Annotated in this window: 54 protein-coding genes (2 of these 54 cut by a window edge); 23 read left to right on the top strand and 31 right to left on the bottom strand. The window is 64.0% G+C overall.

The window, feature by feature from the left end:
* On the bottom strand, nucleotides 1-447 hold the 5' portion of the coding sequence (locus FAX90_RS15495; RefSeq protein ID WP_144098336.1) for a TetR/AcrR family transcriptional regulator. Its footprint begins 174 nt before the window's first position; only the first 447 of its 621 coding nucleotides appear in the window; its start codon is at nucleotides 445-447; its stop codon lies off the left edge, out of view.
* Between the two features lie 124 nt (nucleotides 448-571).
* On the opposite strand from FAX90_RS15495, the gene FAX90_RS15490 reads away from it, so the two are divergent.
* From FAX90_RS15490 to FAX90_RS15480, 3 genes are read left to right on the top strand one after another with little or no spacing between them, the layout of a single operon-like run.
* Nucleotides 572-2,896, top strand: coding sequence for a TonB-dependent receptor (locus tag FAX90_RS15490; protein ID WP_144098335.1), 2,325 nt, complete (start codon nucleotides 572-574; stop codon nucleotides 2,894-2,896).
* Between the two features lie 29 nt (nucleotides 2,897-2,925).
* Nucleotides 2,926-3,798 (top strand): alpha/beta fold hydrolase, encoded by an 873-nt coding sequence (locus FAX90_RS15485; protein ID WP_144098334.1) that lies wholly within the window; start codon nucleotides 2,926-2,928, stop codon nucleotides 3,796-3,798.
* On the top strand, nucleotides 3,795-5,069 hold the full coding sequence (locus tag FAX90_RS15480) for a spinster family MFS transporter (RefSeq protein WP_144098333.1): 1,275 nt from the start codon (nucleotides 3,795-3,797) through the stop codon (nucleotides 5,067-5,069). The genes FAX90_RS15485 and FAX90_RS15480 overlap by 4 nt, the downstream gene beginning before the upstream one ends.
* Here the strand turns inward: FAX90_RS15480 and FAX90_RS15475 are convergent.
* The 6 genes from FAX90_RS15475 to gyrB form a co-directional block, all read right to left on the bottom strand.
* Complete coding sequence (locus tag FAX90_RS15475; RefSeq protein WP_144098332.1) at nucleotides 5,066-5,866, bottom strand: fructosamine kinase family protein; 801 nt, start codon at nucleotides 5,864-5,866, stop codon at nucleotides 5,066-5,068. The two genes, FAX90_RS15480 and FAX90_RS15475, sit on opposite strands and share 4 nt — an antisense overlap.
* Nucleotides 5,863-6,333 (bottom strand): low molecular weight protein-tyrosine-phosphatase, encoded by a 471-nt coding sequence (locus FAX90_RS15470; protein WP_144098331.1) that lies wholly within the window; start codon nucleotides 6,331-6,333, stop codon nucleotides 5,863-5,865. The genes FAX90_RS15475 and FAX90_RS15470 overlap by 4 nt, the downstream gene beginning before the upstream one ends.
* Nucleotides 6,330-6,755 carry an OsmC family protein gene (locus FAX90_RS15465; protein ID WP_144098330.1) on the bottom strand — a complete coding sequence of 142 codons (426 nt, stop codon included), beginning with the start codon at nucleotides 6,753-6,755 and terminating at the stop codon, nucleotides 6,330-6,332. The genes FAX90_RS15470 and FAX90_RS15465 overlap by 4 nt, the downstream gene beginning before the upstream one ends.
* Nucleotides 6,756-6,813: 58 nt before the next feature.
* Nucleotides 6,814-9,129, bottom strand: a complete 2,316-nt coding sequence (locus FAX90_RS15460) for a TonB-dependent receptor (RefSeq protein ID WP_144098329.1) — start codon at nucleotides 9,127-9,129, stop codon at nucleotides 6,814-6,816.
* A 334-nt stretch (nucleotides 9,130-9,463) separates the two neighbouring features.
* Entirely contained in the window at nucleotides 9,464-9,850 is a 387-nt protein-coding gene (locus FAX90_RS15455; protein WP_205700708.1) for a TonB-dependent receptor, read from the bottom strand.
* Between the two features lie 38 nt (nucleotides 9,851-9,888).
* Nucleotides 9,889-12,399 carry a DNA topoisomerase (ATP-hydrolyzing) subunit B gene (gene gyrB, locus FAX90_RS15450; protein ID WP_144098328.1) on the bottom strand — a complete coding sequence of 837 codons (2,511 nt, stop codon included), beginning with the start codon at nucleotides 12,397-12,399 and terminating at the stop codon, nucleotides 9,889-9,891.
* Between the two features lie 115 nt (nucleotides 12,400-12,514).
* On the opposite strand from gyrB, the gene FAX90_RS15445 reads away from it, so the two are divergent.
* A complete protein-coding gene (locus FAX90_RS15445; protein ID WP_144098327.1) occupies nucleotides 12,515-13,933 on the top strand; it encodes a M20/M25/M40 family metallo-hydrolase in 1,419 nt (472 codons plus the stop codon).
* Here the strand turns inward: FAX90_RS15445 and FAX90_RS15440 are convergent.
* Both FAX90_RS15440 and FAX90_RS15435 read right to left on the bottom strand, forming a co-directional pair.
* A complete protein-coding gene (locus FAX90_RS15440; RefSeq protein ID WP_144098326.1) occupies nucleotides 13,921-14,517 on the bottom strand; it encodes a serine O-acetyltransferase in 597 nt (198 codons plus the stop codon). The genes FAX90_RS15445 and FAX90_RS15440 overlap by 13 nt on opposite strands.
* Complete coding sequence (locus FAX90_RS15435) at nucleotides 14,510-15,706, bottom strand: glycosyltransferase family 4 protein (RefSeq protein WP_144098325.1); 1,197 nt, start codon at nucleotides 15,704-15,706, stop codon at nucleotides 14,510-14,512. The genes FAX90_RS15440 and FAX90_RS15435 overlap by 8 nt, the downstream gene beginning before the upstream one ends.
* A gap of 267 nt (nucleotides 15,707-15,973) precedes the next feature.
* Between FAX90_RS15435 and FAX90_RS15430 the strand changes: the two genes are divergently transcribed.
* Nucleotides 15,974-16,684 carry a polysaccharide biosynthesis/export family protein gene (locus FAX90_RS15430; RefSeq protein ID WP_170235009.1) on the top strand — a complete coding sequence of 237 codons (711 nt, stop codon included), beginning with the start codon at nucleotides 15,974-15,976 and terminating at the stop codon, nucleotides 16,682-16,684.
* A 12-nt stretch (nucleotides 16,685-16,696) separates the two neighbouring features.
* A complete protein-coding gene (locus FAX90_RS15425; protein ID WP_205700707.1) occupies nucleotides 16,697-18,856 on the top strand; it encodes a GumC family protein in 2,160 nt (719 codons plus the stop codon).
* Nucleotides 18,857-19,348: 492 nt separating this feature from the next.
* Here the strand turns inward: FAX90_RS15425 and FAX90_RS15420 are convergent, their stop codons facing one another.
* The 3 genes from FAX90_RS15420 to FAX90_RS15410 form a co-directional block, all read right to left on the bottom strand.
* Nucleotides 19,349-20,659, bottom strand: a complete 1,311-nt coding sequence (locus FAX90_RS15420; protein WP_144098322.1) for a hypothetical protein — start codon at nucleotides 20,657-20,659, stop codon at nucleotides 19,349-19,351.
* Nucleotides 20,660-20,722: 63 nt separating this feature from the next.
* A complete protein-coding gene (locus FAX90_RS15415) occupies nucleotides 20,723-22,165 on the bottom strand; it encodes a hypothetical protein (protein ID WP_144098321.1) in 1,443 nt (480 codons plus the stop codon).
* 3 nt (nucleotides 22,166-22,168) lie between these two features.
* Nucleotides 22,169-22,432, bottom strand: a complete 264-nt coding sequence (locus tag FAX90_RS15410) for a spike base protein, RCAP_Rcc01079 family (RefSeq protein ID WP_144098320.1) — start codon at nucleotides 22,430-22,432, stop codon at nucleotides 22,169-22,171.
* 57 nt (nucleotides 22,433-22,489) lie between these two features.
* On the opposite strand from FAX90_RS15410, the gene FAX90_RS15405 reads away from it, so the two are divergent.
* The gene (locus tag FAX90_RS15405) at nucleotides 22,490-23,692 is read left to right on the top strand and encodes a glycosyltransferase (protein WP_338080299.1); all 1,203 of its coding nucleotides are present in this window, start codon (nucleotides 22,490-22,492) and stop codon (nucleotides 23,690-23,692) included.
* Here FAX90_RS15405 and FAX90_RS15400 read toward each other — a convergent pair.
* Nucleotides 23,676-24,731 (bottom strand): glycosyltransferase family 4 protein, encoded by a 1,056-nt coding sequence (locus tag FAX90_RS15400; RefSeq protein WP_170235008.1) that lies wholly within the window; start codon nucleotides 24,729-24,731, stop codon nucleotides 23,676-23,678. The genes FAX90_RS15405 and FAX90_RS15400 overlap by 17 nt on opposite strands.
* An 81-nt stretch (nucleotides 24,732-24,812) precedes the next feature.
* Here FAX90_RS15400 and FAX90_RS15395 point away from each other — a divergent pair, with 81 nt between their 5' ends.
* Nucleotides 24,813-26,033 (top strand): lipopolysaccharide biosynthesis protein, encoded by a 1,221-nt coding sequence (locus tag FAX90_RS15395; RefSeq protein ID WP_144098318.1) that lies wholly within the window; start codon nucleotides 24,813-24,815, stop codon nucleotides 26,031-26,033.
* Here the strand turns inward: FAX90_RS15395 and FAX90_RS15390 are convergent.
* On the bottom strand, nucleotides 26,030-26,314 hold the full coding sequence (locus FAX90_RS15390; RefSeq protein WP_144098317.1) for a BolA family protein: 285 nt from the start codon (nucleotides 26,312-26,314) through the stop codon (nucleotides 26,030-26,032). The two genes, FAX90_RS15395 and FAX90_RS15390, sit on opposite strands and share 4 nt — an antisense overlap.
* 59 nt (nucleotides 26,315-26,373) lie before the next feature.
* Here FAX90_RS15390 and FAX90_RS15385 point away from each other — a divergent pair, with 59 nt between their 5' ends.
* Nucleotides 26,374-26,970, top strand: a complete 597-nt coding sequence (locus FAX90_RS15385; RefSeq protein WP_144098316.1) for a J domain-containing protein — start codon at nucleotides 26,374-26,376, stop codon at nucleotides 26,968-26,970.
* 3 nt (nucleotides 26,971-26,973) lie between these two features.
* Here FAX90_RS15385 and FAX90_RS15380 read toward each other — a convergent pair whose 3' ends face one another.
* The 4 genes from FAX90_RS15380 to FAX90_RS15365 form a co-directional block, all read right to left on the bottom strand.
* Nucleotides 26,974-27,450 (bottom strand): GFA family protein, encoded by a 477-nt coding sequence (locus FAX90_RS15380; protein WP_144098315.1) that lies wholly within the window; start codon nucleotides 27,448-27,450, stop codon nucleotides 26,974-26,976.
* A 106-nt stretch (nucleotides 27,451-27,556) separates the two neighbouring features.
* Nucleotides 27,557-28,204, bottom strand: a complete 648-nt coding sequence (locus FAX90_RS15375; protein ID WP_144098314.1) for a glutathione S-transferase family protein — start codon at nucleotides 28,202-28,204, stop codon at nucleotides 27,557-27,559.
* 79 nt (nucleotides 28,205-28,283) lie between these two features.
* A complete protein-coding gene (locus tag FAX90_RS15370) occupies nucleotides 28,284-29,063 on the bottom strand; it encodes a VOC family protein (RefSeq protein ID WP_276612394.1) in 780 nt (259 codons plus the stop codon).
* On the bottom strand, nucleotides 28,991-29,671 hold the full coding sequence (locus FAX90_RS15365) for a glutathione S-transferase family protein (RefSeq protein WP_144098312.1): 681 nt from the start codon (nucleotides 29,669-29,671) through the stop codon (nucleotides 28,991-28,993). Before FAX90_RS15365 ends, FAX90_RS15370 begins: the two co-directional genes overlap by 73 nt.
* Before the next feature lie 251 nt (nucleotides 29,672-29,922).
* Between FAX90_RS15365 and FAX90_RS15360 the strand changes: the two genes are divergently transcribed.
* The 3 genes from FAX90_RS15360 to FAX90_RS15350 all read left to right on the top strand — a co-directional run bounded on the left by FAX90_RS15360 (nucleotide 29,923) and on the right by FAX90_RS15350 (nucleotide 31,937).
* On the top strand, nucleotides 29,923-30,612 hold the full coding sequence (locus FAX90_RS15360) for a winged helix-turn-helix transcriptional regulator (RefSeq protein ID WP_240704942.1): 690 nt from the start codon (nucleotides 29,923-29,925) through the stop codon (nucleotides 30,610-30,612).
* Between the two features lie 50 nt (nucleotides 30,613-30,662).
* Complete coding sequence (gene cobS / locus FAX90_RS15355; RefSeq protein ID WP_144098311.1) at nucleotides 30,663-31,640, top strand: cobaltochelatase subunit CobS; 978 nt, start codon at nucleotides 30,663-30,665, stop codon at nucleotides 31,638-31,640.
* A 90-nt stretch (nucleotides 31,641-31,730) separates the two neighbouring features.
* A complete protein-coding gene (locus tag FAX90_RS15350; protein ID WP_144098310.1) occupies nucleotides 31,731-31,937 on the top strand; it encodes a dodecin in 207 nt (68 codons plus the stop codon).
* A gap of 32 nt (nucleotides 31,938-31,969) precedes the next feature.
* Here the strand turns inward: FAX90_RS15350 and FAX90_RS15345 are convergent, their stop codons facing one another.
* From FAX90_RS15345 to fmt, 3 genes are read right to left on the bottom strand one after another with little or no spacing between them, the layout of a single operon-like run.
* Nucleotides 31,970-33,085 carry a zinc-binding dehydrogenase gene (locus FAX90_RS15345; RefSeq protein ID WP_144098309.1) on the bottom strand — a complete coding sequence of 372 codons (1,116 nt, stop codon included), beginning with the start codon at nucleotides 33,083-33,085 and terminating at the stop codon, nucleotides 31,970-31,972.
* A 30-nt stretch (nucleotides 33,086-33,115) separates the two neighbouring features.
* The gene (gene truA / locus FAX90_RS15340; RefSeq protein ID WP_144098308.1) at nucleotides 33,116-33,856 is read right to left on the bottom strand and encodes a tRNA pseudouridine(38-40) synthase TruA; all 741 of its coding nucleotides are present in this window, start codon (nucleotides 33,854-33,856) and stop codon (nucleotides 33,116-33,118) included.
* Between the two features lie 6 nt (nucleotides 33,857-33,862).
* The gene (fmt, locus tag FAX90_RS15335) at nucleotides 33,863-34,768 is read right to left on the bottom strand and encodes a methionyl-tRNA formyltransferase (RefSeq protein WP_144098307.1); all 906 of its coding nucleotides are present in this window, start codon (nucleotides 34,766-34,768) and stop codon (nucleotides 33,863-33,865) included.
* A 58-nt stretch (nucleotides 34,769-34,826) separates the two neighbouring features.
* On the opposite strand from fmt, the gene recR reads away from it, so the two are divergent.
* Both recR and def read left to right on the top strand, forming a co-directional pair.
* Nucleotides 34,827-35,438: a recombination mediator RecR gene (gene recR, locus FAX90_RS15330; protein WP_144098306.1), complete on the top strand. Its 612-nt coding sequence runs from the start codon at nucleotides 34,827-34,829 to the stop codon at nucleotides 35,436-35,438.
* An 87-nt stretch (nucleotides 35,439-35,525) separates the two neighbouring features.
* On the top strand, nucleotides 35,526-36,092 hold the full coding sequence (gene def, locus FAX90_RS15325; protein ID WP_144098305.1) for a peptide deformylase: 567 nt from the start codon (nucleotides 35,526-35,528) through the stop codon (nucleotides 36,090-36,092).
* Between the two features lie 257 nt (nucleotides 36,093-36,349).
* Here the strand turns inward: def and FAX90_RS15320 are convergent, their stop codons facing one another.
* Nucleotides 36,350-36,754 (bottom strand): four-helix bundle copper-binding protein, encoded by a 405-nt coding sequence (locus FAX90_RS15320; RefSeq protein ID WP_144098304.1) that lies wholly within the window; start codon nucleotides 36,752-36,754, stop codon nucleotides 36,350-36,352.
* A 105-nt stretch (nucleotides 36,755-36,859) separates the two neighbouring features.
* On the opposite strand from FAX90_RS15320, the gene FAX90_RS15315 reads away from it, so the two are divergent.
* On the top strand, nucleotides 36,860-38,296 hold the full coding sequence (locus FAX90_RS15315; RefSeq protein ID WP_170235007.1) for a DNA recombination protein RmuC: 1,437 nt from the start codon (nucleotides 36,860-36,862) through the stop codon (nucleotides 38,294-38,296).
* 10 nt (nucleotides 38,297-38,306) lie between these two features.
* Here the strand turns inward: FAX90_RS15315 and FAX90_RS15310 are convergent, their stop codons facing one another.
* From FAX90_RS15310 to FAX90_RS15280, 7 genes are all read right to left on the bottom strand, one after another.
* Complete coding sequence (locus tag FAX90_RS15310; RefSeq protein WP_144098303.1) at nucleotides 38,307-39,101, bottom strand: TrmH family RNA methyltransferase; 795 nt, start codon at nucleotides 39,099-39,101, stop codon at nucleotides 38,307-38,309.
* Nucleotides 39,102-39,114: 13 nt separating this feature from the next.
* A complete protein-coding gene (locus tag FAX90_RS15305) occupies nucleotides 39,115-39,405 on the bottom strand; it encodes an HPr family phosphocarrier protein (RefSeq protein ID WP_144098302.1) in 291 nt (96 codons plus the stop codon).
* Complete coding sequence (locus FAX90_RS15300; RefSeq protein ID WP_144098301.1) at nucleotides 39,402-39,806, bottom strand: PTS sugar transporter subunit IIA; 405 nt, start codon at nucleotides 39,804-39,806, stop codon at nucleotides 39,402-39,404. The genes FAX90_RS15305 and FAX90_RS15300 overlap by 4 nt, the downstream gene beginning before the upstream one ends.
* Before the next feature lie 90 nt (nucleotides 39,807-39,896).
* Entirely contained in the window at nucleotides 39,897-40,832 is a 936-nt protein-coding gene (rapZ, locus tag FAX90_RS15295; RefSeq protein WP_144098300.1) for an RNase adapter RapZ, read from the bottom strand.
* Nucleotides 40,833-40,869: 37 nt separating this feature from the next.
* A complete protein-coding gene (locus tag FAX90_RS15290; protein ID WP_144098299.1) occupies nucleotides 40,870-41,298 on the bottom strand; it encodes an HPr kinase/phosphorylase in 429 nt (142 codons plus the stop codon).
* Nucleotides 41,295-42,920, bottom strand: coding sequence for a sensor histidine kinase (locus FAX90_RS15285; RefSeq protein ID WP_338080298.1), 1,626 nt, complete (start codon nucleotides 42,918-42,920; stop codon nucleotides 41,295-41,297). The genes FAX90_RS15290 and FAX90_RS15285 overlap by 4 nt, the downstream gene beginning before the upstream one ends.
* Nucleotides 42,907-43,617 (bottom strand): response regulator transcription factor, encoded by a 711-nt coding sequence (locus FAX90_RS15280; protein ID WP_144098298.1) that lies wholly within the window; start codon nucleotides 43,615-43,617, stop codon nucleotides 42,907-42,909. The genes FAX90_RS15285 and FAX90_RS15280 overlap by 14 nt, the downstream gene beginning before the upstream one ends.
* A gap of 367 nt (nucleotides 43,618-43,984) precedes the next feature.
* Here FAX90_RS15280 and FAX90_RS15275 point away from each other — a divergent pair, with 367 nt between their 5' ends.
* The 7 genes from FAX90_RS15275 (at nucleotide 43,985) to FAX90_RS15245 (ending at nucleotide 53,244) form a co-directional block, all read left to right on the top strand.
* A complete protein-coding gene (locus FAX90_RS15275; protein ID WP_144098297.1) occupies nucleotides 43,985-45,574 on the top strand; it encodes a phosphoenolpyruvate carboxykinase in 1,590 nt (529 codons plus the stop codon).
* A gap of 501 nt (nucleotides 45,575-46,075) precedes the next feature.
* The gene (pheS, locus tag FAX90_RS15270; protein WP_144098296.1) at nucleotides 46,076-47,176 is read left to right on the top strand and encodes a phenylalanine--tRNA ligase subunit alpha; all 1,101 of its coding nucleotides are present in this window, start codon (nucleotides 46,076-46,078) and stop codon (nucleotides 47,174-47,176) included.
* Nucleotides 47,173-49,572 carry a phenylalanine--tRNA ligase subunit beta gene (gene pheT, locus FAX90_RS15265; protein ID WP_144098295.1) on the top strand — a complete coding sequence of 800 codons (2,400 nt, stop codon included), beginning with the start codon at nucleotides 47,173-47,175 and terminating at the stop codon, nucleotides 49,570-49,572. Before pheS ends, pheT begins: the two co-directional genes overlap by 4 nt.
* Nucleotides 49,572-50,480, top strand: a complete 909-nt coding sequence (locus tag FAX90_RS15260; RefSeq protein ID WP_144098294.1) for an aldose 1-epimerase family protein — start codon at nucleotides 49,572-49,574, stop codon at nucleotides 50,478-50,480. Before pheT ends, FAX90_RS15260 begins: the two co-directional genes overlap by 1 nt.
* 3 nt (nucleotides 50,481-50,483) lie before the next feature.
* The gene (locus tag FAX90_RS15255) at nucleotides 50,484-51,227 is read left to right on the top strand and encodes an SDR family NAD(P)-dependent oxidoreductase (protein ID WP_144098293.1); all 744 of its coding nucleotides are present in this window, start codon (nucleotides 50,484-50,486) and stop codon (nucleotides 51,225-51,227) included.
* Complete coding sequence (locus FAX90_RS15250; protein ID WP_276612391.1) at nucleotides 51,199-52,764, top strand: peptide chain release factor 3; 1,566 nt, start codon at nucleotides 51,199-51,201, stop codon at nucleotides 52,762-52,764. Before FAX90_RS15255 ends, FAX90_RS15250 begins: the two co-directional genes overlap by 29 nt.
* A gap of 3 nt (nucleotides 52,765-52,767) precedes the next feature.
* Entirely contained in the window at nucleotides 52,768-53,244 is a 477-nt protein-coding gene (locus FAX90_RS15245) for a YtoQ family protein (protein ID WP_144098291.1), read from the top strand.
* 10 nt (nucleotides 53,245-53,254) lie between these two features.
* On the opposite strand, the gene FAX90_RS15240 is transcribed toward FAX90_RS15245, so the two are convergent.
* Nucleotides 53,255-54,217, bottom strand: a complete 963-nt coding sequence (locus FAX90_RS15240; RefSeq protein WP_144098290.1) for a quinone oxidoreductase family protein — start codon at nucleotides 54,215-54,217, stop codon at nucleotides 53,255-53,257.
* Nucleotides 54,218-54,242: 25 nt separating this feature from the next.
* The gene (locus FAX90_RS15235) at nucleotides 54,243-55,358 is read right to left on the bottom strand and encodes an acyl-CoA dehydrogenase family protein (protein WP_144098289.1); all 1,116 of its coding nucleotides are present in this window, start codon (nucleotides 55,356-55,358) and stop codon (nucleotides 54,243-54,245) included.
* A 127-nt stretch (nucleotides 55,359-55,485) separates the two neighbouring features.
* On the opposite strand from FAX90_RS15235, the gene FAX90_RS15230 reads away from it, so the two are divergent.
* Nucleotides 55,486-55,681, top strand: partial view of a helix-turn-helix transcriptional regulator gene (locus FAX90_RS15230; protein ID WP_144098288.1) — the 5' portion only. It continues 575 nt past the right edge of the window; the window shows 196 of its 771 coding nt (coding positions 1-196); its start codon is at nucleotides 55,486-55,488; its stop codon lies beyond the right edge, outside the window.

The raw sequence follows: 55,681 nt of genomic DNA, 5'->3' as shown, positions 1-55,681 counted from the left end.
CTTTGCCAGGCGTTCGGCAATACGCTGCGCGGTCGATTCGTAGTGTTTGCGGAAACTGGCCGGATCGACGAATTCGGCCTCGTCGATGATGCGGTAGATTTCCTTGTGCTCCCGCGCGAACTGCAGGAACCCGCTTAACGCCGCGGTTTCCACCTCGATCGGTGACATGTCCGGCGTTACCGCCTGTGCCGACTGGGTCCGCACCATGCCGCTCATGTCGGAAACGAGCGCGCGGAAAATCTCGTCCTTGGAATCGAAGTAGGTGTAGAAACTGCCCAGCGCAGTGCCCGCGCGGCGCGTGATCCCGCTGATCGAGGCTTCGTGAAAACCCTTTTCCCCGAATTCGATAGCCGCCGCGTCCAGCAGTTTGCGCAGCGTGCGCCGTCCGCGCTCGGTCCGCGGTTCCTTGTCCTGCCGGGTGTCGCTCGTCGGTTCGGTTGTGGCCATATGGCAACAGCTACGCCCGGAAAGCGGTGATGGCAATGCACTCAGAACTTGAAAGCCGGTTCATGTTTCAATAAAGCGCTGCATCAGAGGTCCGGAAACTGGATCACTTGAGGAGGATGACCTGATGCGATTCGCAGCTTTCGCTTGCGCTGTAAGCCCCATTGCCATTGCCACGATTACCGTTGCCACGCCCGCCATGGCGCAGGATTCGGACGCAGTCGCGCTGCCGACGAACGGCAACGAAATCGTCGTGACCGCCCGCCGCCGCGAAGAACGCCTGATCGACGTGCCGATTTCGGTGACGGCCATCGGCGGTGACGCGCTTGCCAAGCAGGGCACACAGACGATCGAAGAGGTCGCGCAGGAAGTTCCGAACCTCACGCTCGAAGTTTCGCGCGGCACCAACACCACGCTTTCGGCCTTCATCCGCGGCGTCGGCCAGCAGGACCCGGTCGCCGGTTTCGAAGCGGGCGTCGGCCTCTATGTCGACGACGTCTACCTCAACCGCCCGCAGGCCGCCGTTCTCGACGTTTACGACGTCGAGCGTATCGAAGTGCTGCGCGGCCCGCAGGGCACGCTTTACGGCCGCAACACCATCGGCGGCGCGATCAAGTACGTGACCGCGCGCCTGCCCAAGGAAACCTCCTTGAAGGTCCGCGGCACATACGGTTCCTACGATCAGGCCGACCTTGTCGTGACCGCCTCGACCCCGATCTCCGACACGCTGTCGATCGGCGCCAGCGGTGCGCGCCTGTCGCGCGGCGGTTTCGGCGATAACCTCGAACAGGACGGGGTCGAAAACTACAACAAGGACGTCTGGGCCGCGCGCGGTACGGTCGAATTCGACAACGGGCCGGTCTTCATCCGCCTGTCGGGCGACTACATCAAGGACGACAGCTTCGCCCGTCAGGGTCACCGCCTTATTCCGGGCCAGCTGACCGGTGCGCCGGTCCTGGACAGCGTCTATGACACGCGCGCGGGCCTTAACGTCGTCGATCAGGAAGTCGAGGCATGGGGCGGCTCGCTTACCGCGGCTTTCGAGGTTTCCGACACCATCACGCTGAAGTCGATCACCGGCTACCGCGAGGACAGCTCGACCAGCCCGATCGACTTCGACAGCCTTCCCGCTGCCGACCTCGACGTGCCCGCCATTTATGAAAACGACCAGTTCAGCCAGGAACTGCAGTTCCTTTACGAAGGCGACCGCCTGTCGGGCGTGCTGGGTACCTATTATCTTGACGCCAACGCCTTTACCGCGTTCGACGTCGCGTTGTTCACCACCGGCGACCTCATCGGCCTGCCCGGCCTGACCGCGCAGACGCTGGGCGACGTGAAGACCAAGACCTGGTCGATCTTCGGCGACTTCACGTATGACCTGACCGATCAGCTCTCGCTTTCGGTCGGCGGACGCTACACCAACGACAAGCGTAGCTCGCGCGTCCTGCGCACGACGTTCATCGGCGGCTATTCGGATCTGTTCGCCACCGGCGCTATTCCAATTGCGGTCACGTCGGACTTCGACGGTTCGGACACGTTCAAGGAATTCACGCCGCGCGCCTCGATCAGCTTCAGGCCGAACAGCAACCACAACATCTATTTCACCTATTCGAAGGGCTTCAAGGGCGGTGGCTTCGACCCGCGCGGCCAGACCAGCCAGGCGCAGGACCTCGACAACGACGGCACTGTTTCGGCGGCCGAGATCTTCGAATTCATGCGCTTCAAGCCCGAAACGGTGGACAGCTACGAACTGGGCTGGAAGGCCTCGCTGCTCGATCGCCGGCTCAGCATCAGCTTCGCCGCGTTCAAGGGTGACTACACCGACATCCAGATCCCCGGATCGCAGGGCGCGGACACCGATGGCGACGGCGTGTTCGACACGTTCGTCGGCGTGACGACCAACGCGGCCAGCGCGGACATCAACGGGTTCGAACTGGAAGCTGACATCCTTGCCGGTGAAGACTTCGCAGGTGACGGCAGCCGCATGAACGTGAACTTCGCGGTCGGCTACCTTGATGCCAAGTTCAACGAATACTTCGTGAACGGTGTCGACGTTTCCGATCAGCGCACGTTCCAGAATACGCCCGAATGGACGGTCAACGCCGGGTTCGACCTTGGCCTGCCGGTTGCCAGCGGCATCGTCGATTTCCTTGGTGGCATCTCGATGCGCAGCGACACCAGCCAGTTCGAAACGGCCAATGCCTTCCTTGACCAGGATGCCTATTTCCTTGTCGATGCGGGCATCGTCTACACCGACGATTCCGATCGCTTCTCGATCGGCGTCCACGGCAAGAACCTGACCAACGAACGCTATATCGTCTCGGGCTACAACTTCGTGGCCGGCGGCACAAATGGCCAGCCCTTCGTCCCGACGCTGGGCCTCGAAGGCACGCTGACGGGCTTCTATGGCGACCCGCGTCGCTTCTTCGTGACGGGCGAGGTCCGGTTCTGATCCCCGGCGGATCGGAACGGATTCACGCCATGGCAGAGTATCGCAGCCACCGGTTCCGCTCTGCGGACGGGCGGCTGGATCTCTTCGCCCGCGACTATCCGGCAACGGATGGCGCGGGCGGGGGGCTCCCGCTGCTCCTGATGCACGGGCTTACCCGCAACAGCGCGGACTTCGAACCGCTGATCCCGCATCTTTCGGGCCACCGCCTGATCGTGCCGGATCAACGGGGACGGGGCCTGTCGGAATACGATGACAAGTCGGACCAGTACCGCGTCGACGTCTATTCGGGTGACATGTTCGCCCTGATGGCGGATCTCGACATCGACAGGTTCGCCATTGTCGGCACCTCGATGGGCGGACTGATGGGGATGATCATGGGGGCGCTTGCCCCCGCGAAGGTCGCCGCTCTCGTCCTGAACGACATCGGGCCGGTTCTGGAAGAAGGTGGCCTTGATCGCATTCGTACTTATGTCGGACCGAACGCTCCGGCCAGGGACTGGAAAGAGGCAGCCGCCCGCATCGCCAGCGTGAACGCAGAGGCGTTTCCCGACTTCACCGAAGAAGACTGGCTGGCCTTCGCTCGCCGGACCTGCCGCGAAGATGCAACGGGCGTGTTCTCAGCCTACGATCCGGCCATTGCCAAGGGGCTGGACCCCGAGGACGATGCCGTCGTTCCGGCGGACATGTGGCCGGTATGGAAGGCGCTGGACCAGATGCCGGTCATGGCCGTCCGCGGGGGGCTGAGCGATCTGTTCTCGGCCGAAACGGTTGCGGAAATGGATCGGCGTCATTCCGGTCCGTTCGAAGCGGTGACCGTGCCCAATCGCGGCCATGCACCCTTGCTCGACGAAGCCGAAGTGCTTGCCGCCATCGGCCCCTTCCTGCAGACCTACGCACGATGACCGAAACGACCGCCCAGCAGCCCAGGTCTTTGCCAGCAAAGCCAGGCCCCGTCCTTGCCATGCTGCTCGTCGTCTATGTGTTCAATTTCCTCGACCGGCAGATCCTGGCGATCCTTGCTGCGCCGATTCAGGCCGATCTCGGCCTTTCGGACACGCAGATGGGGCTGTTGGGCGGTATCGCTTTCGCCTTGCTCTATTCGACGCTGGCGGTGCCGCTGGCGTGGCTGGCTGATCGTACCAGCAGGAGCTGGGTCATCACCGTCAGCCTTGTCGCGTGGAGCGGTTTTACCGCGATCTGCGGGCTGGCCACCAGCTTCTGGCAGATATTCCTCGCCCGTCTTGGCGTGGGAATTGGTGAGGCCGGGGGCGTTGCTCCGTCCTATGCCATCATCGGGGACTATTTCCCTTCGTCGAAACGCGCTTTCGCGCTTTCGATCTATTCGCTTGGCATTCCGCTCGGATCTGCGGCCGGTGTCCTGACCGGGGGCTATATCGCGGCGCTGGTCGACTGGCGCCTGGCCTTTATCGTGGTCGGCCTGCTCGGCGTTGCCATCGCGATCCCGTTCAAGTTCATCGTCAAGGACGTCCCGCGCCCCGTACCCGTCGCGGGTGAACAATCGCCCGGTTTCGGCGCAATCGCCGGGGTGCTGGCGCGCAAGCCTTCGTTCTGGCTGCTGTCGTTCGGCGCGGCTTCGTCCTCGATGCTGGGCTATGGCGTGGCCTTCTGGCTGCCCAGCCTGCTTCAACGCAGCTTCGGGCTCGACCTCGTTGGTACCTCGCAGTTCTATGGCGCGATCCTGTTGATGGGCGGCACGGTCGGGGTAATGCTCGGCGGGTGGTTCGGCGACCGGCTCGGCGGCAAGGACCGTGCCTGGTACGCCTGGCTCCCCGCGCTCGCCTATGTGCTGGCGATCCCGTTTTATGCTGGCGGCATCAGCTCGCACAGCGTGTCGTTCGCCTTCGTCCTTTTCCTTCTGCCGCAGGCGCTGGCCTATATCTGGATCGGTCCGGTGCTCTCGGCGGTCCAGCACCTCGTCGAACCGCGCGCGCGTGCGACGGCTTCATCGATGTTCCTGCTGATCAACAACCTCATCGGTCTTGGCGGCGGGATCTATGCGCTGGGCGCGCTGTCAGATGTCCTGAAGCCGACTTACGGGGATGAGGCGCTGCGCTATTCAATGCTTTTCGCGCTCTCGCTCTATGGCGTGGCCGCATTGCTGATGGGGCTGGCGGGCAAGCAGCTTCGCCGCGACTGGGTGGCAGAGGTTTAAAAGCCCAGTTGCGTCAGCTCGCTTTCAACCGCGCCGCGATAGGTCGCGCCGAACAGGCGCAAGTGGACCAGGAGCGGCCAGAGCCGATAGCAGCCCAGCCGCTCCTTCCAACCGGGCAGCGGGTCCATCGCGTCGAAAAAACTGTCCGGCGGATTGTTGAAGACGGTCAGCATGGCCCAGTCGACCTCTCGGTCGCCGTAATAGCATGACGGGTCGATCAGCGCACTGACCCGCCCGCCATAACAAAGCACGTTGCCGCCCCAAAGATCGCCGTGCAGCAGTGCCGGGGCGGGCGCAGCGGGCACGAATTCAGCGATGCGACCGGCCAGCGCCTCCAACCGGCGGGCGATCGCGGGGGCCACGTGCGGCACGCTGGAAAGCAGGCGGCTTTCCGCCCAGAAACGCGGCCATTCGTCATCACGGCCATTGGCGACGACGACCGATCCGAAGGCGTGATCTTCCTGCCAGCCATAGCGTTCGTCCAGTGGCCTGTGGAGGGCGGTCAGAACCTGGGCGAGATGATCGAAACTGTTCGCGATATTGCCGCCCGAAGGTACGCGTTCCATGAGGCACAGATCGTCCATTGCCGCGATGACCGTGGGCACCGGCGCGCCGGTGCTGGCGATCGCTTCCATCATCCTGGTCTGTACTGCGGCGTCGTCGCCCTTTTTCAGGACGTAGTGACGTCCGTCGGCCATGGTGACCTGCCACGCGGCCGCGATATCGCCGCCGGACAGGGCGCTTGCCTGATCGGGACGTTCCCCGATCAGGCTCTCGACATAAAGCTCGACGCTCATCCCCTCGAAAGTTCCGAAACGATCGAGCGAGCCGCCTTGCTCACTTCTGACCAGGTCACGGCGAAACCGCTTTCGTCGCCGTAATAGGGATCGGCCACGGCCTCACCCTCGCGCCCTTCGACACAGTCTAGCAGCAGCGAAAGGCGCGCAGGGGCACCGGTGGGCCGAACCTGCCGCAGGTTGGCAAGGTTGTCGGAATCCAGTGCGAAGACGTGGGTGAAATCGTGAAAGTCCTGCGCCGTCACCTGCCGTCCGCGATAGTGCGCGATGTCGACACCGTTGCGCGCTGCTTCACGGATGGCGCGCCGGTCCGGCGGCTCGCCCACGTGGTACGCAGCCGTCCCGGCGGAATCGGCATCGGCGGTCAGCCCCGCCTTCGCCGCCTCGGCGCGAAAGGCAGCCTCTGCAAGAGGAGAGCGGCAGATGTTGCCAAGGCAGACGAAGAGAACGCGGGGTTTCCTGCTCAAGATTCGAGCGTCCGTTCGAGTGTGATCTCGCACTTCAGCAATTTCGAGATCGGGCAACCGGCCTTCGATCCGTCGGTGATCGTCTCGAACTGTTCCTGCGACAGGCCGGGAACTTTGGCCTTAAGCACCAGTGCGGACTTCGTCACGGTGAACCCGTCCCCGTCCTTTTCCAGCGTCACGATGCAGTCGGTGTCGAGCCGCCCGTCGGTAAAGCCTTCCTTGGCCAGCGCAAAGCTGGTCGCCATCGTGAAGCACGAGGCATGGGCCGCGGCGATCTGCTCCTCGGGGTTGGTGCCGGGGTCATCCTCGAAGCGGGTGTTGAAGCCATAGGGCGCATCGAGCGCGCCGGACTTCGTCGCGACGTGGCCCTTGCCGTCCTTGCCAAGGCCTTCGTAGCTGGCGGATGCCGAATTGGTGGTCATGGATCTTCCTTTCAGTCCTTTGCCACACCAACCGCTTTGACGCGGACCCGTTCCGAGATCAGAAGCTGGCCTTCACGCCGACAGTCCACCGGCGCGGGGCACCGGGACCGAAGGCGCGCGGATCTTCGGCATCGGGCGCTTCGGTCAGGAATACTTCGTCCACTTCGGAGAACGTGCCGAATGTCTCGTAATCGGTGTCCAGCGCGTTGCGTACTGCGCCGAAGAGTGAAAGGCCGGGCGCAAAGTCGATGGAACCGCGCAAGTTGATTAGGGCATATCCTGGCACTTTCGGGTTCTGCCCGGCTTCGTCGCCGACGATCTGCTGACCCGACCGTGCGATGACGTCGCCGCCCAGCGAAAAGCCTTTTCCGTCCCAGTCCGCAGTGAATGTCGCACTGTGACGGGGCAGGCCGGACAGTCGATCGCCTTTCGTGACCTCTATCTTGCCATCGTCATTGGCGAAGGGGTTGGACGGACTGGACAGAGTAAGCGGCGTGCGGAACGTGGCGTCGAGGAAGGCATAGCTGGCCCCCAGCGACAGGCCGCCGCGCCGTGCCTTCACACCAAGGTCGATGCCTTGCCGCCGCGTGCTGCCGATGTTGCGGAAATAGGCGCGGCCCCGGATTTCGGACGCGACGTACTGAATGTCGTTGCGGTTCGTCGTGCGCCACGCGGCGGCCTGCCACGCTAGGTTCCAGCCGCCTGCATCGGCATCGCCGGTCGCGCCGATGTTCCACGACTTCGCCACAACCTGTTCCAGCGGCGGATCGGCGATGAAGAAGTTGGCAAGGCTGCACGGCGCGTCCTCGTCCGCGCAGGACAGTTCGGCAGGCGTCGGCGTGCGGTTTGTTTCGGCATAGCCTCCGCGCAGGGTCAGCGCGTCCGACGCGCGATAGCGTAGCGAGAGGCCGGGATTGACCCGCGCGAACGTGTGATCGCCGTTGAGCGCGGTGCCGATCTGGTCGCGCAGGATGATCCTCGCACGGTTGTAGCGCAGGCCGATCTGCGCCGTCAGCCGGTCGGTCAGCGGCAGGCTGTCCGACAGGAAGATGCCGGTAAACTTCGTTCTGGCGATAAGGCCGACTGGCGCGATGGCACCGTCTTCCTGAACGATGACGGGGCCCAATGGATCGACGCTGCGGTCCTCGGTCAACTCGCCCAGTTCCGCTTCCGTGCCGAAACGGCTGCGGCTTTCGTCATGGCTTACGCCGATGGCAAGGCGGTTGGTGCCGCCCATCATTTCGCGTTCGTCGATCAGTTGCAGCAGCACGCCGCCCGCGCGGGTGTTGAGTCGCCCGCGGTTGAGGACGCCGTAATCCTCTCCATCCAGCACGTCGGCAATCGCCATGCCGGTCGCATCGGTCAGGACCGCCGCTGTCTCTTCGTCGTCGCCGTCATCGTCGTCCACCGTTTCAAGGCAGAGCAGGCCTGTCAGGTCGTCGTCCTCGCAAGCCTCGATGTCGGCGGCATCGCCGTTGACCGTGCGGATCGTCAGCCGCTGGTAATAGAGCGTGCCTTCGAGCCTTGTCTGATCGCCCAGCGCGACCCAGGGCGTAAGGCTGATCCGGCCGTATTTCGTTTGCGAACGGTCGGGCCAGGTAAAAACCGACTTGCGCCGCGCCTCCAGCAGTTCGACCGGCGAGACGCCATTGCCGGTAAGGTCGGTGTCTGCGCCGACGAACTTCAGGTGCGCGCCATGGTTGCCTACGTCATAGCCCAGGTCGAGATAGCCGTTGAGCAGTTCGGAAGGGCTGTGATCACGCCATCCGTCCTCGGCCCGGTATTGCAACGCCGCGAAGGTGGAAAAGACATCTCCCGCACCGCCGCCCGCGATGCTGAACTCCCGCTCATCATACGAACCGTAGGCCGCCGTCGCGGTCAGGCCGGGATCGCTGCGGCCCGTCGCGGTCGCCATGACCACCGCGCCGCCCAGTGCGTTGAGCCCGAAAACGGGGTCTGCCTCTACCAGTGCGATGGACGTCAAGGCCGCATCGGGAATCACGTCGAAGGGAACGGTATCGCCGAAGGGCAGGTTGAAGCGCCCGCCGTCGAGATAGGCGGCAAGCCCCTGCGGCTGGCCCTGAAGCGGGGATGCGAGGAAACCACGCCATGACAGGTTTGGCTGCCACGGATTGCCCTGCGCCTGCTGCAAGGTGACGCCGGCGACATTGCGGGTGAGGGCCGCGATCGCGTCGGGCGAACCGGCGACCGAAATATCCTCGCGCCCGGCGACCGTGCTTTCGGATACCAGTGTGTCGCCGCCCGGCGCGGTGACGACGATGACGCGCTGGTCGGCGTCGTTGGCAAGGGCGGGACTACAGGCGGAAATCGCGATGATCCCGAAACCGAGGCGCAGGGGCATCACGGTGGTCATGTCCTCTCCTGTTCGAGCACGGTCCTTTGCCGCGCCGTCCTTTGCAAACAGTCTTCTAGGACCATGGCGCACCAGTCCATTGCCCAAAAGAACGATGCCGCCCGGCCCGCGCCAGTGGGGCGAGGGGCGGGCGGCACCGAATGCCGCAATCCGGGCAGCGATCAGAAGGAGGCGCGGACCTCCACGCCCCAAGTGCGCGGTTCGTTGATCATGCCGGTCAGGTTGTTGAAGTCGATGGCCGACACGAAAACGATCTCGTCCGTGATGTTGCGCACGAACCCTGCGATTTCCCAACCGGCGTCGGCGGCGTAACCGATGCGCGCGCCGCCTTCGATCAGGTCTTCGCCGCGGAACTCCGTCGCTTCGTAAAGGAAGAAGTTCGCGCCCGAACGTTCGCGCCCGAACGATAGGCCCAGTCGGTGAAGACATAGACTTCGCCTGCACCCACCGGCACGCCGTAACGCAGCGTCCCGTTGGCGACATAGCGCGGCGCCTGCGGCAGGTCGTTGCCGTCGATCACGGCAAGGCCGTCCCCGTTGATCGGGTCTTCCATCGTGCAGCCGCCACCGCAAGGCGCGATGAAGAGAGCATCGTCACGGATCTCGGTGAAGTTCCAGCTGCCGCCCAGCGTCAGGTCGAGGCCGGGTGCAGGGCGCGCGGTCAGCTCACCCTCGATGCCATAGCCAACGGCGTGTCGATTTCGCGACAACTGTTGCTGCATTGCAGTGCAATTGTGCCACAAGTGCAGCGAGGCCGGGATCAGATGTCGAGGTTGGCCACGTTGAGCGCGTTTTCCTGGATGAATTCGCGGCGCGGTTCGACGATGTCACCCATAAGGCGAGTGAAGATTTCGTCGGTCACGTCGGCGTCTTCCACCTTGACCTGTAGCAGGGCGCGGTTTTCCGGGTCGAGCGTGGTTTCCCAAAGCTGCTCGGCATTCATTTCGCCAAGACCCTTGTAGCGCTGTACCGAAAGGCCCTTTCGCCCGGTTGCCAGAACCTGTTCCAGAAGCTGGGTCGGACGCCAGATTTCGGCGGTCTTGGTCGAGGAGGTTTCCTCGCCTTCCTCCGCATCGGCGGAACCGGCGCGGACGAGGCGGGCGCCGTCGACATAGGCCTCGGCCTGTTCGGCGGCGACCTTGTGCAGCTTGCGCGCCTCTGCGCTGTCGAGGAACTTGTTCTCGATCAGGTGATAGTCGGTAACCCCGCGCCAGACGCGCGAAATGCCATAGCCTTCGGGCGTGATCGCCGCGGTCCACTTGGCCTCTAGGTCGCCGCGCTGGACGGTGGCGGTGGCATGGGCCAACGCGTTCTCACGGCCGGCGGCGTCGAGTTCGGGGTCTAGCGCGCCGGCAAGGGCCAGCGCCTCGACAACGGCGGAATCGTAGCGGTTCGGCGCGAATGCCAGCGTGTTCTTGAACCGGCGGGCCTGTTCGACGAGTTTTGCGAGATCCTCACCGCTGCGCGCGCCGCCGCCGGTTTCCAGCACCTTGTTCGCAAGGCCGCCTTCGATCAGGTAACGGTCGAGCGCGTCGTTGTCCTTGAGGTAGACCTCGGACCGGCCCTTCGCGACCTTATAAAGCGGGGGCTGTGCAATATAGAGGTGCCCGGCCTTGATGATGTCGGGCATTTGGCGGTGGAAGAACGTCAGCAGCAGCGTGCGGATATGCGCGCCGTCGACGTCTGCGTCGGTCATGATGACGATCTTGTGATAGCGCAGCTTTTCGAGGTTGAATTCGTCGCGCAGACCCGTGCCCATCGCCTGGATCAGCGTGCCGACTTCCTTCGAACCGATGATGCGGTCGAACCGGGCACGTTCCACGTTCAGGATCTTGCCCTTCAGCGGCAGGATCGCCTGGTAGTGACGGTCGCGGCCCTGCTTGGCCGAGCCACCTGCGGAATCACCCTCGACCAGGAAGATTTCGGACTTGGCCGGATCGCGTTCCTGACAGTCGGCCAGTTTGCCGGGCAGGCTGGCGATGTCCATCGCGCCCTTGCGGCGGGTCAGTTCGCGGGCCTTGCGCGCGGCTTCGCGGGCCGCGGCGGCGTCGATGATCTTCTGGACGATCTGCTTCGCGTTGGCGGGATTTTCCTCCAGCCATTCGCTCATCTTGTCGCTCATCAGGCTTTCGAGCGGCTGGCGCACTTCGGACGAGACCAGCTTGTCCTTGGTCTGCGATCCGAACTTGGGGTCCGGCAGCTTGACCGAGACGATCGCGGTCAGCCCCTCGCGCATGTCTTCGCCGGTCAGCGAGACCTTTTCCTTTTTCAGGAGGCCCGAGCGATCGGCATAGCCGTTCAACGTGCGGGTCAGCGCCGCGCGGAACGCCGCCAGGTGGGTGCCGCCGTCACGCTGCGGGATGTTGTTGGTGAAGCACAGGACGTTCTCGTAATAGGAATCGTTCCATTCCAGCGCGACGTCGATGCCGATGCCGTCCCTGTCCGCGTTGATCGCCACGGGTTCGGGGACCAGCGGCTGCTTGTTGCGGTCGAGGTATTTGACGAAGGCCGCAATGCCGCCTTCGTAGAACAGATCGTGTTCCTTCACTTCCTCGTGGCGAAGATCGCGCAGGATGATGCGGACGCCCGAATTGAGGAACGCGAGTTCGCGGTAGCGGTGCTCGAGCTTTTCGAAGTCGTATTCGGTGACGTTCTTGAAGGTATCGTTGCTGGCGAGGAAGCGGACGCGCGTGCCCTTGCGCGGTTCGCCGTCGTCGTTCAGCGGCGCATCGCCCTTCACGATCAGCGGGGCGACCGCGTTGCCGTGTTCGAAGCGCATCCAGTGTTCCTTGCCGTCGCGCCAGACGGTCAGTTCCAGCCATTCCGACAGCGCGTTGACGACCGAAACGCCCACGCCGTGAAGGCCGCCCGACACCTTGTAGGCGTTGTCGTCGCTCGTATTCTCGAACTTACCGCCGGCGTGAAGCTGGGTCATGATGACCTCTGCCGCCGAAACGCCTTCTTCCTTGTGGATGTCGACCGGGATGCCGCGGCCATTGTCGTCTACTGATACCGAGTTGTCGGCGTGCAGTTCGATCAGGACGCGGTCGCAGTGTCCGGCCAGCGCCTCGTCGATCGCGTTGTCCGACACTTCGAAGACCATGTGATGCAGACCCGAGCCGTCATCGGTGTCCCCGATGTACATGCCGGGGCGCTTGCGCACCGCGTCGAGGCCCTTGAGGACCTTGATGCTTTCCGCGCCATAGCCGTTCTTCTTTTCGGGGGGCTGGTTTTCGGGAAGGGGCCCTGTGTTCTCGGTATTATCGCTCATGCCCATGATATAGGCATGAAGGGCCGGATTCGGAAGGCTTTCACCCCCCTTCCATCCACAGTCTGATCATGCTTGAAAAAGCACCGTGAAACACCCCGCCGGAGCATTGATTTCCATGAAGAAAAGCCTTGCCGCACTGACACTTGCCGCCTCCTTTTTCGCCGTGTCGGCACAGGCGGCGCAGCGCAGCGCGGACGAACTGGCCTTCCGCGATCTCTACAAGGAGCTGGTGGAGACGAACACGACCCTGTCTTCGGGCAGCTGCACCATCGCGTCCCGGCAGATCGCGGACCGCCTTGTCGGCGCGGGGATGAGCGATGAAAACGTGCAGGTCATGGTCCATCCCGACCATCCTGAGGAAGGCAATCTTTTCGCCGTCATTAAAGGCTCCGACCCCTCGCTGGAACCTATCCTGCTGCTGGCCCACATCGACGTGGTGGAGGCCGACCCAAAGGATTGGGCCCGCGATCCTTTCACGCTTTACGAGGAAGACGGGTTCTTCTGGGCGCGCGGTTCCGCCGACGACAAGGCGATGGCGGCAATCTGGGCCGACATGTTCGCGAATTTCGCCAGGGACGGGTACGCCCCGTCCCGCACGATCAAGCTGGCGCTGACGTGCGGGGAGGAAACCGACACCGCCTTCAACGGCGCGAACTGGCTGACAACCGAACATCGCGATCTGGTCGACGCGGCCTTCGTCATCAACGAGGGCGGGGCGGGCCTGACCGACGGAACGGTGACGGACGGCGTCGGCAATGTCGTCGTGCAGAACGTGCAGGTCGGCGAGAAGCTCTATCAGGACTTTCGCCTGACCGTGACCAACCCCGGCGGGCACAGTTCGCAGCCCCGGCGCGACAACGCGATCTACCGGATGGGCGCCGCGCTGCAGAAGATCGCCGCGCATACCTTTCCGGCAGAGCTGAACGATACGACGCGCGCCTATTTCTCCGGCGTCGGCGCGACGCGTGACGATGCGGTGGGCAAGGCGATGCTGGCCGTCGTCGCAGACTCCACCGATGCCGATGCCATCGCGGTTCTGGACGAGAACAAGATGTACCGGTCCATGCTGCGCACCAGCTGTGTCGCGACGATGATCGAGGGCGGGCACGCGGTGAACGCGCTGCCGCAGTCGGTGACCGCGAACGTCAATTGCCGGATATTTCCGGGTCACACCCCGGCGCAGATCATGGAGGAGCTGACCGCGATCATCGACGATCCGGAAGTCGCCATCGCCATGGCTCGCAAGGACAAGCCGGTCGCCAAGGCCCCGCCGCTGGACCCGCAAGTGCTGGACCCGATGCGTGCGGTGGTCGCGAAATACTATCTCGGCGTTCCCCTGATCCCGACAATGTCGACGGGTTCGACCGACGGGGTCTATTTCTCCGCCGTGGGAATTCCCGCCTATGGCTTCAGCGGGCTTTATTACGATCCTTCGGGAAGCGGCGCGCACGGTTTGAACGAGCATATTTCCGTCGATGCGGTCTATCGCGGACGAAAGGTGCTGACCGAACTGGTGCGTGCCTACGCGGACTGAGCGGAAGGGCGGCATCGTCGCGGACCTGCCGAACGTCCGGGCCTGATCTGCGCAGGATTGCCGATCGCGATGCCGCCTGCGGGCACGTCAGTCAGGACCAGCGCGTTGGCGGCGACTTTCGCACCGGCGCCGATGGTGACAGCGCCCAGCACGACGGCGCCTGCGCCAAGCATTACGCCGTCCGCCACGACCGGCACGCTTCCCCCTGCGGGATCGCGTCTGCCAAGCGTCACGTTCTGCAAGACCGTGACATCGCGTCCTAAGATGCAGCCGTTGCCGATCACGATGCCGAAGGGGTGGGGCGTATAGAGCCCGCCGCCCAGTTCCGCCTCCGCGCTGATCTCGCTCGACCATGTCAGTTCCAGGAGGAACAGGCCGATCCGGAACAGGACGCTGCCGATGATGGGCCATGAACGCAAGGCCCGCACGATCCGGTGGCCAAGAACGAAATGAAACCCGGCCCGCAGCGACAAATGCCGCAGGGCAAAGCCCCAGCCCGGCCCGCAACCCGCGTGCCGCGCCCAGATGGCGACGTCCATTGCCACCAGGCGTGTGAAGTTGTCGTTGCGCACACGATTACCCATGGCCGACCTGCGCAATCGCGGCGCGGTACGCCTCGCGGTATTCGGTAACCAGTCGCGCGGTGCCAAACCTTTCGGCGACGTCCTTGTCCGGCGGATTACGGACCGGGCGATTACGCACCGCCTCTTTCAAGAGCTTACCCAGCATGGCCACGTCCCGCCGAGCGTAGATCGCAGCGCCCGCGTAATGGCGGGCAACTTCCGGCGCTCCCCCCGCATCGGAGACGATGACCGGCAAGCCGCGTGCCATCGCCTCGATCAGGACGCGCGGCATGGGTTCAGGCCAGATAGACGGAATGACGACCAGATCGACGGCATCATAGACTTGCTCTGCGCCGACGAAGCCGGCCCATTCGATGGGCATGTCGCCGTATCGTTCTTTCAGGCGGGCGACATATTCACCGTCCCCGTGCCCCGCGACGGTCAACGACCATCCCCGTGCCGGTAACATCCGGCAGGCATGGAGCAGGTATTCGATGCCCTTCTCCGGCTTTATCGCGCCGAGGAATCCGATGCGAAAGGGGGCCGCTGGCCTTGTCCCGCTGTTCGGCTTTGCTCCGCCCGTGCACGGCACGGCATTATAGATCGTGCGCGCCTCCGACTGCGTGAACAGTCCTGCTCGGCGGTGCCGGTCGATCATGTAATCGCTGTTTCCGATTACGACCTGCACCTTCTGCGCGGCCTTCATGCGAGGGCCGGTCAACATGCGGCACGGATGGCAGCGGGCCATGCAGTCCTGCCCGGCACGAAACAGGCTGGCCCGCGGGCAGAGCAGGCTGAAATCGCGCAAGGTGTGGACCACGGGCAGGTCGAGATCGCCAGCCATCGAAATGACGCCCGCGCCAAACCCGGTCAGGTTGTTGGTGTGAAGGACGTCCGGCTCGATTTTTGTCACTAGCGCACGCACCGCCCGCATGGCTGGCGCCGCACCGCGATCCTTCAGATGCCATCCGACGCGCCGCAGCGGCCCGGCCCGATGCTGTGCGAATGGCCAATAGAGGTTTTCGTGCGGCAACCGGTGCACCGTCACCCCGTTCACGCGCTGTGTCGACACGACATCGGTATCGTCCAGTGCGATGACGTGAACGTCGTCGCCGCTATTGGCCAGCGCCTCTGCCAGGACGGCGACGCTGCGCTCTGCCCCGCCCACCGTTGTCGGCGGATATAGCGTGTTCACGATGGCGACTCTCATGGCCAAGGGATGCGCGAGGGATCATCGCTCGTCACCCCGGAAAACACGCCATTCGGGCAGGACTTGATCCGATGCGGTGCGGACTTTCCGGCATGGGTCCGGAACGGTTCCAAAACCGGCTTTCGGCAATGGCACGGGTCTGTCAGCACCATGAACATGCGCTGCAATGCTGGGCGGAGGAGTGGAGTGGGCTGCACGAAGCGAAACATGGCTATCCCGCCTGCACCGCGGCGGATGCGGATCGAAAAAGCAGCGGGGTCGCAATTGATGAACAGGATTTTCCCGGCGCGCCTTCGCGTCGCCCTTTGCGTTGTCGCCTCTTCGATGGGGCTGGCCGCGTGCCAGTCCTATCCCGATGACAGCCTTGCCCGTGGGGCCGATGCCTATCGCACGCTTGAGGCAACGGCTCGTCCCGAAGGGGCGGTCTATCGCATCGGTCCGTTCGATCGCCTTTCCATCTCCGTTTACGGAGAGCCTTCGCTCAGCTTTGCCGAACTGCCCGTCGATGCCGAAGGGCGGTTCGATTACCCTCTGATCGGGTCCGTCGACGCCGCCGGGCTGACCACCGGCGAACTGACCCGCCGGATCAAGGCGCGGCTCGACGACGAACTATACAACGACGCCCGCGTGACGATCTTCGTGAAGGGATCGGCCAGCCAGTACGTCACCGTCGAAGGCGCGGTGAACGAACCGGGCCGTTTCGAACTGCCACAGGGCCGGGCGACTCTTCTGGAGATGATCGCGCAGGCGCAAAGCCCCAGCCGAACGGCCAAGCTGGACCAGGTGATGGTCTTCCGGATGGAGGGCGGCCAGCGCACCGGAGCAGTGTTCAATCTGGTCGACATACGCACGGGTGCGGCGGACGACCCGCCCTTGCGCGGCGGGGACATGGTGGTCGTCAACAATTCGGCGCTGAAGGGCGCGTTCCGCGATTTCCTGCTGACCGCGCCGTTCTTCAACACTTTTCGGGCGTTCTGACTTATGAACACGATGGCAGATTTCGCCGGCAGCTCGGCGGTCGTCAAGGCGAAGGCGGATGACCCGATCGATACCGCGCTCGCCATAAACCTTCAGCGTGTCTGGGGCAGCATCTGGCACAGCCGTTTCCTGATCGCGGGCATCGTCGCAGGCTGCCTGCTGGCAGGGATTGCCGTCACCATGCTGCTGACGCCGCGTTACACCGCGACGTCCAGCCTTCAGATCGATCAGCAATCGCCGCAGATCATGGGAGAGGACGCTGCAGCGAGAGAAGGTTACCGCGATGCCGACCGTTTCCTGAAGACGCATGCCGATGTCCTGACCAGCCGTCGCATGGCCGAACGCGTGGCACAGGAAACCGGCGTGTTCGACAATCCCGGCGCTTTCCTTTCGGCGATGCGTGTCGGCGCGGGAAGCGATCGCCAGGGCGCGACGGTGCAGGGGCGGCGCGATCTGGTACTCGATACGATCGCGGACAATCTGGAAGTCACGCTGCCTGCGGGTTCGCGCGTGGTGGGCATCGCCTTTACCAGTCCCGACCCGGACCTTGCCGCACGCATGGCAAACGCCTTTGCCGAAAGCTATGCGCGCTACAACGTGGATCGCCGGTTGGAAGCGACCGTCTATGCCCGCGATTTTCTGGGCCGACAGCTGGCGGAATCACGTGACCGGCTCGAAAGTGCGGAGCGTCAGGCGAACGACTATGCCCGTTCGGTCGGCCTGGTCCGGACCGTGGCGGGCGGGGATGGCGCGTCGCTGACCGACTTTGACCTTACCAGCTACAATTCCGCCCTTGCCGACGCGCGCAACGAACGGATCGCGGCGCAAAGCAAGTGGCAACTGGTGTCCAGTGCCGAACCCGGCGCCATCGCCGAAGCGATCGACAACCGGGCGATGCAGGATCTCGTCGCCAGCCGCGCGCAAGTGCAGGCGACACTCGAAGCGGAACTGGCCGACAAGCAGGCCGGTCATCCCGCAATCGCGCCGTTGCGCCAGCGAGTGCGTGAATACGACACGCAGATCGCGACGCTGGCCAGGGGAATCCGAACGTCCATCCGCGATTCCTATCGTATGGCCGCCGCGCGAGAGCGTGAGCTGCAGGGCAGGGTCAATATGCTGAAAGGCGCGACGCAGCAGGAACGCGACGACGCGGTGAAGCTAAACACCCTGATGCGCGAGGTGGATACCAGCCGGCAGCTCTATGACGGGCTTCTGGCCCGCTTTCGCCAGACGAGTGCAGAGGCGAACGTCACCGCCAACAACGTGCAGCAGATCGACCGCGCGTCGCCACCGGTCAAGCCGTCGTCACCCAGCCTGCCGCTCAATCTCGCGCTGGCCGCGGTGACCGGCTTCCTGATCGCAGGGTTTGTCGTCACCCTTCGCGAACAGGGCCAGCACGCGATCCGCATTCCCGCAGAGATCGAAAACCGGCTTGGCCTGCGCCTGTTGGGCATCACGCCCAAGGTTGCCCCTGGCGACATGAACAGCTCTCTCGAAACGCCGGGACAGCCGCTGAACGAGGCCTTGGTTTCACTGCGCACGGCGTTGCAATTTGCCTTGCGTTCGGGACAGACGCACCGCTTGCTGGTCACGTCGGCCGAACCGGGGGAGGGCAAGTCTTCGACCGCTTATGGCATCGCGCGTGCCTTTGCAGAAGGAGGGCGGCGGGTCTTGCTGATCGACTGCGACCTGCGCCGTCCCGCGCTTCACGACATGCTCGGACTTTCGGGCGAGCCGGGTCTTTCCGGCGTATTGGCATCGGGCAAGGTCGGGGACGCGATTTCGGAAGGTCCGGTCGCCAATCTCTTCGTCTTGCCCAGCGGTCAGGTCCCTGCCGTGCCGACCGATCTGTTGAACTCGGCAGGTTTTGCCGACCTCATGGCGGCCTTCGAGCTTGAGTTCGACATCGTCGTCCTCGACGCGCCGCCGGTGCTGGGGCTGGCCGATGTTCCGGTTCTTGCCAGCGGGCCAAATGTCGCGACCGTTTTCGTGGTCGAGGCCGGACGCACCGAAGTAGAGGCTGCGCGCAACGCGCTGTCGCGGCTTGCATCGGGCAATGCCGTCATCGTCGGCGGGGTGATGGCGAAGTTCGATTTCGCTCAGGCGCGCCGGTACGGGTTGGGCCGACAGTATGGTTCGGGGCAGACTTACTACCGTTACGGCAGCGCCTGACCGGTTTGGCGGACCTTTTCGATGGTCGGGCGTGCGGAGACGGCGGCAAGGGACGCAGGGCGAAGCAGGCTTTCGGTCATGGCTTCAAACGCCAGCGGGGTTGCACCTCACGCATAAAGGCGATCCGGGGCGCGGTGTTTCACCAAGGGTGGAGCCATAGATGTTGCGCGGCACGTAGGTTGGCATGGCGCGACTGTGCTGTGTCAGGTGCAATTGACGCAGATTTGGCTCGACCGCTCGACAGAAAGCTAGTCGTTTGACGGCGCAACTGACTGTCTGAGGGCAGCGCCTCTGCGCCGGTCCGAACGAAATTCATCGCGAACCCTTTCAGACTAGGCTGGCCGTGGAGATCATCGGGGCATGGTCCCGATCGTCGCCAATGAAAAGTTTGCAGGCGTCGCCGATTGAATCGGAAAGTGTTGCGGCCAAAGTGCCGTCATCCTGACGGAAGTTCGCGGTGTCGCCACTCTGTCCGCCGCATCCCCTAGTTCGCTAGTAAGCGAAACCTTGCGTTGCCGGATCGGGTTTGCAGGCCTTACCAAACCGCAGCAGGTGCATCCCGCTAGTAGCGTAACCGATCGTGAAAAGCGTGAAGGCGGGCGAAAACCCTTCGAGGAAAAAGGTATAGAGGTTGAGCGCCGCGATCAGGAGGAGCCGCGTGCGATCGCGCTCTCGCATCGCGGCCAGGATCATGCCAGCAAGCACCGGCATGAAGAACAACCCGAACATCGCGAAGCACAGGATATAGAAGTTGTCGACCGGCTGAAGCAGGCCGGCCCATTCGGAATAGCGAGCCGGGAAATTCAGGCATCCCAGTCCGCACCCCGTGAGCAGCGATACGGGCGATCGGTCGGACAAGAGCGCAAAGGGATACTGCCAGCTTTCCTCGACGCGTTGTTCGAAACTGGTGAGCGATGACGATATGTCCGCAAACGAAAATGCGGATGCCGATGCGACGAGGGCGAGGGGCAGGAAGACGAGGATGAAGGACCCGCACGCAAGGGCGCGGTGAACCTGAACCGGACGAAGCGAGGTCAGCATCCACGCCTGTGCCGCGATCCACGCCGTGGCCAGCATTGCGATCCCTGCCGCGGTGCGGCTTGTCGTGACGATGCAGGCGGCCACCACGCACAGGCCCAGCATGACGGAACTGGCGGGCGCGATCTTGCGGTGGACGAGCAGCCAGCTGAACAGCGCGACCGCAGCCGCCGCAGTCGATTCCCCGGCAAGGCCGCTGACGCGCGTGATCGCGCTGATGGACCAGACCTTGTCGATGGCCTTGGCGACACCGAACTGATCGACGGACATCCCCGACCAAGGAAAATCCATCAGGGAATCGAGAGCGATCCCCACGACCGTGGCAAGGCAGATGAAGACAAGACAACGCCGCACGGGCGGCAGGGCTGGAATGTCCGCCCCGGCAAGGCACCATCCGGCATAAAGCGGTACGATCATCTTGACCGCCGCGCCAAGGAAGGCCGGATCCGTATCCACGGTAAGGGCGGCGACAAAGACCGACAAGGGTAGGAGCGCGAGCGTGTAGAGCCCGAAAAAGGAGCCGCGTTGGACCGCGAAAGTCCAGGCAAATGCGGCCAGCGCGGCAAAGCCTGCCAGATCGAACGCGAACCATGCGAAAGGCACGTAGCCGATGTCGAAAAGCCAGCGCCAGACCACCGCGAACGCATCGCGTAAAAGATAGCATAGACCGGCAAAAAGCCCGATCGCCTGAACCCCGCCAAGCCGCGCCCGCCCAAAGTCGTGGATCGCGCCTGAAGCGGCGTTTCCGTTCGAATATAACCCCATGCACCGGGGGCTAACAGCCGGGATACTATGGGGCCAGATCGGGAATGATCCGGCCCCGATGCATTACCAAGGCTCCACGGTGCCGGTGCCTTGCGGATTGCTCCGCATCGGAGGCATCGCGCGCAGCCTGACGGCCGCCTGCGTATCGGCGAAGACCGGGGCCGTGGCAGGCGGCATGCTGATCACTGCGCGGTCAGCCCAGATCTGCGCGCTGTCGCCCGCCATGATCGCGGCCGGGGGCGTCGTGCCGCCTGATGCGCGGTCTCCCCTGTCGTCGGCGATGGCCGTTCCCGCCAGCCAGCACCGCGAAGTGCCGATGGTTCGCACGCTGCCACCGTTGCTGCGCCCGAACTCGCCCGCGAAATCGGCCAATATCGTATCGTCGTGGGCGGTCAGGCTGTTGCAGCTTTGCGCCGATCCGCGCCCGCACAGGATGGCGCGGCAGTTGGCCGTTATCATGTGGCCCCTTGCGCCGAAGTTGCCATTGTGACCGACCGAAAAGCCGTCCTTCACGTTGTTGCTGGCATCGCAGTCGGCGAACAGCGCCAGGCCGTGGAGATTGGAGATCAGCGCGCCGTTGGCCTCATAAGTGCTGCCCCCGCAATAGCCGAAGGTCGACCGTTCGACGACGACGGCCTTCATCGCGGCGGGCTTGGTGTCGGGCTGGTAATGGAATCCCGCACCGCCGCTACCGCCCTGGGTATCGAAGCCAGAGATCGAATCTTCGCCTCCGACGTAGACGCTGACCGGCGTGTCGAACCGCCAGGTGCCGCCCGCGGCGCGCAGGACGCGTGTGTTGGCGTCGGTCACGGCCTTCCCGTCGGCGCGATTGATGTAGATCCTGCCCGCTTCCAGCGTCCAGCTGTCCGCGATACGGTTGCAAGTCGCGGCATCGGACACGCGCAACAGGTCCGGGTGGAAACCGTCCGCGTCCAATCGCGCCCGGTCGATCACGCGGTCGACGTTGCCCAGCGCATAGCTGTGGCAGTTGGCATAAGTCGCGTCCTTCGCGGGCGATCCGAAATCGTCCCACGTGCCGACAATCACGCGGCCGCCTGTTGCGACGAAAGCGATGTCGACCGTCGGGCGCAGGTTCAGGAATTGCGACGGGTTGTGGGGCTTGCCGTATTCGCCGGCCTTTATGACGACCTTTGCAGGCAGGCCGCTGGCGTTCGCGGACGAGACAGCCTTCCAGATCGAGCGGAAGGGTGCAGCTTCGGTGCCCGCGCCGGCGTCGCTGCCATTGGGAGAGACGTGATAGGTGTTCGCCGGGGCCGAGCGGGCGGTCGAGAACAGGTCGAAAATCTCGGCCGGTGTATTGTCGAGCGTTGCGGTCACGCCTGCGCCGTGGCGGAAAAGAGAAGCCTGAGGTTCCCAGAGCGCGACCTGCCAGTTGTCCTGCCAGTCCTGCGGCGGGGTTGCGCTAGTGCCGGCAAGGTCCATCGGCACGCCGAGCGCAGCAAGGGCGGAGCGACTGACCCCGCCGATTGATCCACTATGGTGCATGGCTCAGGCCTCCGCGATGAGGTTGGCCGCAGTCGTGCCCGTCGCCCGCACGTGGCTGGCGCGCACGGCGATATAGCTGGCATCCGGCAGGTTCCGGTAAGTCACGTCCTCGGCGCCGTCGACGCCCCGCAACGTCACGTCACCACCGATCCCGACGTAAATCCCCTTGGGAACGCTGGGCAATTCGGCATTGTCGTTGGGGATGATCGTGAAAGGAGAGCGCGAGGGCGAAAACGCACTGTCCTGGAAGGATTCGAATCGATCCATGTTCATGCTCCGTTCTGTTGGAGCAATCCCAATATGCACAAGTGGGCCTGTAGGAAAATGGAAACCAGCCTGACGCTTGCCCCCCGCCGCGAACCGCTGGATTTCAGGCAGTCCGCTCTTGCCATGCAGGCGTCCGACGCAGAGTTGAGGGATCTGCGCCGCGCGGTGGCGGGCCGATTTCGCCGGGTTGCCATCATCTATCACTGGCTGGTGCAGATGCGCGGGGGAGAGCGCGTCCTGGAACGCATGCTCGACCTGTTTCCCGGCGCCGATATCTTCACCCACGTCTATCGCCCCGAAAAGGTCAGCGCCAAGATTCGGCTACACAAGGTGCGAACCACATTCATCAACCGGCTTCCCGGCGCGGCGACGCATTACCAGAAATACCTGCCGCTGATGCCCCGCGCGCTGGAGGAGCTGGACCTGCGCGGATACGATCTCGTGCTCTCGAACGAGACGGGGCCGACCAAGGGGGTGATTGCCGCGCCCGATGCGCTGCATGCCTGTTACACCCATTCGCCGATGCGGTATCTGTGGGATCACTATCCCGATTACCGTGCCTCGGCCGGGCGTCTGTCGCAGCTTGCCATGTCGGCGACTTTTCCGGCCCTGCGCCGATGGGACGTGACCAGCGCGGCGCGCGTCGATCGCTTCATGGCCAATTCGCGCTTCGTGCAGAAACGGATCGAGAAATACTGGCGCAGGTCGTCTGACGTCGTTCATCCGCCCGTTGCGGTCGATGACTTCGCCCCATCCGGAACGGTGGAGGAACGCTATCTCTGGGTCTCGCAGATGACCCGCTACAAACGGCCCGACATCGCGGTCGACGCGTTCAACCGCACGGGCCGCCCGCTCTTGATGGTGGGCGACGGCGACCTGTTCGAGGAGATGTCCCGGCGGGCCGGTCCGAACATCACGCTGGTCCGGCGAATGGATTTTCCCGCGCTTTGCCGCGCCTATGCGCAGGCGAAGGCGCTGATCTTCACGGCAGAGGAGGATTTCGGCATCGTCCCGGTAGAGGCGATGGCTTCGGGGCGTCCGGTTCTGGCGTTGGGCAAGGGCGGTGCGCTGGACACCGTCGCCCCGGACGTGACCGGGCTGTTCTTTGCAGAGCAGAGCGCCAATTCGCTGGAGGGCGGACTGGCCGAGTTGGAGCGTTGGCTCCCGCATTTCGACCCGGCAGCTGCCATCGCCCATGCGCGCAAGTTTGCGCCGGAAATATTCGACCGACGTTTCTGCGAGATTATCCTCGATGTCTGATCGCGCTGTCGATCAGGTCGGAAAGCTTGCGTGCGGAAGTGTCCCACGAAAACTGCGCGGCGCGCTTGCGCCCCCTGTCTGCAAGGTCGGCGCGAAGCTCCGCATTGGCGCACAGTTTCTGCATCGCGGCCCCCATCTCGCCCGCATCGCGCGGATCGACCAGCATGGCGGCATCGGCGCAGACTTCGGGAAGGGCGGCGGCATCGGCGGCGATGACCGAGGTGCCCAGGGCCATTGCCTCGATCGCAGGAATTCCGAACCCTTCGAGCAGGGATGGCATCAAGAAGCCTTTCGCCTCTTCCATCACGGTGCGCAGCGCCCCATCCGAAATGCGCGGCAGGCGGTGAACGCGCGGATGGCTGGAGAGGGTCGATCCAGCGAAAATGCGCGCGTCGCCTCCGCCGACGATGACCAGATCGAATTCGGGATCGTCCAGAGCGGCATAGGCGGCCAGCGCGGTGGCAAAGTTCTTGTTCGGGTTCGCGCTGCCGACACACAGGACATAGGGACGATCTGCAAGGCCGAGCGTTCTTGGCGCCCCCGGATCGGGCGCGGTCGAAAGGATGTGATCGGCGGCATTGGGAATGACCGCGATCCGGCTCTCCTCGACGTCGAAAGCTTTTGCGATCTGGCGCGCGGACCAGTGCGACACCGTGCAGATCGCCGCGCGTTTCATCAGCACCGACTGGATCGCGCGATATGCGATGCGGAACCGGCGCGAATAGGCATCGGGGCCAAGCAGGTAATTCACGTCGTGGATCATCACGATCTGGCGCGAGAGCGTGACCGGACCGGTCCCGCCCAGACCGACCAGCAAGTCCGAACGCCCGACGCGACGGGGAAGCGTCGCCTGTTCCCAGGCATGGCCCGAAAGGCCCGGCACGACCGTCACGGGCAGGTCGTATTCCGGTGCGGGCGGGGCAGCGGCCAAGGCCACGACATCGCTGCGCATGGAGATCAGGCGGCGGCCCAGTTCGTGGGCGGCGCGTTGCACGCCGGTCATCGGCTGACCGGTGAAGCGCGCGTTCAGACAGATCAAGAAGCCCTCGCCATCAGTTCCCCCGCAAGGCTGGAAAGCCATGCCTAATCAGTCGTTTCCCCGCGATCAAGCGAACCGGCCATGTGGTTGACCGGAAGCGCGATCGCCGCGATCCGCGTGGCGACACTGGCCATGCGCTTTGCCCTGACGATTTACGTGACGGCGGTGCTGGGGCTGGCGGAAATGGGGCGGCTGGGCCTTGTGCAGGGGCTGACCGCGCTGGTCCCCTCGGTGGTTGGCATGGGTCTGAACTTCCACATGTGCCGCGACTTGGTCGGCCGCGATCCGGCCGATCGGATCGCCATCGTGCGCGACCGGATGGCTTTCACTGCGCGCCTGATGGGAATCGTGGCGGTTCCCGGCGTGATCGGTGTGTGGATTTTCGATGCGGTGCCCGGCACCGCGGCGATACTGATCACCGCGATTCTTGTGGCCGAAGTGTGGGCAATGGATGCCTACATCGCTCTTACGGGCATGAGAATGAACGTCATCGCCAACTGGGGGGTCCTGCTGCGCACTGCGGCGTGGGTGCCGGCGGTGATTGTCTGCGGTCTGGCGGACAGCGGGTTGAGGACGCTCGATTTCGTTTATGCTGGCTGGTTGTTGGGCCATGCCGCCAACTTCGCCATGATGGCCGGCATGCTCCACGCGCGCGGCCTGTGGCACCGGTGGCGGGAGGATGATCCCACCGGCTGGGTCGGCACAGCCATGCCGGGTGCAATGCGGATATGGCCCAGCGACATTGCCTTGGCGCTCATTACTTACGGCGACAGGTTCATCCTGTCGGCCGTGGTAGGGGACAGGATGCTGGGCGTTTACGTCTTTTTCTGGACCTTCGCGAACATGATCCGCACGCTACTGCAATCCGCCATCGTGACGCCCGCGTTGCCCCGCCTGATCGATCTTTATCGCAAGGATCGTGGCGGCTGGCAGAATACGGTGCGGCGGCTGGGTGCGGTGATCTGTGTCGCGGCGATTGCCGTGTCGGTCATGGCGCTGGCGATGATCTGGATCGGGCACCGATATGTGCCGCAAAGCAACTTTCCCTGGCAGGCGGGGCTCGCTTTCCTGATCTTCTCGGCTGTGCTGGCCGGTTATTTCGGCGACTACCTGTCGACGGTGCTGAACAGCGCGGGTGCCGTCACTGCCTATGCCGGGCTCAACATCGCCTTTGCGGTCTGTATGATCATCGCCATTGCGTCCGGCGCGCTACTAGGCGGGGTTGTCGGTGCCACGCTTGGCAGCCTTTCGACCGCGCTGTTGTTTGCCGGGTTGAAGATCGCAGCAATCCGCCGGGTCTAGGCCTCGCCCGGCGCGCGGGCCTTGATGGCAAGGGCGTGCACGCGCTGACCGGGCAGGTCGCCCAGCGCGCCGTTCACCATGCGCTGACGCTGAAGTCGGGACACACCGGCAAAGGCATCGGAAACGATCGTCACGGTGAAGTGCGATTCGCCCGATCCGTCGTCGCCCGAATGGCCGCTGTGCATGGCGCTATCGTTGCTGACGATCAGTTCGCGAGGTGAAAATTCGGCTTCTAGCCGCTGGCGAATCTCGGTTTCGACGGGTCCGGGTGTGCTGGTCATGCGCCGGATATAGGGCACGGGGGTTCCATTTGAAGCATAAAGCCATCATCTGGGGGCGAATGCGTCACGACAGGTTTCACGGAAGGTTCGATAACGAAGGGCGGCAGTGCGAGGCCCCCGGCTGCTGCGAAGCGGGAGAATTCCGCGCGCCCGGATCGCGCGGGTCCAGCTTCGACGGCCCCGGCGATTGGCGCTGGTTCTGCCTTGACCACGTTCGCGCCTTCAACGCGGGCTACGATTTTTTCGAAGGGATGAGCGCGGACGAGATCCTCGACGCGCAGTCGCCGGTATTCGGCTGGCGCCAGACGGCGAACGTCTATTCCGGCATGGGAGGCGACGGTCCGCGCTGGGCCGATTTCGACGATCCGCTGAACGCGATTTCGGCGCGGGCGAAAAATATCCGCGGCGAACGCGAACGCCAGTGGCAGCAGGAATCGGAGGCGCGGCAGCGCGGCCTGCAACCGGGTGACCGGCGCGCGCTGGACGAACTGGGCCTGGGGTACGAGGCGGACCGCCGCGCATTACGGCGTCGCTATTCCGAACTGGTGCGCCGCTATCACCCTGATCGCAACGGCGGCGACCGGTCGAACGAGGAACGGTTGCGGCGCGTCGTCGATGCCTATCAGCACTTGCGCAAGGCGCAACGCTTCGCCTGATGCTCAGATGCCGCGCATCGCCCGATAACGGGCCGCGCGTTCGGTGCCGAACAGATCGTCGTATTGCTTCTGGCTGTAGTAGACCTCAAACGCGGGAGGATCGCCGGTTAGCGTAACCCACGGTTGCTTGCTGCGGGTGAAGATGTGCAGGTCGGGCGGGAAAGCGTCGGGATCGTCGAGGGTTCCGATCCGCACGAAACCGGCCTTTTCGCCCATGCCGCCATAATGGCTCCACATCGCGACGCGGCAGGCGGGGCAGCGGAAGACCGATTGACCCTTGCCGCTCTCCGACGGGGTTTCCACCCGCTCCGGCTCGCCCGCGGTGACGGTGATCGCGTCCGCCTCGACCAAACCGTTCAGCGCAAAGGCCGAACCCGTTTCCCGCTGGCAGGACCGGCAGTGGCAACAGTGAACCGCAAAGGGCGCGTCACCCAGCCGGTAGCGGACTTGCCCGCAAGTGCATCCGCCTTCGTATCCCATGGCCCCGTTCCTTCCGTCTCAACTTTCGCACAAGGCGGCAAACTGGTCTGCAACCGCGCCCATCCTTGCTCGAAATCCATTTCCTTATGCTGCTTCTTCGTCAAACCTAGTCCCTGTCCGGTGCGCCCAGCGGGAAAAGAGGACGGTATGGATAGGCCGCATCGATGCAAGAACGGACCTCTGGCATCGCGTTCAACCGTGCGCGAAGTGCCTTGAGATCAGGGCAATCGGGTCCGATCTCTTCCACCCAGTCGGCATAGAACAGGGCTGGCGCCGCCGCGCAGTCGGCCATGGTCAAAGGATCGCGGCCCAGCGCATCGGCCTTGGGTTCAAGCCAGGCATAAACGCGGCGAAGCTGTTCGCGAACTTCGTCCTGCCGCGCGGTATCGGGCGCGTCGGGCGCGCGAAGCTGTTCGAGGACTGCCACGTTCATCACGTTCAGCACGTAGTTGTCGAAAACGCGGTCGAGGTTGCGGACTTCCAGCTGCCGATCTTCGGGGATCAGGTGGGCCGCATCGGGCCGCGTCGCGACAAGGTACTCGATGATTGATGTCGCCTCGAACAGGATCTTGCCGTCCGCATCTTCCAGCACGGGAAATTTCGCGAAAGGGCCGCCGTGTTCGGCAATGAAGGCGGTATTGTCGGGATGGCCGGGGTCGACCTGCCGCAGCTTGTATTCGATCCCGCAGGAATGAAGGGCGATTTCCGCCTTCCAGGTGTAGGACGAGAACGGATGTCCATAGAGCGAAATCATGCCTTCTTGTCTCCTCGATATTCCCGGTGCCGATGCATTGTTCTGGTCATCGCCCCGCTCGGCAGAGGTGATGATTTCGTCAGCCTTTTTTCGGTGCGACCAGGCCGAATGTAACGCCATCGGGATCGCTGGCGACAAGAATCGTCTCGTCGCCGGGAACATCGTGCGGACCCATCAGGGATTTGCCGCCATTCGCATCAACCGCAGCCTTTGCCGCCTCGATGTCGGGCACGCGGAAATAGAACTTCCAGCCGGCGGGCCATTCGTGCGACGCGGCCATCGCGGCACCGATGCGCAAATCGCCAAGATCGAGGAAACAATAGTCGCCAGCATCGCCGGGCATCGTCATGCGTTCCGTGACCGAAATGCCGAGCAACTCGCCGTAGAATGAAAGCGCCGCGTCGAGGTCGGGCGTGGTCAACTCGTTCCAGCCGCACTGGCCATAGGCGGCGGAGGAAGTGTCATAGACCTGGCTGCGTTCGGGCGAATTGCCGCGCATCAGGTAGAAGGGGACACCCTGCGGATCGGCGATGAAGGCCAGGCGCCCTATATCGCCAAGGTCGTGCGCTTCCATCAGCACGCTGCCGCCAAGTTCGACAGCCCTGGCAACGGCGGCATCGACGTCGTCGACCGTGAAATAGATCGCCCAAAGCGGCCTTGCGCCGCCTTCCTGCATTTTATCGCGCCAAGGTCCATCAACTGCTTGTCGAACGACCGGGCGAGGGCGAGGTAATCGCCTTACTTTTCGGCAGGTGCGGGTATGAGGAAACCCTGGATGTACATGGCTCAGGCGCGTTCCTTCTGCGGGGCAAAACTGTCGTCGAAATCGTTCAACTGTGCATTGAGCGCCGCCTGCCACGCGGGGCGGGCGAGGGCGCGTTCGAGATAGTCGGCAAGGACGGGTCGCGACGAGACCATGCCGTTGTTGTCGGCCTCACGCAGGGTGGTCGCCATGGCGATGTCCGCGATCGAGAATTCGCCCGCCAGCCATTCGCGCCCTGCCATGCCCGCAGCCAGCCTGTCGAACCGCTGGCTGGCGGTTTCCTCGAGTGAGGGCTTGCGCAGCTTCGCCCATTCCTCACCGGCGGAAAATCCGTTGACGGCGGAAAGCTGGAACACGATCGGTTCGATCGAATTGAACGCGGCGAAAAGCCACGCCAGCGCATCGGCGCGGGTCTGACCGTCGGCGGGCAGCAGGGCCGAGTGCTTTTCGGCAAGGTGCAGCAGGATCGCGCCGCTTTCAAACAGGCCGACATCGCCGTCCTGAACGTAAGGCACCTGCCCGAAAGGCTGTTCGCCGAAATACCATTCGGGCCGCTTCATCGCGCTGATCAGGCGGACCGAATAGTCAATGCCAGCCTCTTCGCAGAACCAGCGCGGGCGCAAGTCGCGGACAAATCCGCGAGCGAATTCCGGCACCCAGCCATAGGCCGTGATGACGAGGCTGCTGTCAGGCACTTGCGGCATGATCTTGTTCTCCCGTTCTGTAATTATTCCGCGACTTCGGCGGGCGGTCCTCGCTCGGCGACCGGCAGGTTCACGAAAATCATCTTCGTCATCGCACTCTCCGGCGGTTAGCGGCCGCGTTTTCGGCCCTGTCGGCTCTGTGCCAGCTCCCCGCCGACGACTCGCCTTTTCCCAGCGCTTGCCAAGCGTGAGCGAGGTGGTTACAAAAAGCAACTACGGACATTACAAAAGTTACCAGACGGTATTTGGGCGTGACGAACCGAGCAAAACACGGACGCTGGTATGAAGATGCCTGCGGTGCAGCCTTCGCGATGGAAATCATCGGGGAGCGTTGGTCGCTGCTCGTCATGCGAGAGCTGATGCTGGGTGCTTTGCGTTTTTCGCAAATCCGCGCAAACCTGCCGGGGATCAGCGCCAAGGTCCTGACCGAGCGGCTGGAAAAGCTTGAAATAGCGGGGGTTCTGGTCCGCCGGATGCTACCGCCGCCGGCTTCGGTCCAGGTCTACGAGCTGACCGAATGGGGGTACGAGGCCGAATTCGTGATGCAGGCGCTGGGCCGTTGGTCGGTGCGTTCGCGCAAGCACGATCCGACACTGCCGCTGACGCCGGTTTCGGCGATGCTGTCACTGCGCACGATGATCCATCCCGGCCGTGCAGAGGAGATGGAAATGACCGTCGCCTTCCGCTTTTCGACCGACGCATTCGTCGCGAAACTGGCGGGGGGCGAGTTGGAAATCGAGCGTGCTCACGATATCCGCCAGACCGATCTTTCGTTCGAGGCGGCATCGCCCAACGCGATCCTGCCCTATATTTATGGCAAGCGCCCCCTGGCCGAAGTGGAGGCGGAAACCGGGCTGGTGGTGAAGGGCGACAGGGCCCTGGCAGACAGGTTTGCAGCCCTGTTTGCCCTTCCTGAAAAGTTTGATCTGCCCGCAACCTGACATTCAAGCCTGTTGCAGTGCGGCGCGCGGAACGTTACCGCCCGCAAGCGATGAACGACATGACCAACAGCCACCAGACCGCCCTTGCCGCACCCGACATCGAAGTCGACGTCCGAGAGACGTTCGGCATCGATATCGACATGAAGGTCCCGGCCTTTTCCAAGGCCGACGACCGGGTGCCCGATAGCGACGAATCGTATGTTTTCGACCCGGACACGACACTGGCGATCCTTGCAGGCTTTGCCCACAACCGCCGCGTGATGGTCCAGGGCTATCACGGCACGGGCAAATCGACTCACATCGAACAGGTCGCGGCGCGACTCAACTGGCCTTGCGTGCGAATCAACCTCGATGCGCATATCAGCCGTATCGACCTTGTCGGACGCGATGCGATCGTCCTGCGGGACGGGCTTCAGGTCACCGAATTCCGCGAAGGCCTGCTGCCCTGGGCGCTGCAGACGCCGACCGCGCTGGTGTTCGACGAATACGATGCTGGCCGCCCCGACGTGATGTTCGTGATCCAGCGCGTTCTGGAAACCGCGGGCAAGCTGACCCTGCTGGACCAGAACCGCGTCATTCGCCCGAACCCCTATTTCCGCCTGTTCGCGACGGCCAACACCGTCGGGCTTGGCGATACGAGCGGGCTTTATCACGGTACGCAGGCGATCAACCAGGGCCAGATGGACCGCTGGAACATCGTCGTCGGCCTGAACTATCTGCCTGAGGCGACCGAGGTGCAGATCGTCAAGGCCAAGGTCCCCGAAATGGACGAGGAGACGATCACCAAGATGGTCCGCACGGCGGACCTGTCGCGGCAGGGCTTCATCAACGGTGATATTTCCACGGTGATGAGCCCGCGCACGGTGATCAGCTGGGCGCAGAACACGCAGATCCTGGGCGACCTGGGCTTTGCCTTCCGCCTCTCGTTCCTCAACAAGTGCGACGAGACCGAACGGATGCTGGTGGCCGAATACTATCAGCGCGTCTTCGGCAAGGACTTGCCCGAAAGCGTCGTTTCCAAGGCCTGACGGTTTTGGGGCTTGACGGTTCCGGGGCCTGACTATCTAGCCGGATTGCGCTAACCTCCTGCTCCAAGCCGGTAACAGGAGGATGCGCTAATGGACCATGTCTTCAAGCTGAGCGAGATCGTCGGCACTTCGCACGAAGGCAGCGACGCGGCGATCAAGGCCGCCCTGAAGCGTGCACAGGCCACGATACGCGGCGTGAAATGGTACGAAGTGGTCAGCCAGCGTGGTTATATCGAAGACGACGGCACGGTTCAGCATCAGGTCGTGATCAAGGTCGGCTTTGCGCTGGACGACTGATTTCCGTGATCCGGGCGACGCTGGCCGCAGGTTTACGCCTGCGGCAGCACCAGGAACTTCTCGCCCGTTTTCCGCGCGTTGTAGGTCATGACCGCATCGCGGTCGAGCATTCCGGCCAGCGATACTCTGTCCGAATAGTGGCTGGCGAATGTCGTCGTAAGCCCGCTCATCACGCGCGCATACATGCGCTCTTTCACTTCGGCGGATACCGTCTGGAGGAAGTTGAAGAGCAGCCACCCGCTGACGCTCCAGCTGATGCCGAAAGAGCGGTCCATCACGATCGGCCCGGTGTCGAGCCGCCCGTAGACATAGCCGCGCTTCATCCTGCTCGATCCGTAGCGTGAAAATCTCTCGTCTCGCGAGGCCACCTGCTCCATCGCGTTGAGGATACGGCCCATCTGCGTGCCACCGCCAATCGGGTCGAAGGCGGTGAAGGCCTGAGTCGCGGCGATGGCATCGACGAGTGCGGCATCGTAACCATCCTCCGCCATGTTCAGCGCATGCACTGCGCCGATGTCGCGCAACAGCTGCACTTGCGCATCGCTGCGCACGACGTTCACGATGCCGATCCCGTCCTCAAGGCAGATGCGCAACAGCATCTGGCCAAGGTTGGAGGCGGCGGCGGTATGGACCAGCGCCTTGCCCCCGTCGCGCTTCATCGTTTCGACAAAGCCCAGAGCGGTCAGCGGATTGACGAATGCCGCCGCGCCCTGTTCCGCCGAAACGTCGTCGGGCAGAGGCATGCAGGTCGCCGCGTCGGCAATGCGATAGCGGGCAAATGCCCCGCCCGGCAGGCAGGCGACTCGCTTGCCCATCAGCGCCTGCGCCACAGGATCGCTGCCGGCTTCGACCACGCGGCCTGCGCCTTCGTTGCCCACCGGCATGGCATCGCCGTGGCGTTTGCGTAAAGAGGCCGTCATCGCAGGGGACATCGGGGCGACGATGCGGCGGTCCGAAAACTCGGCATTTTCAAGGTCGGCGGACCCGAACAGCAGGCCGAGGTCCGACGGATTGATCGGCGCGGCCTCCATCTCGACCAGCACTTCGTTTGGCCCCGGCGGCGTGACGGGCGTCTCGACAAGTTCGACGACCAGTTTGCCATCGGCCTGTGCTGTCGAAACGATCATCTCGTTGGTGCGGGTCGTCATGGCCGGTCCTATCCTGTCAGGTATGCGGTTTTATTCGTACTTCGCCTCCACGAAGTAGAGGCCGTCGGGCGGCGCGTTGAGGCCAAGGGCCTGCCTGTCGCGTGCTTCAAGAGCGCGCCGCACCTCATCCGGTTCCCAGCGGCCCAGTCCGACGAGCACGAGGCAGCCCACCATCGAGCGAACCTGATGGTGCAGGAAACTGCGCGCGGCGGCATGGATGCGGATTTCCTCGCCTTCGCGTTCAACGTCCAGCTGGTCGAGCGTCTTGAGCGGGCTCTGCGCCTGGCAATGCACCGAACGGAACGTCGTGAAGTCATGTTGGCCGACAAGATGCTGCGCGCCTTCGTGCATGGCCGCGTGATCCAGCGGCTTGGCCACTTGCCACGCCTTGCCCCGGTCCACCGTCAGCGGCGCGCGGCGGTTCACGATGCGATAGACGTAGGACCGCCCGATGCACGAAAACCGCGCGTGCCAGTCATCCGGCACCACGCGGCAATCGGTGACGGCGATGGGTTCTGGCCTCAGCTTGGCATTGACTCCCTCCATCAGGCGGAAGGCGTCGATGTCCTTTTCCACGTCGACATGGGCCCGCATGGCCAGCGCATGGACGCCCGTGTCGGTGCGCCCGGCGGCATGTATCCGCGCATCCTCGCCCGTGATGGCGGCGACGGCTTCCTCGACGCTTTGCTGCACCGAAGGGCCATGCGCCTGTCGTTGCAAACCCATGTAGGGCGCGCCGTCGAATTCAATGGTGAAGGCAAAGCGGGTCATGGCGGATCAGCGAATCTCGGTAGCCGCCGGAATCGGATAGCCGCGCAGCATCGCCTCGGTCTCCATCGCCGGCTTGCCTGCGCGCTGAACCCGCGTGGGCCGGATCGCGCCATAGCCGCAGGCGATTGTCAGGTCATCGTCCAGTACCGTCGCGGTCGCGCCTTCACGCCCGATCACGTCGGCTTCCAGCACGCGAATGCGTTCGCCGCGGAGTTCGAAGAAGGCACCGGGGCGCGGTGCGAAGGCGCGGACCTGCCGTTCGATGTGTTCGGCACCTTTCGAAAAATCGATCCGGGCCTCGGCCTTGTCGATCTTGTGCGCGTAAGTGACGCCTTCGATGGGCTGCACTTCTGCGCGGACATGGGGCAGGCGCGACAACACCTCGACCATCGCTTCCGCGCCCATGGCGGCGATCTCGTCGGTTAGTTCTCCGGCCGTTTTCTCATCGATCCGCGTCGTGCGTTTCAACAGCATGGGCCCGGTATCGAGCCCCTTTTCCATCTGCATGATCGTCACGCCCGTCGTCGCATCGCCAGCGAGGATCGCACGCTGCACCGGCGCGGCCCCGCGCCAGCGCGGCAGGATCGAGCCGTGGACATTGAGGCAACCTAACTTCGGCGCCTCAAGCACGGCGACCGGCAGCAGCAGTCCATAGGCCGCGACGACCGCGACATCGGCGTTCAGCGCGGCGAAGGCGTCCTTCTCTTCCTGCGGCTTCAGCGATACGGGCGTGCGAACTTCGACCCCCATTTCTTCCGCCGCCAAGTGCACGGGCGAAGGCTGCAGCTTCTTGCCGCGACCGGCGGGGCGGGGCGGCTGGGAATAGGCGGCGACGACTTCGTGCCCGGCAGCTCGAATCGCTTTCAGCGTCGGAACCGCGAAGTCGGGAGTGCCCATGAAAATGACGCGCATGTTGAATGTCCTCTGGCCGGACTTCCCGCCCTGCGCCGCAGTCCCTATCTATCGTCACATGGCTTCACAAGACCCGCGCGGGAACGAGATCGAGAGACTGGCATCGTCGCTTGCGCGGCTGCCGGGGCTTGGGCCGCGATCGGCCCGCCGCGCCGTGCTCTGGCTGGTCAAGCGGCGCGACACGGCGCTGGTCGATTTGCTCGCGTCGCTGACAGCGGTGCAGGAAAGCCTTGTCGAGTGCCAGGTCTGCGGCAACGTCGACACGTCGGACCCGTGCCACGTCTGCGCCGATCCGCGCCGGGATCAGCGTTCGATCTGCGTGGTGGAGGACGTGGCCGACCTCTGGGCGCTCGACCGGGCGAAGCTTTACACCGGACGCTATCACGTGCTGGGCGGCAGGCTTTCGGCGCTCGACGGGGTAGGGCCCGAAGACCTTGCGATCGGCAGCCTGCTGGCGCGCGTGGAAGAAGGCGGCATCGACGAAGTCGTGCTGGCCATGAACGCGACGCTGGAGGGGCAGACCACCGCCCATTACATCGCCGAAAGGCTGGAAGAACGGCCCGTTCGTGTGACGCAGCTGGCCCACGGCCTGCCGGTGGGCGGCGAGCTGGACTACATGGACGAGGGTACGCTGGCGCAGGCGCTGCGCGCACGGCGGCCCGTCGGCTGAACCGTCGGTGCGCTGAACGAGCAGATCGATCACTTAGATCAAAGCATTCGCGTTGAATAAATCCGCCGACCCGCCTATCTTGGCGCGATGGCTATCCGTGAAATCATTGAAGTGCCGAACCCGCTGCTGAAGCAGGTTTCGAAGCCGGTAGAAACGTTCGACGACGAGTTGAAGCAGCTTGTCGAGGACATGTTCGAAACCATGTACGATGCCCCCGGCATCGGCCTTGCCGCGATCCAGGTGGGCGTTCCGCTGCGCGTGCTGGTCATCGACCTGCAGCCCGACGACCCGGATGCAGAGCCGGAGGTGTGCAACCACGGCGGCCACGAACACACGCATCAGCCGACGAAGAAGGAACCGCGGGTCTTCATCAACCCCGAAATCCTGAATCCGTCGGAAGAGACGAAGGCCTATAACGAAGGTTGTCTCTCGGTGCCCGAAATCTACGCCGAAGTGGACCGCCCCGCGACCTGCCGCGTGCGCTGGCAGGACCTTGAGGGCAAGACTCATGAAGAGGACATGGACGACCTGATGGCCGTCTGCATCCAGCATGAAATGGACCACCTCAACGGGATCGTCTTCATCGACCACCTCTCGCGCCTCAAGCGCAACATGGCGATGAAAAAGCTGGAAAAACTGCGCCGCGCGGCTTGATGGTCGGTCCGGCTTGGCCGGACTCCCTCAGACGCCGGGAGCGGGCCATCCGGCCCGCTTGGCTTCGCCGCATAAGCGGCGGCGGCCGTTCGGCCTTGCGGGAGTCGCTGGCGCGCCCCGGTTCAGCGCTTAGCTTTGGGTTTGGCGATGAACCGGGCACGAAGCGACCCCGGCAAGCGCGAACGCGCGCCCGGGCTTATGCGAGGCTAGCCAAGGGGCCGGATGGCCCCTCCGGCGCTTCAGGCTAAAAAACCAAATCAGGCAACTGCCTCGTCGTGCAGATCCTCCATCGCGGCCTTGCAGTCGCGGGCGCATTCGCGGCACATCTGCGCGCAGCGTTGGCAGTGCGGGTTGTCGTGCTTTTCGCATTCCTCGGCGCAGGTCTCACACGCCTTTACGCACAGTGCCAGCATGGCGCGAATGACCGAGCGGTTCTCGTCCGTGCGGCGGCTGGCGACGCGATAGGTGGCGGTGCAGATGTCGCTGCAATCGCTGCACAGGCGCATGCACCGGCTCATGTCCATGTCCTCTGCCGCGCAGGCATCGACACATGAATTGCAGATCGCGGCGCAGTACATCGCGTGCTTCACGGCAAGGCCTAGGCTCTCGTTATAGTCGGAGCCGACGGCGGGGTGTTCGGAAATCATCTTCTGGATGGACATGGAAATTCTCCTTCTCAGCTGACTGACGGATAGATGGGGGAGAAGTTCCGGACAGGGCCGGTCAGCTGCTTGCCTCTCGCGATGTTCGATGTATGTTCCTGCGCTATGGAAATTACTGCCATCATTCTCGTAATCGTCGCCTTGGTCATCGGGCTTGGGCTGGGCTGGTATCTGGGCGGGCGGCCCGTTGCCGACTGGCGTGAGCGCCATGCAGGTGTAGCCGCGGAGCTGAAGGATAGGGACGACAAGTTCCGCGCCGCCATCGCTGAACTGGCGACGATGAGCGAGCGGGCCGACAAGGCTGCCGCGCTCGATGAACAGCTTCGCGATGCGCGGGTGCAGGTCGAAGGGCTGCGCGTGCAGGTTGCGGAGCTGAACAAGGACCGCGCCAACCTGGCAGAGCGTGAGGCGCTCCTCAAGGAAGCGCGCGAGGAGCTTGGCAAGCAGTTCGAGGCGATGGGCGTAAAGGCGCTGGAAGGCGCGCAGGCCCGCTTCCTCGAACGCGCGAATGAGCGGTTTTCCGAAAGCGAGAAGACCAATGCCGAGAAGATCAAGGCACTGCTCGATCCCGTGGGCGCGCGATTGAAGGCCTATGAGGACCAGGTTGCCGCGCTGGAGGAAAAGCGGGTCAAGGACTTCGGCAGCCTGTCGGGCGTTATCGAACAGATGCGCCTTGGGCAGGAAGAAGTCCGGCGCGAGGCGCAGCGGCTCGGCAATTCGCTGACCAATGCGCCCAAGGCGCGCGGCCGCTGGGGCGAGCGCGCGTTGCAGAACGTGCTGGAACAGTGTGGTCTGTCCGAACACACCGATTTCAATCTCGAACACTCGATGGATACGTCCGAGGGTCGCCTGCGCCCGGACGCCATCGTCAACGTTCCGGGGCAGAAGAAGCTGGTCATCGACGCCAAGGTTTCGCTCAACGCCTATCAGGCCGCATTCGAGGCCGATGACGGGGAAGAGCGTGTCCGCCATCTCGACCTTCATGCAAAGTCGATGCGCAATCACGTCCAGACGCTGGGATCGAAGGGTTATCAGAGCCAGTTCGACGATGCGCCCGATTACGTCGTCATGTTCGTGCCGGGCGAACACTTCGTGGCAGCTGCGCTAGAACACGATCCCGAGCTTTGGGATTTCGCTTTCCGCAACAAGGTCCTGCTCGCAACGCCGACCAACCTCGTCGCCATTGCGCGCACGGTCGCGCAGGTCTGGCGTCAGGACACGATCGCGCGCGAGGCGGTGGCCATCGGCAAGGCCGGTTCGGAGCTTTACGACCGGCTGGCGGTTGCCGCCGAACACCTGAAGCGCGTCGGCGGCGGGCTTGAGACGGCGGTCAACAATTACAACAAGTTCGTCGGCAGTTTCGAACGTAACGTGCTGTCATCGGGCAAGCGCCTCGCCGAAAAGGGCATCGAGATCGGCAAGCGCGAGATCGAGGACGTGCCGCTGGTCGAGGCCGCGCCGCGCTATGGCAAGGAAGACGTGTCCGGCGATCCGTCGGAGGTGTCGCGGCTTTCGGTCGCGAACGACCGCAAGGATGATTGAGGGCCGATCCTCAACGTAGCTTCGCCAGCGCCTCATAAGCCAGAACCGCGCCTGCGATCGAGGCGTTGAGGCTGTCCGCGCGGCCCAGCATCGGGATCGTGACCCGCAGGTCGCATGCGATCTCGTATTCTTCGGGAAGCCCGCGCGATTCGTTGCCGACCATCACGAAACACGGCGCGGCATAGGGCGCTTCGCGGTAATCGTACGGTTCGCGCAGCGACGCGGCGACCAGCTGCCCTTCGCCGCTGCGCAGCCAGCCCTGGAATTCGTCCCAGCGGGCCTGGGCCAGCGGCACCGTGAACACCGCGCCCATGCTGGCGCGCACGGCCTCCACGCTGAACGGATCGGCGCAGTCGTCGAGCAGGATCAACCCGCCCGCGCCCACGGCATCGGCGGTGCGCAGCATCGTGCCGAGGTTGCCCGGATCGCGCATCGCCTGCGCCACGAGGAACAGCGAGGCCGAATTGCGGTCGATCCGCGCAAGACCGGTGTCGAATTCGGCAAAGACCCCGCAAACGGCCTGCGGATTGTCCTTGCCGGTAATCTTGGAAAGCGCGGCTTCCGAAACCTCGATCACGTCGCCGCCAGCGGCTTCGACCGCGTCGATCAGCGTATCGAGCAGCGGGTGCGGATCGCGCCCTTCGGCCATGACCAGGGTTTCGGGCAAGTACCCGGTTTCGCGGGCGTCGGTCAGCAGGCGCAGTCCCTCGGCCAGAAAACGCTCCTCGCGCCGACGGTGCTTCTTGTCGCGCAGCGCGCGCAAGTACTTGATCGTGGGATTGGAAAGACCGGTGATGAGGCGCATGGCCCGCTTGCGCCTATTCTTCGCCGAAGCGGTCCTCGACCAGTGCGCAGAGCTTTTCCAGCGCCTCGGCCCCGGCAGGACCGCCGGTCACGATCTCGATCTCGTCGCCCTTGGCCGCGCCCAGCATCATCAGGCCAAGGATCGAGCCGCCGGCGGCCTCGTTCCCTTCGCGCACGACGCGAACGGTGGTGCCTTCGGGAAATCCGGCGACCATACCGACGAACTTCGCGCTGGCGCGGGCATGCAGGCCGCGCTGGTTGCAGATCGTGACCCGGCGGCAATGGGCCTGCCCCAGCTCGCTCATGCGTCCTGCCCCAGGAATTCGGATGCGATGGTGATGTAGTTGCGGCCCGCATCGCGCGCGGCGGCGACGGCCTGCGTCACGGTCATTTCCGTGCGGGCCCCGGCAAGGCGGATCAGCATGGGCAGGTTGATGCCCGCGATCACTTCGACCGAACCGGCATTCAACAGGGATATGGCAAGATTTGACGGGGTTCCGCCGAAAAGATCGGTGAGGACGATCACGCCATTGCCCGAATCGACCGACGCGATGGCATCGCGAATCTCGCTTCGGCGCTGCTCCATATCGTCGTTGGGGCCGATGCAAACCGGCACGACGTCATCCTGCGGACCGACCACGTGTTCCATCGCGCGGACGAATTCTTCCGCGAGATTGCCGTGAGTTACGAGAATTAGGCCAATCATGAAGTTCCTAACGCAGCCTGTCCAAGCTGCCCGCATCCAGATGAACCGACACTTGACCGCAAACAGGCGGCGGGGAATCGCGCAAGGTCATCAGCGGGTCGCGCCTTCGACCAGATCGGTATGGGCCGAGTCAAGGTTGCGGTGCAGGACCGTGGGGGAATGGCCGGCATCGCGAAGTGCGTCGGCCAGGCTTTCGGCCGAAAAGACCGAGCGATGCTTGCCGCCGGTGCAGCCGAAGGCGATGTTCACGTAAGCCTTCCCTTGCGCCTCGTAGCGGGGCAGCAGGAACAGCACGAGATCACGGATACGTTCGAACGCCTCGGCCCAGGCCGCGTCCTTGCGGATGTGTTCCTTCACCGGCTCGTCCCTGCCGGTCAGCGGGCGCAGCGCCTCGTCCCAGTGGGGATTGTCGAGGAACCGCATGTCGAAGACCAGGTCTGCGGTGGGCACCATGCCGCGCGCAAAGCCGAAGCTGGATACCGTCACCGTCATTTCCTGCGGCGCGCTGGGCGCGAAAAGCTCCCGGATCGTGCGGCCAAGGTCGTTGGTGGAAAAATCGGTGGTCGAGATGACGACGTCCGCCCAGCGGCGCAGCGGCTCCATCAACTCGCGCTCAGCCGCGATTCCGGCGGCCACGGGACGGTCGCCCGACAACGGATGCCTGCGCCGCGTTTCGTTATAGCGGCGCTCCAGTTCCTCGGCTCCGCAATCGAGGTAGAGGGTGGAAAAGCCGATGCCCTCGGCCTCTGACAGGGCCTCGATCTCTGCCATGACGGCGTGCGGATCGAAACCGCGGGTGCGCGAATCGAAACCGATAGCCAGCGGCGCGGCCTTGTCGTCGGCGCCGTGTTCGCTGCCGGGGCCGGGGGCCGTGTGCAGGAAGCGCGAGATGAGCCGGACGGGGAAATTGTCCACCGGCTCCCATCCCAGATCCTCCAGTGCGCGCAGGGCGGTCGTCTTGCCCGCGCCGAGCAGGCCGGTGACGAGCAGCACCCGTGTCGGGCTTTCTGGCGATTCGGACAGCATGATTTGATCGAGGCTATGCCCGTTTGTTTCGCATCCGTCAGCCATGCATTGGCAGGCCATGTATGGTCAGCGCCATTTCGGCACGGATCGGAAGGACCGGACTGTCGGGCCAGAGCAGGAGCGAGGGGAGGGCAACGCCTGCGCGGTCGTCGAGTGAAGGCCCTTCGACATGGCGCGGCGAAGCATGATCGAGCGTAACGAGCAGCGCGACCGGGGCCTCTCCACACGGCAGAGCGGTGATGCCGACGTTGCGGATTTCCATCAAACCGCGCGTATTGGGATGGGGCATGGCCCAGAGCAGTCCGTCGCGCTTTTCCAGCAGTACCCCGTCGTCTCCGACCAGCGTGGCCCCGCGATCGATCAACGCCAGCGCCAGGCTGGTCTTGCCGCAACCCGGTTCGCCTTCGATCAGGATCGCGCGACCGTCTATCGCGACACAGGTCGCCTGGTGCGTCATGCCGCTCATGTCGTGGTTTCCAGGGATGGGAGTGTGATGACCATGACCGCACCCGACTTGCCGTCGCCCCGGTCGCGGATGGTGAGCGTGCCGTCGTGCGCGGTAATGATCGACCGCGCGATGGCAAGGCCGAGGCCGCTGTGCGAACCGAAGGCGGCTTCGGGCCGAACCGAGTGGAAGCGTTCGAACACCTTGTCGCGTTCCTCTGGCGGGATGCCGGGGCCGTCGTCGGTGACGGTCATCTCGATCTCGTCGCCAAGATCGGCAAAGGCGATGGCGATGCGCCCGCCGTGGGGCGAGAAACCGGCGGCATTGTCCACCAGGTTCTCGATCACGCGTTCCAGCCGCGCCGCGTCGCCGGATACCATCGTGGCACCGATGGGGGCGCTCTCGACCTCGAAAGTCAGATCCCGTTCCTCGCCGATGCGCGCGGCCATCGTGCGCCCGCCGATCACGCTTTGCGCCAGCGCGAGGAGGTCGATCGCCTCGAACGTGGTGCGCGACAATTCGGCATCGACGCGGGTCGCCTCCGCAATTTCGGTGATGAGCCGGTCGATCCGGCGCACGTCCTGTTGCGCGATTTCGGTCAGCTGCTTCCTGAGGTCGGGGTCCTCAACGTTCTCCAGCGTGTCGAGCGCGCTGCGCAAGGAGGCCAGAGGGTTCTTCAATTCGTGGCTGACGTCGGCGGCAAATGCCTCGCCGGCGTCGATCCGTTCGCGCAGGGCACCGGTCATGTCGGACAGGGCACGGGCCAGCGTGCCGATTTCGTCCCCGCGTTCGGGCAGGCGGGGGACCACGACTTCGCGGTCACGGCCAAGGCGCACGCGCGCAGCGGCTCGCGACAAAAGCTTGAGCGGCTGAACGATGGTGCGGGCAAGGAACAGCGAAAGCTGGATCGAGAACAGGATGCCCAGCGCCAGCAGCACCAGCAGGGTCTGACGCGCCGAGCGTACCGATTGCGTGATGTCGACCGCGTTGCGCATGGTCAGCAGCGTTTCGCCCTGCGCGCCGTAGGGGGCGGCCGCGGTGATGACCGGCGTGCGGTCGGGCGCATAGCGGAGCATGACCGCGCCCTGTCCGGCCTGTTCGGACACGAAGACTTCGGGCCATTCCGACTTTTCGGCCGGCCGCTCCTCCAGCGCAGGGTCATAGGGGGAGACCGGCGGCGCGCCGACCACGAAGTCGACCGCCTTGTCCATCCAGCGGGCGAAATCTTCCACCCAGGTATCGTTTTCCGGATCGGCAATGGTGAAGGCCGGTTCGCCGACGACGAAGCTGTCGGTCTGAAGCTCACCCAACGCGTCGAAGGTGCGCAGGCGCAAACGCTGTTCGGCCCCAATCCGGGCGAGCAGAGCGGCATGTTCGCTTGACGGAGCCTCTGCCAAGGCGTTGGCGATGATCTCGACCTCCGACCGGGCGAGCTTGAAACGCTCGGCGATCAGCTGTTTGCGATAGGTGTCGAGAATGAAAAGCCCGCCGAGTACCAGGCCCACGATCAGGACGTTGACCGCCAGGATGCGGGTCGTGAGCGAGAACCGCCGGGTCCAGAACAGGCGATCGGGAGCTTGCGGTGGCTGCTCCGCGATCGTTTCCGGCTCTGTCAGCCCCGATGGCGGATCAGTCTCCCGCAAAGCTGTAGCCTGCCCCGTAGAGCGTCGAGATGCCCGAGAAATTCGGATCGGCTTCGCGGAACTTGCGGCGCAGGCGCTTGATATGGCTGTCGATCGTGCGGTCGTCGACGAAGACGTCGTCCTGATAGGCCGCGTCCATCAACTGGTTGCGCGTCTTCACCACGCCCGGCCTTTGCGCCAGCGCCTCGAGAATCAGGAACTCGGTCACGGTCAGCGAGACCGGCTTGCCGTCCCAGGTGACGGAATGGCGTTCAGGCTCCATCGCAAGGCGACCGCGCGTGATGACTTCGGCCGGAGGCTCCTTGCTCGTGCCCGCAAGGCGCGCCCGCACCAGTTCCTCGCGGCGCAGCAGCGCGCGGATGCGGGCGATCAGGAGCCGCTGCGAAAACGGTTTCGCGATATAATCGTCCGCGCCCATGGCAAGGCCGATCGCCTCGTCCTGTTCGTCGGTCTTGCTGGTCAGGAAAATCACTGGAAGCGCGCTTTTTTCACGCAGTCGGCGCAGCAGTTCCAGGCCGTCCATGCGCGGCATCTTGATGTCGCAGACGGCAAGGTCTGGCGGGTTCTCGATCAACGCCTCCAGCGCGGCCGACCCGTCGGAGTAGACGCGCGTGTCGAAGCCCTCGGCCTGAAGCGCGATGGACAGGCCCGTTAGTATGTTCCGGTCGTCATCGACCAGCGCGATTACCTGCGCCATGCTTCATCCCGTATTGCGTGCCGCGATGGTCGCCGCGGCCCCGTTATCCCATCGCTTAGACAATCATGAACGGATTCGCCAATTCATGGGTCCTGCCATCTTCATCGCATATGCAGTAAATATCGGAAATATCGTGATATTTTTCAAGGTTTCTCATGCAACTTTAAGGCAGTTTGACCTCATCTGCCGGCTCGACTATGCGCATCGTGCGGGTCGGTTCTCAAGCCGTCATATCCCGGTGCAGAGGGAAATCACCGGGACCACTGCTCGACTTTCATGACGAGCCCGCAATTGTCGCGGCGCCTTTGTGCGCTGCTACGCCCCCTTCCGTGTGAGGACGGTGCGGGGGTGCTGACAGGAGAGAGACGTGTCGCTCAATACGCCGCTTACCGCCCAGGGTATCGAAACCGGGGCTGAAATTTTTTCCAATCTCGGGACTGCGCCGCTTGTCGAGCATGCGCTGGCCAACGGTGAGGGCCGTCTTGCCGCCCATGGCCCCCTCGTCGTCGATACGGGCCGGTTTACCGGTCGCAGCGTCAAGGACAAGTTCGTCGTGCGCGACGACAAGACCGAAGACACGATCAACTGGGGCAAGATCAACCAGCCGATGAGCGCGGAGCATTTCGCGAATCTCAAGGCGGACATGATGGACGCGCTGAAAGGGCAGGAGAAGCTTTACGTTTCCGACCTGTTCGGCGGTTCGCAGCCCGAATATCGCGTGAACGTGCGCGTCATCACGCAGCTGGCCTGGCACTCGCTGTTCGTGCGGACCATGCTGGTGCGTCCTTCGGAAGAGGAGCTGCAAGGCTTCGTCCCCGAATACACCATCATCAACCTGCCCAGCTTCAAGGCCGATCCGGAACGCCATGGCGCGCGTTCGGACACGATGATCGCGGTCAGCTTTACCGAGAAGCTGATCCTGATCGCCAACACCGAATATTCGGGCGAGATGAAGAAGGGCGTTTTCGGCCTTCTCAACTATCTCCTGCCCGAACAGGGCGTCATGCCGATGCACTGTTCGGCCAATGTCGGCCAAGACGGCAAGACCGCGATCTTCTTCGGCCTTTCGGGCACGGGCAAGACCACGCTTTCGGCCGATGCCAGCCGCACGCTCATCGGTGACGACGAACATGGCTGGTCGGACGATGCGGTCTTCAACTTCGAAGGCGGCTGCTACGCCAAGATGATCGACCTTTCGGCAGAGGGCGAACCGGAAATCTACGCGACGACGAAGATGTTCGGCACGATCCTCGAAAACGTCGCGATGGACGAACAGACCCGTGAGATCGACTTCACCGACACGTCCAAGACCGAGAATACGCGCGGCGCCTATCCGATCGACTACATTCCGAACACTTCGGAAGAGAACCTCGGTCCGGTTCCGGCGAACGTCGTCATGCTGACCGCCGATGCCTTCGGCGTTCTGCCCCCGATCGCGCGTCTCACGCCCGATCAGGCGATGTACTACTTCCTCTCGGGCTACACCGCGAAAGTCGCCGGCACCGAAATCGGCGTGACCGAACCCGAAGCGACGTTCTCCACCTGCTTCGGCGCGCCGTTCATGCCGCGTCATCCCAGCGTCTATGGCAATCTGCTCAAGGATCGCATTGCCAAGGGCGGTGTTCAGTGCTGGCTGGTCAACACCGGCTGGACCGGCGGCAAGTATGGCACCGGCAACCGCATGCCGATCAAGGTGACCCGTGCGCTGCTGAATGCCGCGCTCGACGGTTCGCTGAACAATGTCGAGTTCCGCAAGGACGAGAATTTCGGCTTCGAAGTTCCGGTCGCGGTCCCCGGCGTCGACAGCCAGATCCTCGATCCGCGCGCGACGTGGGGCGACAAGGAAGAGTATGATCGCACCGCGCAGAAGCTGGTGCAGCTCTTCGTCGACAACTTCGCCGACTTCGAGGCGCACGTTGACGAAAGCGTCCGCAAGGCTGCGCCGACCGCCGCCTGACGGGCCCCGTCACCGACACGCGAAAGCGCCCCGGACCTTCTGGTTCGGGGCGTTTTTCGTTTCCGGCAGGTATGAACAGGGCGCGTTTGGGCCGCGATTGCCAAGGGAAGCAAAGGTGCGGAATCAAAAAGACGCGGGGAGCTTGCCACTTCCCCGCGCCTTCGTGCCCCCGGTTTGCCGAAATGCCGGTCCCCCAACCTGCATTCGACCTTCCGAGCGTTCGCCGGATCTGCGACCCGAAACCGGCGACCTTCTTAACCAACTCCTCGCCCGCTTTCTGGACGATTGCGAGCGCTGAGTCAGTGATTTCGCACACAGGTATGAACAAGGTGCCGGGGGGCTGGCAATGGGAAGGCCAGTTTCATACGGCAATTGTCATAACTGAGGCCGTGATCTGGCCGTCCGAGTGCAAAACCGTACCAAGGCGGGGCATTGCGGACAGGGCGCGCAGTGCCTAGAGAGCGCTCCCGAACCTGCAATTTCCCTAAGTTGACGGAACCGATGGCCGATACCGATTCTCTGCTTGCCGAGGCCCTGGCGAAAATCGCCGAGGCGGACACGCTGGACCTGTTGGAACAGCACCGCGTCGCCTTTCTGGGCAAGAAGGGCAGCATTTCCGCCCTGATGAAGACCCTGGGCGGGATGAGCCCGGAAGAACGCTCGGAAGCCGGTGCTCGCTTCAATGTCCTGCGCACCGAGGTTGCCGACGCGATCGCCGACCGCAAGACCGCGCTCGAAGGTGCCGCGCTGGAAGCGAAGCTGGCGTCCGAGACGATCGACTTGTCGCTGCCTGCGCCCGACGTGGCCGCCGGTTCGGTCCACCCGGTCAGCCAGGTGATGGACGAACTGGCCGAAATCTTCGCCGACATGGGCTTTGCCGTGGCGACGGGGCCGGAGATCGAGGACGACTGGCACAACTTCACCGCGCTCAACATGCCCGAAAGCCACCCGGCGCGCGCGATGCACGACACGTTCTACTTTCCCGACGCGGACGAGCAGGGGCGACAGATGCTGCTGCGCACGCACACTTCGCCGGTGCAGATCCGCACGATGCTGGCCGAAGGCGCGCCGCTGCGCATCATCGCGCCGGGCCGCGTCTATCGCAGCGACAGCGATGCGACGCACACCCCGATGTTCCACCAGATCGAAGGGCTGGTCATCGACAAGGGCATCCACCTCGGCCACCTGAAGTGGACGCTGGAGACCTTCCTCAAGGCCTTTTTCGAGCGCGACGACATCGTCTTACGCCTGCGCCCCAGCTATTTCCCGTTCACCGAACCTTCGGTCGAAGTCGATGTCGGCTATTCGATGGAGAAGGGACGCCGCGTGGTCGGCGGTTCGGGCGACGATGAAGGGCATGCCTGGATGGAAGTGCTGGGCAGCGGCATGGTCAATCGCCGCGTCATCGAATTCGGCGGGCTCGATCCCGACGAATGGCAGGGCTTTGCCTTCGGCACCGGCGTCGACCGGCTCGCCATGCTGAAATACGGGATGGACGACTTGCGCGCCTTCTTCGACGGCGACTTGCGCTGGATGAAGCATTACGGATTCGCGGCGCTCGACGTGCCCACCCTTTCCGGCGGCGTGGGAGTATCGGCATGAAGTTCTCGCTCTCCTGGTTGAAGGACCACCTCGAGACAGAGGCCACCGTCACCGAAATCGCGGCCAAGCTGAACGCCATCGGGCTCGAGGTCGAAGGCATCGAAAATCCGGCGGAGGCTCTCAAGGGCTTCCGCGTGGCCAAAGTGCTGACTGCTCAAAAGCATCCCGATGCCGACAAGCTGCAGGTGCTGTCGGTCGATCTGGGCGACGGACAGCCGCTGCAGGTCGTGTGCGGCGCGCCCAATGCGCGTGCCGGCCTCGTTGGCGTGCTGGGCACTCCCGGCGCGGTCGTGCCGTCCAACGGCATGGAAATGCGCAAGGCGGCGATCCGCGGCGTCGAATCCAACGGCATGATGTGTTCGAGCCGCGAGCTTGACCTCGGCGACGATCATGACGGCATCATCGAACTTCCCGAAGGTGCGCCGATCGGGGCCGAGTTCGCGACGTTCGCCGATCTCGACGACCCGGTCTTCGACCTGTCGATCACGCCGAACCGGCCCGACTGCATGGGCGTATACGGCATCGCCCGCGACCTGGCGGCGGCGGGCCTCGGCACGTTGAAGCCGGTTTCGGACACGGTCCATGCGGGCAACTATCCCTGTCCGGTCGAAATCCGTAGCGACGACCGCGAAGGGTGCCCTGCGTTCTATGGGCGCACCATCAGGGGTGTGACCAACGGGCAGAGCCCGGCATGGATGCAGGCGCGCCTGAAGTCGGCGGGTCAGCGTCCGATCTCTGCCCTTGTCGATATCACGAACTACGTGATGCTGACATATGGCCGCCCCAGCCACGCATACGACATTGCCAAATTGTCCGGCGCCGTCGTCGCACGGCGTGCGAAGCCGGGCGAGGGCGTGACCGCGCTCAACGAAAAGCACTACCTGCTGGACGACAGCATGACCGTGATCGCGGACGACAACGGCGTTCACGACATCGCGGGCATCATGGGCGGCGAGCATTCGGGCTGCGGCGACGATACCAGCGATGTCCTGCTGGAAGTCGCCTATTTCGACCCGGAACGAATCGCCCACACGGGCCGCGCGCTGACCCTGACCAGCGATGCGCGCAGCCGGTTCGAGCGCGGCGTCGATACCGATTTCCTGGGCACCGGTCTTGAAATTCTGACGGGCCTGATCCTCGACATCTGCGGCGGTGAGGCGAGCGAGGCGGTCCACGTCGGCGCGCCTCCGTCGGGCGGAAAGGTCATCGCCTACGATCCCGCGCTGGCCGAAAGCCTCGGTGGCGTCGCCGTGCGCGAGGAAGAGCAGCACCGCATCCTGGCCGCGCTGGGCTTCGAGATCGCAGAGGTCGAAAGCCACTGGGCCGTGACCGTGCCCAGCTGGCGCCCCGACGTCGACGGCGCGCCCGACATTGTCGAGGAAGTGATCCGCATCCACGGGCTGGACGATGTCCCCTCGGTCGCGCTGCCGCGCGCTGAAGGCGTGGCCAAGCCGACCGCGACCCCGATGCAGAGCCGCGAACGCCGCGCACGCCGGGCCGCTGCGGCACGGGGCCTGCACGAGGCGATCACTTGGTCCTTCCTGCCGATGGCCGAGGCGGAAGCTTTTGCCGACGAACCGCTGTGGGTTCTGGCCAACCCGATCAGCGAGGACATGAAGGCCATGCGCCCCTCGCTCATCCCCGGCCTGCTCATGGCGGCACAGCGCAACATGGCGCGCGGTGCTTCCTCGGTCCGATTGTTCGAAGTCGGCCGACGTTACCTTCGCGGCAAGGGCGGGGCAAGCGATGAGCGCCTGACACTGGGCGTCGTGCTTGCGGGCGAACGGACATCGCGTTCGTGGCAGTCCGGCAAGGCGCAGGGCTTCGACGCGTTCGACGCCAAGGCCGAGGCGATGGCCCTGCTTGAGGCCGCCGGTGCGCCGGTCGGCAACCTGATGGTGATGGGCGAGGCCGGAAGCCAGTATCACCCCGGACAGTCCGCGACCCTGCGGCTTGGGCCGAAGAACGTGCTGGCCCGCTTCGGCACGCTGCACCCGTCGGTTGCCAAGCAGTTCGACCTTGATGGCGCGGTAGTCGCGGTGGAAATTGACCTCGAAGCCATCCCGGCGAAGAAGGGCGCGGCGACGTTCACACGGGCCAGTTACACGCCGCCTTCGCTTCAGGCCGTGTCGCGCGATTTCGCCTTCCTCGTTCCCGCCGATCTTCCCGCGGGCGACCTTGTTCGCGTGGTCAAGGCCGCGGACAAAAAGCGCATCGTCGATGCCCGCCTGTTCGACGTCTTCACCGGCCAGGGCGTGCCCGAGGGGCAGAAGTCGCTGGCCATCGAAGTGACGATGCAGCCGGTCGAGGCGACGTTCACCGACGCGGACCTCAAGGCCGTCAGCGACGCGGTGACTGCTGCTGCGGCCAAGCAGGGCGCGATACTCAGGGGCTGATGAGCGAGACGTTCTCCATCGGATCGGGCGGGCTGACCGCGCGCATAGCGTCGCTTGGCGCCGAACTGGTATCGATCACCGATGCCAGCGGGGCCGAGTGGATGACCGATGGCGACCCTGCGTTCTGGTCGGGCCGCTCGCCGATCCTGTTCCCCATCGTGGGGGAACTGGCGGGCGGCAAGATGCGGCTGGACGGCATGGAATATGCGATGGCGCGGCACGGCTTTGCCCGCAAGCGCGCGTTCGATCTCGTCTCGCACGACGGGGACGCGGCACTGTTCCGTCTGTCCGACGATGAGGAAACGCGGGCGGTTTTCCCTTTCGCGTTCGACCTCGATCTGCACTACGCAATTGAAGACTCCACGCTGACGATGACCGCGACGGTCCGCAATACCGGCGATGTCGCGATGTCGTTCAGCATCGGCTTTCACCCCGGCTTCGCCTGGCCGCTGCCCGGCGGCGGGGAGAAGGCCGACCACGCCGTGCGCTTTTTCGAGCGGGAGGACGGTCCGATCCGCCGCCTCGATGCTGACGGGCTGCTGTGTTTTTACGAGGACACGCCCGTCGTCGATCGCAAGCTTGCCCTGCAACCCGGCCTGTTCCGCGCCGATGCGCTGATCTGGGACCGGCTCGACAGTCGCGGTTTGTGCTATGAAGGCGCGATGCCCGGAGGGGAGGGCGTAAGCCCCGCCGCGATCCAGATGGCCTTTCCCGATTGCCCGATGCTGGGCATCTGGCAAAAGCCGGGTGCGGACTTCATCTGCCTCGAACCGTGGGCGGGTATTGCCGACCCCGTCGGTTTCGATCGCGATTTCCGCGAGAAACCCGGCGTGATGGAACTTGAACCGGGCGGTGAACGCGCGTTCCGCGTGGGCATCACCATCCGACCCGCCGTTACAGGAGAATAGACCATGGCAACCGCACTCGTCACCGGAGCGACTTCGGGTATCGGCGCGTCCTGCGTGCGCGAATTCATCGGCGCGGGCTGGAAAGTCGTGGGCACGGGCCGCCGCGCCGACCGGCTTGAGGCGCTGCGCGAGGAACTGGGCGACAATTTCATGCCCTGCGTGTTTGACGTGCGCGACGAAGCGGGCCGCGATGCCGCGCTTGACGCGCTGAGCGGCGATTTCGCGCAGATCGACTGCCTGGTGAATAACGCCGGGCTCGCGCTGGGCATGGCGCCGGCGTGGCAGGCCGATCTCGACGACTGGAAGACGATGATCGATACGAACGTCACCGCGCTCGTCTCGATCACGCGCAAGCTCCTGCCGATGCTGGTCGAGCGCAAGGGCGCGATCATCAACATATCGTCGGTCGCCGCGAACTATCCCTACAAGGGTGGCAACGTCTATGGCGGGACCAAGGCTTTCGTGCGTCAGTTCAGCCTGGGTCTGCGTTCGGATCTCAACGGAACAGGCGTTCGTGTCACCTCGATCGAACCGGGCATGGTGGAAACCGAATTCACCGTCGTACGCAACGGCGGCAACCAGGAAGCTGCCGATGCGTTCTACGAAGGCGTGAACCCGATGACTGGCGACGATATCGCCGAAACCGTCCTGTGGGTGGCGACGCTGCCGCCGCATCTCAACATCAACACGCTCGAACTCATGCCGGTGAGGCAGGCCTTTGCCGGTTTCTCGGTCGAGCGGGAATAAGCAAAGCACAACCACGATGGCCGAACGCCGCACTTTCGCGATCATTTCGCACCCCGACGCCGGTAAGACGACGCTTACCGAAAAACTGCTGCTGACCGGCGGCGCGATCCACCTTGCCGGCGAGGTCAAGGCCCGCGGGCAGGCGCGTCGTGCGCGATCCGATTGGATGAAGATCGAACAGCAGCGCGGCATTTCGGTCACGTCCTCGGTCATGACGTTCGAGCGGGACGGCATTACGTTCAACCTGCTCGACACCCCGGGGCACGAGGATTTCTCCGAAGACACCTACCGCACGCTGACCGCGGTCGATTCCGCGATCATGGTGATCGACGCGGCCAAGGGCATCGAGCCGCAGACCCGCAAGCTGTTTGAGGTCTGCCGCCTGCGTTCGGTGCCGATCATCACGTTCGTCAACAAGGTCGACCGCGAAGGGCGCGAACCATTCGAGCTGATGGATGAAGTGGCCGACATGCTGGCGCTGGACGTGTGCCCGATGACTTGGCCCATCGGCATGGGCGGACGGTTCGAAGGCATCCTCGATTTCTCCACCGGTGCTGTCGCGCGGCCCGAAGGTCCGTCGAAGGAATTTCTCGGCACGGTCGATGGTGACCCCGCGATTCCGGAGGAATTTTCCGAGCAGGCCGAACTGGCCCAGATCGGCTATCCCGAATTCGACGTCGACGCCTATCGCGCGGGTGATCTGACGCCCGTGTTCTTCGGTTCCGCGCTCAAGAACTTCGGCGTGACCGACGTGATTGAGGCGATCGCCACCCACGCCCCGCCGCCGCGCCCGCAGCCCAGCGAAGCAGGGCCGGTCGAGCCGACGAACGACGAGGTTTCGGGCTTCATTTTCAAGGTGCAGGCCAACATGGACCCTCAGCACCGCGACCGCATCGCGTTCATGCGGCTGGTGTCGGGCACGTTTAAGCGCGGCATGAAGCTGACGCCGTCGGGCCTTGGCAAGCCAATCGCGGTCCATTCGCCGATCATGTTCTTCGCGCAGGACCGCGAAATCGCTGATACCGCGTATCCGGGCGACATCATCGGTATCCCCAACCACGGCACCCTGCGCGTGGGCGACAGCCTGTCGGAAAAGAACGACATCCGCTTTACCGGACTGCCGAACTTCGCACCCGAAATCCTGCGCCGCGTGAAGCTGGCCGATCCGACCAAGACCAAGCAGCTCAGGAAGGCGCTGGACGATCTGTCGGAAGAAGGCGTGATCCAGGTTTTCTATCCCGAAATCGGCAGCCAGTGGGTCATCGGCGTCGTCGGCCAGCTGCAGCTCGACGTGCTGATCAGCCGCCTCTCGGCCGAATACAAGGTCGAGGCCAGCCTCGAACCTGCCCCCTTCGCCACCGCGCGCTGGGTCAAGGGCGACGAGAAAAAGATCGAGGAATTTGCCGGTTTCAACCGCGCCAACATGGCCAAGGACCGCGACGAGGATCCGGTTTTCCTTGCCAAATCGCCGTGGGACGTCGGTTACCAGCAGGAAAAGAACCCCGACCTGACTTTCAGCGCTACGAAGGAGCGTTAAGCGATGGAACGCACTTGGAACGTCTACCTTTCGGGCGAAATCCACACCGACTGGCGCAGCGAGATCGAGGATGCGGCACGGCATCGTGGGCTGCCGATCCGGTTTTCGGCGCCGGTAACCGACCATCCCGCATCCGACGATTGTGGCGTCGCGATCACGGGGGCGGAGGACAACAAGTTCTGGCACGACCGCAAGGGCGCGCAGGTCAACGCCATCCGAACGCAGACGCTGATCAAGGACGCCGACGTCGTCGTCGTGCGTTTCGGTGACAAGTACCGGCAGTGGAATGCCGCTTTCGATGCCGGTTTTGCCGCAGCGCTGGGTAAGGCGATCATCGTGAACCATGACGAAAGCCTGACCCACCCGCTAAAGGAAGTGGACGCAGCGGCACTGGCCGTGGCCGAAACCCCGGCACAGATCGTCGACATCCTCGATTACGTGATCACCGGACGGCTGGCGGGCTACACCGACAAGCGTTGAGCCTGCGCGTTCAGGGCCGCATCACCACGCGTCCGAACGGGTGCTGCGTCGCCACGAATTCGTGGGCCTCGCGCACTTCGCACAGGCGGAATTCCCGCTCCACCGGCATGACCAGCGCGCCGCTGGCGACGTCGTTCAACAAGTCTTCCAGAAGTTCGTGAACGCGCGGCGTGTGCATGTCGCGCCCGAACGATATGCCGGTGACCTGCATCGCCTTGCGGATCAGTTCGAAGAAATCGAAGCTGGGCAGCGTCCCTTCCGCCGCGCCGATGACCGCATAGCGGCCATGCGGGCGCAGGGCCTTTACCAGTAGGTCCTTGCCCTTGCCGCCGGCCAGGTCGAGCACGAGGTCGACGCCCTTGCCCCCGGTGATTTCACGGCAGCGCGCGGCGATATCCTCGCTGCGATAATCGATCCCGTATTCGAGGCCGAGAGGGCGGATGCGGTCCAGCCGTGCTTCGCCCGAGGCAGTTCCGATGACCTTCGCACCCGCGCGCGCGGCAAGCTGCACCGCCGCGAGGCCGACACCGCCAGCCGCGCCCTGGACCAGCACGAATTCGCCCGCTTGTAACCCGCCATATTCGAACAAGGCGTCATGCGCGGTGCCGAATGCGATGGGAACGATCGCGGCCTGTTGCATGTCCATGTCATCGGGGACGGAGTAGGCGTAGTGTTCGGGCACGGCGAAAAGCTCTGCGTGGCTCCCGCTCCAGCCGAAGGCGACGACACGGTCGCCCGCCTTGAACCGGGTGACGTCCGCGCCCACCGCCTCGACCACGCCCGCGGCCTGATAGCCGGGGACGTGATGATCGGAAGAAGGCGGCGTGTGGATGCGATTCAGCAGGTCGCCGCCCTCGATCGAAATCCACTCAACCCGGACGAGGACGGTGTCGGGACCGACTTCCGGATCGGGAAGGTCGCCATATTGGAGGACTTCGGGCCCTCCGTTCTCGCTATACCATGCTGCTTTCATGAGCCTGTTCCTGACGCAGACGCGATCAGGATGCCAGTGCGTAGCGGTCCAGCGTGCTCTGCGGCGGTTCGGGCCAGCGCGACAGGACCAGAAGACGCTTGTGCCCTTGTCCGATCGAAAGCTCGTCCGTCACGCCCATGCCGCCGTGGAACTGGATCATCTCGTGCCCCAGTTCCAGCGACGCATCTGAAATGAAGGCACGTGCGCCGTCGACATGGCGCGTGAAATCGTCCTGCCCGTCGCTGACGATGGCGAGCTCGATCAGGGCGCGCGACTGTTCCAGCACCGCGTATTGCTCGGCCATGCGATGCTGGATCACCTGGAGCTTGCCGATGGGCGCGCCGAACTGTTCGCGGGTGCGTAGGTAGTCCAGCGTTTCGGCGAACATGGCTTCCATGATGCCCAGCGCTTCGGCCGAGCGGGCAAGCGATGCCAGCGCGTCGGCGCGTTCGAAGGCGGTGCGGTTGTCGGAAAGGCGGGCCGGGGCCTGTACCCTGACGCCGGAAAGCGAGAGCGATGCCGTCCACGTGCCGTCGGACAGGCGCCATTCGGAAACGGTCAGCCCTTCGGCATCGGCGGGCACGAGATACCAGGACCAGCCGCCCGCATCCGTCGCATCGCCGCTTTCGCGCATGCTGACGAGGTAGGCATCGACCTGCGATCCGGCGATGGCGTAAAGCTTTTCGCCGTTGAGGACGAATTCGTCGCCATCGCGTTCGGCGCGGGCCTCGATCCACAGGCTGCCATCGCGCGATCCGCTTTCCACGTGGGCGACCGCCATGCGCTTTTCGCCCGAAAGCAGCGCGGGAAGCCATTCTTCCTGCACCGTGTCATCGGCACCGGCGGCAAGGTAAAGTCCGGGAAGGACACAGCTTTCGAGCACGGGTTCGACCACGATGCCGCGGCCCAATGCTTCGAAGATGACGGCGGTGGCGGTGGCGTCGAGGCCAAGGCCGCCCGCTTCTTCCGAAAAGGGCACGGACATCACGCCGAGTTCGGCGAGCAGGGACCAGTTTTCGGCGCTGAACCCTGCGGTTTCGGTCAGATACCCCCGGCGGCGTTCGACGTCGTAACGGTCCGTCACGAACCTTTCGACGACGGCCTTGAGCATCTCTTCGTCTTCATTGAGCTCGAAATTCAAGGGTCACTCCTTCTCCGGCACGTTGCCTAGCAGGAATTCCCACGGTCGGAGGCTCTGCAAAGTGTTAGGGACAGCGTCATTGTCCTGACAGAATCAGAAGGTTAGTGTTCCCTTATGAGAGGAACCCATGGCTCAACTATCAATAGACAAGCTTGACGACGTTCGCATTCGCAAGCCCGAGGACATCCAGCGCGCCGCCAAGGCGCTCGCGGATATCGCTGCGGCAGAGAATATGAAGGTCGCTCCGGCCCATGATATCGCGGACAAGCGAACCCCGGTGGACATGGAAGGCAACGTCCTTGCCGCCACCGTGTTCGGCTGGC

The organism is Croceicoccus sediminis (assembly GCF_007570835.1).
GTDB classification, from domain to species: Bacteria; Pseudomonadota; Alphaproteobacteria; order Sphingomonadales; family Sphingomonadaceae; genus Croceicoccus; species Croceicoccus sediminis.
Note: the sequence above shows the minus strand (reverse complement) of the source record. Positions and strands in the feature narration are given on the sequence as shown.

What these genes read in the sequence shown, in the direction of transcription:
- FAX90_RS15490 (WP_144098335.1), top strand. Translation starts at nt 572, where the DNA reads ATGCGATTCGCAGCTTTCGCTTGCGCTGTAAGCCCCATTGCCATTGCC.
- FAX90_RS15485 (WP_144098334.1), top strand. Translation starts at nt 2,926, where the DNA reads ATGGCAGAGTATCGCAGCCACCGGTTCCGCTCTGCGGACGGGCGGCTG.
- FAX90_RS15480 (WP_144098333.1), top strand. Translation starts at nt 3,795, where the DNA reads ATGACCGAAACGACCGCCCAGCAGCCCAGGTCTTTGCCAGCAAAGCCA.
- FAX90_RS15475 (WP_144098332.1), bottom strand. Translation starts at nt 5,866, where the DNA reads ATGAGCGTCGAGCTTTATGTCGAGAGCCTGATCGGGGAACGTCCCGAT.
- FAX90_RS15465 (WP_144098330.1), bottom strand. Translation starts at nt 6,755, where the DNA reads ATGACCACCAATTCGGCATCCGCCAGCTACGAAGGCCTTGGCAAGGAC.
- FAX90_RS15460 (WP_144098329.1), bottom strand. Translation starts at nt 9,129, where the DNA reads ATGACCACCGTGATGCCCCTGCGCCTCGGTTTCGGGATCATCGCGATT.
- FAX90_RS15455 (WP_205700708.1), bottom strand. Translation starts at nt 9,850, where the DNA reads ATGCAGCAACAGTTGTCGCGAAATCGACACGCCGTTGGCTATGGCATC.
- gyrB (WP_144098328.1), bottom strand. Translation starts at nt 12,399, where the DNA reads ATGAGCGATAATACCGAGAACACAGGGCCCCTTCCCGAAAACCAGCCC.
- FAX90_RS15445 (WP_144098327.1), top strand. Translation starts at nt 12,515, where the DNA reads ATGAAGAAAAGCCTTGCCGCACTGACACTTGCCGCCTCCTTTTTCGCC.
- FAX90_RS15440 (WP_144098326.1), bottom strand. Translation starts at nt 14,517, where the DNA reads ATGGGTAATCGTGTGCGCAACGACAACTTCACACGCCTGGTGGCAATG.
- FAX90_RS15435 (WP_144098325.1), bottom strand. Translation starts at nt 15,706, where the DNA reads ATGAGAGTCGCCATCGTGAACACGCTATATCCGCCGACAACGGTGGGC.
- FAX90_RS15430 (WP_170235009.1), top strand. Translation starts at nt 15,974, where the DNA reads ATGAACAGGATTTTCCCGGCGCGCCTTCGCGTCGCCCTTTGCGTTGTC.
- FAX90_RS15425 (WP_205700707.1), top strand. Translation starts at nt 16,697, where the DNA reads ATGGCAGATTTCGCCGGCAGCTCGGCGGTCGTCAAGGCGAAGGCGGAT.
- FAX90_RS15420 (WP_144098322.1), bottom strand. Translation starts at nt 20,659, where the DNA reads ATGGGGTTATATTCGAACGGAAACGCCGCTTCAGGCGCGATCCACGAC.
- FAX90_RS15415 (WP_144098321.1), bottom strand. Translation starts at nt 22,165, where the DNA reads ATGCACCATAGTGGATCAATCGGCGGGGTCAGTCGCTCCGCCCTTGCT.
- FAX90_RS15410 (WP_144098320.1), bottom strand. Translation starts at nt 22,432, where the DNA reads ATGGATCGATTCGAATCCTTCCAGGACAGTGCGTTTTCGCCCTCGCGC.
- FAX90_RS15405 (WP_338080299.1), top strand. Translation starts at nt 22,490, where the DNA reads ATGGAAACCAGCCTGACGCTTGCCCCCCGCCGCGAACCGCTGGATTTC.
- FAX90_RS15395 (WP_144098318.1), top strand. Translation starts at nt 24,813, where the DNA reads ATGTGGTTGACCGGAAGCGCGATCGCCGCGATCCGCGTGGCGACACTG.
- FAX90_RS15390 (WP_144098317.1), bottom strand. Translation starts at nt 26,314, where the DNA reads ATGACCAGCACACCCGGACCCGTCGAAACCGAGATTCGCCAGCGGCTA.
- FAX90_RS15385 (WP_144098316.1), top strand. Translation starts at nt 26,374, where the DNA reads ATGCGTCACGACAGGTTTCACGGAAGGTTCGATAACGAAGGGCGGCAG.
- FAX90_RS15380 (WP_144098315.1), bottom strand. Translation starts at nt 27,450, where the DNA reads ATGGGATACGAAGGCGGATGCACTTGCGGGCAAGTCCGCTACCGGCTG.
- FAX90_RS15375 (WP_144098314.1), bottom strand. Translation starts at nt 28,204, where the DNA reads ATGATTTCGCTCTATGGACATCCGTTCTCGTCCTACACCTGGAAGGCG.
- FAX90_RS15365 (WP_144098312.1), bottom strand. Translation starts at nt 29,671, where the DNA reads ATGCCGCAAGTGCCTGACAGCAGCCTCGTCATCACGGCCTATGGCTGG.
- cobS (WP_144098311.1), top strand. Translation starts at nt 30,663, where the DNA reads ATGAACGACATGACCAACAGCCACCAGACCGCCCTTGCCGCACCCGAC.
- FAX90_RS15350 (WP_144098310.1), top strand. Translation starts at nt 31,731, where the DNA reads ATGGACCATGTCTTCAAGCTGAGCGAGATCGTCGGCACTTCGCACGAA.
- FAX90_RS15345 (WP_144098309.1), bottom strand. Translation starts at nt 33,085, where the DNA reads ATGACGACCCGCACCAACGAGATGATCGTTTCGACAGCACAGGCCGAT.
- truA (WP_144098308.1), bottom strand. Translation starts at nt 33,856, where the DNA reads ATGACCCGCTTTGCCTTCACCATTGAATTCGACGGCGCGCCCTACATG.
- fmt (WP_144098307.1), bottom strand. Translation starts at nt 34,768, where the DNA reads ATGCGCGTCATTTTCATGGGCACTCCCGACTTCGCGGTTCCGACGCTG.
- recR (WP_144098306.1), top strand. Translation starts at nt 34,827, where the DNA reads ATGGCTTCACAAGACCCGCGCGGGAACGAGATCGAGAGACTGGCATCG.
- def (WP_144098305.1), top strand. Translation starts at nt 35,526, where the DNA reads ATGGCTATCCGTGAAATCATTGAAGTGCCGAACCCGCTGCTGAAGCAG.
- FAX90_RS15320 (WP_144098304.1), bottom strand. Translation starts at nt 36,754, where the DNA reads ATGTCCATCCAGAAGATGATTTCCGAACACCCCGCCGTCGGCTCCGAC.
- FAX90_RS15315 (WP_170235007.1), top strand. Translation starts at nt 36,860, where the DNA reads ATGGAAATTACTGCCATCATTCTCGTAATCGTCGCCTTGGTCATCGGG.
- FAX90_RS15310 (WP_144098303.1), bottom strand. Translation starts at nt 39,101, where the DNA reads ATGCGCCTCATCACCGGTCTTTCCAATCCCACGATCAAGTACTTGCGC.
- FAX90_RS15305 (WP_144098302.1), bottom strand. Translation starts at nt 39,405, where the DNA reads ATGAGCGAGCTGGGGCAGGCCCATTGCCGCCGGGTCACGATCTGCAAC.
- FAX90_RS15300 (WP_144098301.1), bottom strand. Translation starts at nt 39,806, where the DNA reads ATGATTGGCCTAATTCTCGTAACTCACGGCAATCTCGCGGAAGAATTC.
- rapZ (WP_144098300.1), bottom strand. Translation starts at nt 40,832, where the DNA reads ATGCTGTCCGAATCGCCAGAAAGCCCGACACGGGTGCTGCTCGTCACC.
- FAX90_RS15290 (WP_144098299.1), bottom strand. Translation starts at nt 41,298, where the DNA reads ATGAGCGGCATGACGCACCAGGCGACCTGTGTCGCGATAGACGGTCGC.
- FAX90_RS15280 (WP_144098298.1), bottom strand. Translation starts at nt 43,617, where the DNA reads ATGGCGCAGGTAATCGCGCTGGTCGATGACGACCGGAACATACTAACG.
- pheS (WP_144098296.1), top strand. Translation starts at nt 46,076, where the DNA reads ATGGCCGATACCGATTCTCTGCTTGCCGAGGCCCTGGCGAAAATCGCC.
- pheT (WP_144098295.1), top strand. Translation starts at nt 47,173, where the DNA reads ATGAAGTTCTCGCTCTCCTGGTTGAAGGACCACCTCGAGACAGAGGCC.
- FAX90_RS15260 (WP_144098294.1), top strand. Translation starts at nt 49,572, where the DNA reads ATGAGCGAGACGTTCTCCATCGGATCGGGCGGGCTGACCGCGCGCATA.
- FAX90_RS15255 (WP_144098293.1), top strand. Translation starts at nt 50,484, where the DNA reads ATGGCAACCGCACTCGTCACCGGAGCGACTTCGGGTATCGGCGCGTCC.
- FAX90_RS15245 (WP_144098291.1), top strand. Translation starts at nt 52,768, where the DNA reads ATGGAACGCACTTGGAACGTCTACCTTTCGGGCGAAATCCACACCGAC.
- FAX90_RS15240 (WP_144098290.1), bottom strand. Translation starts at nt 54,217, where the DNA reads ATGAAAGCAGCATGGTATAGCGAGAACGGAGGGCCCGAAGTCCTCCAA.